49 protein-coding genes, 2 tRNA genes and 1 pseudogene are annotated in these 47,118 nt (G+C 65.7%); 26 read left to right on the top strand and 26 right to left on the bottom strand.

Annotated elements, in window-relative coordinates:
- From ACP97_RS00960 to ACP97_RS00955, 4 genes and pseudogenes are all read right to left on the bottom strand, one after another.
- A pseudogene (locus ACP97_RS00960) lies at positions 1-732 on the bottom strand (hypothetical protein); the annotation flags it as partial.
- A gap of 110 nt (positions 733-842) precedes the next feature.
- Entirely contained in the window at positions 843-1,013 is a 171-nt protein-coding gene (locus ACP97_RS20230; RefSeq protein ID WP_202593526.1) for a DUF7838 family putative zinc beta-ribbon protein, read from the bottom strand.
- Between the two features lie 50 nt (positions 1,014-1,063).
- Positions 1,064-1,204, bottom strand: coding sequence for a rubrerythrin-like domain-containing protein (locus ACP97_RS19520; protein WP_154019872.1), 141 nt, complete (start codon positions 1,202-1,204; stop codon positions 1,064-1,066).
- 135 nt (positions 1,205-1,339) lie between these two features.
- Entirely contained in the window at positions 1,340-2,152 is an 813-nt protein-coding gene (locus ACP97_RS00955; RefSeq protein ID WP_049995979.1) for a helix-turn-helix transcriptional regulator, read from the bottom strand.
- 213 nt (positions 2,153-2,365) lie between these two features.
- Here ACP97_RS00955 and ACP97_RS20975 point away from each other — a divergent pair, with 213 nt between their 5' ends.
- The 8 genes from ACP97_RS20975 to ACP97_RS00920 all read left to right on the top strand — a co-directional run bounded on the left by ACP97_RS20975 (position 2,366) and on the right by ACP97_RS00920 (position 10,450).
- The gene (locus tag ACP97_RS20975) at positions 2,366-2,497 is read left to right on the top strand and encodes a hypothetical protein (RefSeq protein ID WP_272913428.1); all 132 of its coding nucleotides are present in this window, start codon (positions 2,366-2,368) and stop codon (positions 2,495-2,497) included.
- Complete coding sequence (locus ACP97_RS00950) at positions 2,491-3,495, top strand: YeiH family protein (RefSeq protein WP_049995978.1); 1,005 nt, start codon at positions 2,491-2,493, stop codon at positions 3,493-3,495. Before ACP97_RS20975 ends, ACP97_RS00950 begins: the two co-directional genes overlap by 7 nt.
- A 51-nt stretch (positions 3,496-3,546) precedes the next feature.
- Entirely contained in the window at positions 3,547-4,284 is a 738-nt protein-coding gene (locus tag ACP97_RS00945; RefSeq protein WP_049995977.1) for a helix-turn-helix domain-containing protein, read from the top strand.
- Between the two features lie 94 nt (positions 4,285-4,378).
- On the top strand, positions 4,379-5,248 hold the full coding sequence (locus tag ACP97_RS00940) for a sulfurtransferase (protein WP_049995976.1): 870 nt from the start codon (positions 4,379-4,381) through the stop codon (positions 5,246-5,248).
- A 114-nt stretch (positions 5,249-5,362) separates the two neighbouring features.
- Positions 5,363-5,947 (top strand): plastocyanin/azurin family copper-binding protein, encoded by a 585-nt coding sequence (locus ACP97_RS00935; RefSeq protein ID WP_049995975.1) that lies wholly within the window; start codon positions 5,363-5,365, stop codon positions 5,945-5,947.
- Positions 5,948-6,023: 76 nt separating this feature from the next.
- Positions 6,024-7,358 carry a Trk system potassium transporter TrkA gene (gene trkA, locus ACP97_RS00930; protein ID WP_049995974.1) on the top strand — a complete coding sequence of 445 codons (1,335 nt, stop codon included), beginning with the start codon at positions 6,024-6,026 and terminating at the stop codon, positions 7,356-7,358.
- Positions 7,358-8,848 (top strand): TrkH family potassium uptake protein, encoded by a 1,491-nt coding sequence (locus ACP97_RS00925; protein ID WP_049995973.1) that lies wholly within the window; start codon positions 7,358-7,360, stop codon positions 8,846-8,848. The genes trkA and ACP97_RS00925 overlap by 1 nt, the downstream gene beginning before the upstream one ends.
- Before the next feature lie 57 nt (positions 8,849-8,905).
- Positions 8,906-10,450: a TrkH family potassium uptake protein gene (locus tag ACP97_RS00920; RefSeq protein ID WP_049995972.1), complete on the top strand. Its 1,545-nt coding sequence runs from the start codon at positions 8,906-8,908 to the stop codon at positions 10,448-10,450.
- Positions 10,451-10,850: 400 nt separating this feature from the next.
- On the opposite strand, the gene ACP97_RS00915 is transcribed toward ACP97_RS00920, so the two are convergent.
- On the bottom strand, positions 10,851-12,719 hold the full coding sequence (locus ACP97_RS00915; protein ID WP_049995971.1) for a PINc/VapC family ATPase: 1,869 nt from the start codon (positions 12,717-12,719) through the stop codon (positions 10,851-10,853).
- 81 nt (positions 12,720-12,800) lie between these two features.
- On the opposite strand from ACP97_RS00915, the gene ACP97_RS00910 reads away from it, so the two are divergent.
- The 4 genes from ACP97_RS00910 to ACP97_RS00900 all read left to right on the top strand — a co-directional run bounded on the left by ACP97_RS00910 (position 12,801) and on the right by ACP97_RS00900 (position 15,950).
- Positions 12,801-13,874 carry a M20 family metallopeptidase gene (locus ACP97_RS00910; protein WP_049995970.1) on the top strand — a complete coding sequence of 358 codons (1,074 nt, stop codon included), beginning with the start codon at positions 12,801-12,803 and terminating at the stop codon, positions 13,872-13,874.
- A gap of 25 nt (positions 13,875-13,899) precedes the next feature.
- Positions 13,900-15,405: a carboxypeptidase M32 gene (locus ACP97_RS00905; RefSeq protein ID WP_049995969.1), complete on the top strand. Its 1,506-nt coding sequence runs from the start codon at positions 13,900-13,902 to the stop codon at positions 15,403-15,405.
- Between the two features lie 82 nt (positions 15,406-15,487).
- Positions 15,488-15,664, top strand: a complete 177-nt coding sequence (locus ACP97_RS20225; protein ID WP_202593525.1) for an HVO_0416 family zinc finger protein — start codon at positions 15,488-15,490, stop codon at positions 15,662-15,664.
- 25 nt (positions 15,665-15,689) lie between these two features.
- Complete coding sequence (locus tag ACP97_RS00900) at positions 15,690-15,950, top strand: DUF7533 family protein (protein WP_237561045.1); 261 nt, start codon at positions 15,690-15,692, stop codon at positions 15,948-15,950.
- On the opposite strand, the gene ACP97_RS00895 is transcribed toward ACP97_RS00900, so the two are convergent.
- Positions 15,947-17,773 (bottom strand): UvrD-helicase domain-containing protein, encoded by a 1,827-nt coding sequence (locus tag ACP97_RS00895; RefSeq protein WP_049995968.1) that lies wholly within the window; start codon positions 17,771-17,773, stop codon positions 15,947-15,949. The genes ACP97_RS00900 and ACP97_RS00895 overlap by 4 nt on opposite strands.
- 82 nt (positions 17,774-17,855) lie before the next feature.
- Here ACP97_RS00895 and ACP97_RS00890 point away from each other — a divergent pair, with 82 nt between their 5' ends.
- Both ACP97_RS00890 and ncsA read left to right on the top strand, forming a co-directional pair.
- A complete protein-coding gene (locus ACP97_RS00890) occupies positions 17,856-18,440 on the top strand; it encodes a riboflavin synthase (RefSeq protein WP_049995967.1) in 585 nt (194 codons plus the stop codon).
- 132 nt (positions 18,441-18,572) lie between these two features.
- The gene (gene ncsA, locus ACP97_RS00885; RefSeq protein ID WP_049995966.1) at positions 18,573-19,535 is read left to right on the top strand and encodes a tRNA 2-thiolation protein NcsA; all 963 of its coding nucleotides are present in this window, start codon (positions 18,573-18,575) and stop codon (positions 19,533-19,535) included.
- A gap of 172 nt (positions 19,536-19,707) precedes the next feature.
- Here ncsA and ftsZ read toward each other — a convergent pair whose 3' ends face one another.
- The 3 genes from ftsZ to ACP97_RS00870 all read right to left on the bottom strand — a co-directional run bounded on the left by ftsZ (position 19,708) and on the right by ACP97_RS00870 (position 21,722).
- On the bottom strand, positions 19,708-20,847 hold the full coding sequence (ftsZ, locus tag ACP97_RS00880) for a cell division protein FtsZ (protein WP_049995965.1): 1,140 nt from the start codon (positions 20,845-20,847) through the stop codon (positions 19,708-19,710).
- A gap of 1 nt (position 20,848) precedes the next feature.
- Positions 20,849-21,022: a ribbon-helix-helix domain-containing protein gene (locus ACP97_RS00875; protein ID WP_049995964.1), complete on the bottom strand. Its 174-nt coding sequence runs from the start codon at positions 21,020-21,022 to the stop codon at positions 20,849-20,851.
- A 196-nt stretch (positions 21,023-21,218) separates the two neighbouring features.
- Positions 21,219-21,722, bottom strand: a complete 504-nt coding sequence (locus tag ACP97_RS00870) for a double zinc ribbon domain-containing protein (RefSeq protein WP_049995963.1) — start codon at positions 21,720-21,722, stop codon at positions 21,219-21,221.
- A gap of 103 nt (positions 21,723-21,825) precedes the next feature.
- Between ACP97_RS00870 and ACP97_RS00865 the strand changes: the two genes are divergently transcribed.
- Positions 21,826-21,899: transfer RNA gene (locus ACP97_RS00865), tRNA-Tyr, on the top strand.
- A gap of 270 nt (positions 21,900-22,169) precedes the next feature.
- On the opposite strand, the gene ACP97_RS19515 is transcribed toward ACP97_RS00865, so the two are convergent.
- Entirely contained in the window at positions 22,170-22,316 is a 147-nt protein-coding gene (locus ACP97_RS19515; protein ID WP_154019871.1) for a hypothetical protein, read from the bottom strand.
- Positions 22,317-22,346: 30 nt separating this feature from the next.
- On the opposite strand from ACP97_RS19515, the gene ACP97_RS00860 reads away from it, so the two are divergent.
- The gene (locus tag ACP97_RS00860) at positions 22,347-22,697 is read left to right on the top strand and encodes a DUF5789 family protein (RefSeq protein ID WP_049995962.1); all 351 of its coding nucleotides are present in this window, start codon (positions 22,347-22,349) and stop codon (positions 22,695-22,697) included.
- 42 nt (positions 22,698-22,739) lie between these two features.
- Here ACP97_RS00860 and ACP97_RS00855 read toward each other — a convergent pair whose 3' ends face one another.
- Positions 22,740-23,540: an LptM family lipoprotein gene (locus ACP97_RS00855; RefSeq protein WP_049995961.1), complete on the bottom strand. Its 801-nt coding sequence runs from the start codon at positions 23,538-23,540 to the stop codon at positions 22,740-22,742.
- Between the two features lie 58 nt (positions 23,541-23,598).
- A complete protein-coding gene (locus ACP97_RS19510; RefSeq protein WP_154019870.1) occupies positions 23,599-23,742 on the bottom strand; it encodes a hypothetical protein in 144 nt (47 codons plus the stop codon).
- Positions 23,743-23,744: 2 nt separating this feature from the next.
- Between ACP97_RS19510 and ACP97_RS00850 the strand changes: the two genes are divergently transcribed.
- The 5 genes from ACP97_RS00850 (at position 23,745) to ACP97_RS00830 (ending at position 27,480) form a co-directional block, all read left to right on the top strand.
- Entirely contained in the window at positions 23,745-24,692 is a 948-nt protein-coding gene (locus ACP97_RS00850; RefSeq protein ID WP_237561044.1) for a DUF4129 domain-containing protein, read from the top strand.
- On the top strand, positions 24,689-25,264 hold the full coding sequence (locus tag ACP97_RS00845; RefSeq protein ID WP_049995960.1) for a DUF7269 family protein: 576 nt from the start codon (positions 24,689-24,691) through the stop codon (positions 25,262-25,264). Before ACP97_RS00850 ends, ACP97_RS00845 begins: the two co-directional genes overlap by 4 nt.
- On the top strand, positions 25,261-26,565 hold the full coding sequence (locus ACP97_RS00840; protein WP_049995959.1) for a DUF58 domain-containing protein: 1,305 nt from the start codon (positions 25,261-25,263) through the stop codon (positions 26,563-26,565). The genes ACP97_RS00845 and ACP97_RS00840 overlap by 4 nt, the downstream gene beginning before the upstream one ends.
- Complete coding sequence (locus tag ACP97_RS00835; RefSeq protein WP_049995958.1) at positions 26,562-27,059, top strand: DUF7519 family protein; 498 nt, start codon at positions 26,562-26,564, stop codon at positions 27,057-27,059. The genes ACP97_RS00840 and ACP97_RS00835 overlap by 4 nt, the downstream gene beginning before the upstream one ends.
- A gap of 229 nt (positions 27,060-27,288) precedes the next feature.
- The gene (locus tag ACP97_RS00830) at positions 27,289-27,480 is read left to right on the top strand and encodes a hypothetical protein (RefSeq protein WP_049995981.1); all 192 of its coding nucleotides are present in this window, start codon (positions 27,289-27,291) and stop codon (positions 27,478-27,480) included.
- Positions 27,481-27,573: 93 nt separating this feature from the next.
- Here the strand turns inward: ACP97_RS00830 and ACP97_RS00825 are convergent, their stop codons facing one another.
- Positions 27,574-28,521, bottom strand: coding sequence for an AAA family ATPase (locus ACP97_RS00825; RefSeq protein WP_049995957.1), 948 nt, complete (start codon positions 28,519-28,521; stop codon positions 27,574-27,576).
- A gap of 83 nt (positions 28,522-28,604) precedes the next feature.
- Here ACP97_RS00825 and ACP97_RS00820 point away from each other — a divergent pair.
- Positions 28,605-28,689 (top strand) — tRNA-Ser (locus tag ACP97_RS00820).
- A 31-nt stretch (positions 28,690-28,720) separates the two neighbouring features.
- On the opposite strand, the gene ACP97_RS00815 is transcribed toward ACP97_RS00820, so the two are convergent.
- The 5 genes from ACP97_RS00815 to ACP97_RS00795 form a co-directional block, all read right to left on the bottom strand.
- Positions 28,721-28,954, bottom strand: coding sequence for a hypothetical protein (locus ACP97_RS00815; RefSeq protein ID WP_049995956.1), 234 nt, complete (start codon positions 28,952-28,954; stop codon positions 28,721-28,723).
- A gap of 42 nt (positions 28,955-28,996) precedes the next feature.
- Positions 28,997-29,476, bottom strand: coding sequence for a hypothetical protein (locus ACP97_RS21125; RefSeq protein WP_336884746.1), 480 nt, complete (start codon positions 29,474-29,476; stop codon positions 28,997-28,999).
- Positions 29,477-29,564: 88 nt separating this feature from the next.
- A complete protein-coding gene (locus ACP97_RS00805) occupies positions 29,565-31,421 on the bottom strand; it encodes a DUF2070 family protein (protein ID WP_049995955.1) in 1,857 nt (618 codons plus the stop codon).
- A gap of 36 nt (positions 31,422-31,457) precedes the next feature.
- Positions 31,458-32,015, bottom strand: coding sequence for a GMP synthase subunit A (locus ACP97_RS00800; RefSeq protein ID WP_049995954.1), 558 nt, complete (start codon positions 32,013-32,015; stop codon positions 31,458-31,460).
- A 24-nt stretch (positions 32,016-32,039) separates the two neighbouring features.
- Entirely contained in the window at positions 32,040-32,594 is a 555-nt protein-coding gene (locus ACP97_RS00795; protein ID WP_049995953.1) for a DUF7097 family protein, read from the bottom strand.
- A gap of 381 nt (positions 32,595-32,975) precedes the next feature.
- On the opposite strand from ACP97_RS00795, the gene ACP97_RS00790 reads away from it, so the two are divergent.
- From ACP97_RS00790 to ACP97_RS00780, 3 genes are all read left to right on the top strand, one after another.
- Positions 32,976-34,484: an alpha-isopropylmalate synthase regulatory domain-containing protein gene (locus tag ACP97_RS00790; RefSeq protein WP_049995952.1), complete on the top strand. Its 1,509-nt coding sequence runs from the start codon at positions 32,976-32,978 to the stop codon at positions 34,482-34,484.
- Between the two features lie 81 nt (positions 34,485-34,565).
- On the top strand, positions 34,566-35,426 hold the full coding sequence (locus ACP97_RS00785) for a 3-hydroxyacyl-CoA dehydrogenase family protein (RefSeq protein WP_049995951.1): 861 nt from the start codon (positions 34,566-34,568) through the stop codon (positions 35,424-35,426).
- Between the two features lie 45 nt (positions 35,427-35,471).
- Positions 35,472-36,218, top strand: coding sequence for a hypothetical protein (locus ACP97_RS00780; protein WP_049995950.1), 747 nt, complete (start codon positions 35,472-35,474; stop codon positions 36,216-36,218).
- A 1-nt stretch (position 36,219) separates the two neighbouring features.
- Here ACP97_RS00780 and ACP97_RS00775 read toward each other — a convergent pair whose 3' ends face one another.
- Positions 36,220-37,323 (bottom strand): glycosyltransferase, encoded by a 1,104-nt coding sequence (locus tag ACP97_RS00775; protein ID WP_049995949.1) that lies wholly within the window; start codon positions 37,321-37,323, stop codon positions 36,220-36,222.
- Positions 37,324-37,347: 24 nt separating this feature from the next.
- Entirely contained in the window at positions 37,348-38,400 is a 1,053-nt protein-coding gene (locus ACP97_RS00770; RefSeq protein ID WP_049995948.1) for a glycosyltransferase family 4 protein, read from the bottom strand.
- Positions 38,401-38,491: 91 nt separating this feature from the next.
- On the opposite strand from ACP97_RS00770, the gene ACP97_RS00765 reads away from it, so the two are divergent.
- Entirely contained in the window at positions 38,492-38,767 is a 276-nt protein-coding gene (locus ACP97_RS00765) for a ribonuclease P protein component 4 (RefSeq protein ID WP_049995947.1), read from the top strand.
- Positions 38,768-38,984: 217 nt separating this feature from the next.
- On the opposite strand, the gene ACP97_RS18720 is transcribed toward ACP97_RS00765, so the two are convergent.
- From ACP97_RS18720 to ACP97_RS00730, 6 genes are all read right to left on the bottom strand, one after another.
- The gene (locus ACP97_RS18720) at positions 38,985-39,944 is read right to left on the bottom strand and encodes an RNA-guided endonuclease InsQ/TnpB family protein (protein ID WP_161782607.1); all 960 of its coding nucleotides are present in this window, start codon (positions 39,942-39,944) and stop codon (positions 38,985-38,987) included.
- A gap of 1,691 nt (positions 39,945-41,635) precedes the next feature.
- On the bottom strand, positions 41,636-42,130 hold the full coding sequence (locus tag ACP97_RS00750) for a hypothetical protein (protein ID WP_049995944.1): 495 nt from the start codon (positions 42,128-42,130) through the stop codon (positions 41,636-41,638).
- A gap of 23 nt (positions 42,131-42,153) precedes the next feature.
- Positions 42,154-42,573 carry a hypothetical protein gene (locus tag ACP97_RS00745; protein ID WP_049995943.1) on the bottom strand — a complete coding sequence of 140 codons (420 nt, stop codon included), beginning with the start codon at positions 42,571-42,573 and terminating at the stop codon, positions 42,154-42,156.
- The gene (locus tag ACP97_RS00740; protein WP_154019869.1) at positions 42,570-43,235 is read right to left on the bottom strand and encodes a hypothetical protein; all 666 of its coding nucleotides are present in this window, start codon (positions 43,233-43,235) and stop codon (positions 42,570-42,572) included. The genes ACP97_RS00745 and ACP97_RS00740 overlap by 4 nt, the downstream gene beginning before the upstream one ends.
- 224 nt (positions 43,236-43,459) lie before the next feature.
- Positions 43,460-43,663 carry a hypothetical protein gene (locus tag ACP97_RS00735; RefSeq protein WP_049995941.1) on the bottom strand — a complete coding sequence of 68 codons (204 nt, stop codon included), beginning with the start codon at positions 43,661-43,663 and terminating at the stop codon, positions 43,460-43,462.
- On the bottom strand, positions 43,660-46,194 hold the full coding sequence (locus ACP97_RS00730) for a DUF5906 domain-containing protein (RefSeq protein ID WP_049995940.1): 2,535 nt from the start codon (positions 46,192-46,194) through the stop codon (positions 43,660-43,662). Before ACP97_RS00730 ends, ACP97_RS00735 begins: the two co-directional genes overlap by 4 nt.
- Positions 46,195-47,118: the final 924 nt, after the last annotated feature.

The raw sequence follows: 47,118 nt of genomic DNA, 5'->3' as shown, positions 1-47,118 counted from the left end.
ACCCGCCAACCCGTACTCGAAGCCGCGCTCGGTCCGCACCAGCGGCTCCGCACCCGGTTCGACGTTCGCACCCAGATAGTACGAAAGCGGCGCGACCACGTAGATCGCACCGTACTCCGGCGGGATTTCGATGGTCACACCCGTCGCGGGTGGTTCCAGTCCCGCCAACTCCAGCGACTCGCCCAGTTCGACTGTCGGTGGGTGTCCCCGCAGCGTGGGATAGGAGCGCTCCGGACTCGTCGTTTTGAGCGCCGACCCGAACGTCGACACCGCCTGCATCATCGCCTCCGGCTCCGCTGGCGTCTGCACCGTCACCGCCGGCCGCTCGTGGTGCGAGCGCGCGCCGAGCGCCACGTCCGTCCGCTCGCCGAACGCGAAGACCATCTCCTCGGCGTCGGCCTCGATCCGGAGGGAGCTGTCGATTTCGAAATAGAGTTTCACCGGCGCGCTCACCTCCACGGTGTACTCGCCAGCCGGGAGTCGTTCCTGGGCGTGATGTTCGGCGTGGGCCACCACCGTTCCGCTCTCGTCACGGACGTGCACCGACACCACGCTCGGCAGCGCTATCGAATCCGTCCGGATCGAGACGGCGCTGTCGACCGGAAACCGGAACTCCTCGGTGGCGCACGGCTCCGGACTGACCGCTCCCGTCGAGAGCACATATCGGTGGCGCTCTATCGGGTCCACCACCGCCAGTCCACCCGCCGCCCGCTCGAAGGTGGGGCGTATCATCGGCATCCGCCCGTGTGGTGACCCCTCATATATTCGACGTACCTCGGTACCTATTGTAAACAGTCGCTACGAGAAAAGTGTGTGGCCGGTTCGTTGGGTGGCCATCGGAACTACGCGGACGCGCTCGTGTCGATCTCGTCACCGATTGTGACGAACCCGTACCCACAATCGGGACAGCGCCATTTGGTCTTCTCGCCGAGATGCAGCGTCGTGCTCGCCGCACGGTAGAACACTCGTTGGTCGTCACACACCGGACAGCGCTGTTCGCGTTCGAGGCTCATAGCGTCGAATGGCGACCACCATCCCTCAATCTACTGGTTTCGCATACGACCTATTCGAGCGACATCGCCCGGTTCTGGAAGCTCCCGCCACAGGAGCACTCGCCGGGATGAGTCTTTCGCTCGACGATCTTGCCACACTGGAGACATTCGTAGGTCGACTCGCGCTCCGACTCCTCGACGACGTCGTACATGTGGCCTCCTACTGCGCCCGTATTAATAGTCCTTATGTGACTATGACATAATACCACAATAGTGACCGAGCACGGTGGCGTCCCGAACACGCCGGGGTGAGCGGCCCGGCGGCGGTCGGTGGTCGGCGGGTCTCCCTATTCATGCTCGCCGGGTGCCGCGCCGGGGGAGAGTCGGGAGAGGCTGGGGTGGTCGTCGAGCGAGATCGCGTCGGCGCGGTAGCTCGCATAGACGTCCTCGGCCCACTCGCGCGCGGCGGGCGCGTCGGTGTCGGCGTACGTCCGCAGGAGTCCGGTGTCGTCGTCGTAGATGCCGACACCGACGCGCTCGTCACAGAGCGTCAGCCCGAAGGGGAGGTCGTCATTGACCAGCATGGTGAGATTACCGCTCTCGATGACGTGCTCGGCGCGGTCGGGGTTGGTTTCGAGGAGTTCCTCGACGACCGCCGGCGGGAAGACCACCTCGGTCGCCATGCCGTCGACGATACGTTCGTAGAGGGCGTCGACGTGCAGCGGGTTGATGGTCGCCGGGTCGAGACCGCGGAGTTCGTCGGTTCTGCTGACGAGCGCCATGAACCGCTCGACCGGCCGGTACGGGTTGCCCGGTGCGGCCGTCGTCACGGTCGCGTCGGCGAACGCGCCGACGTCGAAGGCGACGTCGTGGGCGTCCGCGGTGGCCACCATCGGCGCGAGCGCCGTCGCCGAGTCGATGGTCGTCGCGAACGCCGTGACCTCCGTCGCACACACCGTCCCCAACGGCGTGAGCACGAACGCGCCCGCCTCGCGCTCGACGAGACCACGCTCCCTGAGCGAGCGCGTGAGACGGTGGACGGTGGATTTCGAGACGTCGAGATGCGTCTCCAGTTCACGTCGGTCCATCGCTCCGGCCTCTTGCAGCGCTGCGAGCACTGGCGCACGCCTGACGAGTTCGACGAGGCGCTCGGTGTCCATCCTCTGCGTGCTATTTTGCCACACAGGTAATAAACGTATCTCCAGGCGACCGTCGATTGAAGCCGTACCCATCGCGCATCGGACACGAATGAACGGCCGAGTTGGCGTGCGCCAACCGAGACGCTATGATTCCCATCGACGGATGGACGATCGAGATGCAAGCCAGTCGTCGAGCGGGCCGGAACGGTATCGATCACAGGATCGGGGGGATGCATGGATAACGACTCGAACATGATGAGAACGCTTGCCCGCTACTGGACGGCGCTGTCGCACGACTGGCAGGCGGTGGTGCTCGGCGCGCTCGTCTTGCTGGTCGTCGCCGCGGGTGTTCCGATTCCGTGGTGAACGTCCGCGAGTCGGTGCTGCCTGGTATCGGCGTGCTCGTGGTCATCGGACTGGCCGCGCGGGCGCTCGCGACGGTCGTCCCGACGAGCCACCTGATCCTCGCGATCGTCGTCGGGCTGCTCGTCGGCAACCTCTACGGCGTGCCCGACTGGGCGAGCGCCGGGGTCGGAACGAACAAGCTCTGGCTCGAAGGCGGGATCGTCCTGATGGGCGCGAGCGTCGCCCTCGATCGCGTCGTCGACGCCGGCCCGACGATCCTCCTCCTCGTGATCGCCACGGTGATGACGACCATTCTGACTGTCGAAGTGCTCGCGCGCGGCGCGTTCGGCATCCGCGGGAAGATCGGTTCGTTGCTCGCGGCCGGATCGAGCATCTGTGGCGTCTCGGCGGTCGTCGCGACGGCCGGCAGCATCGAGGCCGACGAGGACCAGATCGCCTACGCGGCCGCCACGGTACTACTGTTCGACGCCGTGACGCTGCTCGCCTACCCAGCGCTCGGTCACCTCTTCGGGCTCTCGGACAAGGTCTTCGGCGTCTGGGCGGGGCTGACGATGTTCAGTACCGGCCCCGTGACCGCCGCCGGCTTCGCCTTCTCACAGGCGGCCGGCCAGTGGGCGCTCCTGGTTAAGCTCACGCGCAACGCGCTCATCGGCCTCGCGGCTATCGCCTACGCGCTCTACTACATCCGTCGTTCGGGCGGCGAGCGCGGGGACGCCGTTCCCGGCGGCATCGGCTACCTCTGGCACTCGTTTCCGAAGTTCGTCCTCGGCTTTCTGGGACTCATGCTGGTCGCGAACACCGGCGTGCTCGGTGGAGCCCAGCTCGCCTCGCTCGAACACGCCGCCGACTGGCTATTCCTGTTGGCCTTCGCCGGTCTCGGACTCGACATCCGCCTCGACGAACTCCGCTCGACGGGTCTCAAACCGGTCCTGGCCGTGCTCGTGAGCCTCATCTGTGTGAGCACCGTCTGTCTGCTCGTCCTCACGACGCTGTTTTAGGCGGCTCCGGAAACGGCATGTTCTTTTCGCGCGCGCCGAACGGACGGATGGATGCGGGAGTTCACGTTCACCATCGAGTACGAGCGCGGGGCCGACCCCATCATGGACGCCTTCATCGACGATCCCGATGCAGTGGCGCGCTCGCTCGACGGCTTCGTGACCGAAGAGCGGTTCTGGCGCATCGAGCGCATCGCCGGCTCGCCGGCGACGCTCGACCGCATCGAGGCGATCCGCTTCGACGACGACACCTGCGGCGAGTCGCTCACCGAACGCGACTGCGAGGCACAGCGCTATCACGACGTGCTCGAACGCGGCGAGAACCGACTCGTCGTCTACACTTATCTCGACGAGATCAGCGCCTGCGAGTCCGTCCACACCCTCTCGGGAAAACATCTCCCGCCCGGACTCGTCTTCGAAACCCTCCGAAGCGAGAACCGTCACTCCTGGCGCGTGCTGATGCGCTCAGATGCAAAGGTAGGCGTGCTCTACGACGAACTCGCCGCCCGGCTGCGCGACGGGCTCTCCTTTCGGATGGGCCATCTCCGCGACGCCGACGGCTGGCAGCGCGACTCGCTGGCGTCGGTCTCGGTGGCGGCCGAACAGCGCGCGGCGCTCCAGGCGGCCGTCGAGGACGGGTACTACGAAACCCCACGAGAGACGACGCTCGACGAACTCGCCGACGAGCTCGATATCCCCCGTTCGACGCTTTCCTATCGGCTCCGACAGGCAGAGAGCCAGCTCGCGCGCCGCTACGTCGCCGACGACGAGCGCGATCGCTGGCTCCGGTAGCCCGTTTTCAGTACGTCGCCCAACGGTGAGCGGCGCGTCGTCGATAGCCACAGCACGGGTTTAATAGCCACTGCGACCTAGCGGACGGTAAGCGATGACCGACCACGCGACGGACGTGCTCGTCCCGCCGGAGTGGGTCGCGGCGCGCCTCGACGAGTTCGTGGCCGACGACCCCGCCGCCCGCCTGCTCGAGGTCGATCTCGACCCGAGCAGCTACGAGACGGGCCACATCCCAGGAGCGACGAAGCTCGACTGGAAGGAGGATCTCCAGGACTCGACGGCGTTCGACATCCCGTCGGTCGCCGACTTCGAGGCGCTGCTCGGCGAGATCGGTATCACCCCCGACTCGACCGTCGTCGTCTACGGCGACATGATGAACTGGTTCGCCGGCTACGGCTACTGGCTGCTCAGCTACTACGGCCACGCCGACGTCCGCCTGCTCGACGGCGGCCGCGACGGCTGGCTCGCCGAAGACTACGACCTCACCGATGAAGTTCCGGAATTCGGCCCGCAGTCGTACACCGGCGCGAGCCCCAACGAAGCGATCCGTGTCGACCGCGCGGCAGTCGAGACGGCGATGACTCGTGAAACCTCGCTGGTCGACGTCCGAACCCCCGAGGAGTACCGCGGCGAGGTGCTCGCGCCGCCGGGCTGGAACGAGGGCGTCCAGCGCGGCGGGCACATCCCCGGCGCGGTGAACGTCCCGTGGAGCCAGGTCGTCGACGCCGACGGCCGGTTCAAATCCGAAGAAACCATCCGGAACATCTACCGCGAGGCGGGCATCGACGAGGAGGTGGTCGTCTACTGTCGCATCGGCGAGCGCTCGGCGCTGACCTGGTTCGTCCTCCACGAGCTGCTCGACTACGGGAGCGTGCGCAACTACTACGGCTCGTGGGTCGAGTGGGGTAATACCGTCGGCGCGCCCATCGAGCGCGGTCGGCGGGCCGGCATCCGCGGCGAGTAGCCTCGTTCGACGGAAAAGATGCCTCGCTGCACGATCGTGTCCATCGGTAGCGCAGGCCGCCGAACACGACGATATCCAACGCCTTTTGTCCGTCCTCCCGAAAGCTCTCGGCGAATGCAACGAACGAATCGGCGACGGTTCCTCGCCGGCATCGCCACGGCCAGCGCCGCACTCGCGGCCGGCTGTAGCAGCGGTTCCTCCAGCGGCGACGGCGGCGACGGTAGCGGCGGCGGGAACGGGACGACGAGCGGTGGCGCTGGCGAAACGACGAGCGGCGAGAGCGCCGGTGCGGGCACCGACGGAAGCGCCGGATCGACGAGCGATGGCAACGCAACGACCGGTGGGAACGGAACGAGTGCCAGTAGTGCGAGTAGCGGAGAGATGACCACGGTCGCGGCTGGCCCGGACGGGAAACTCGTCTTCGAGCCGGAGCACGTGGAGGTGTCGGTCGGTGACACGGTGTCGTGGGAGTTCGAGAGCGCCGGTCACAACGTCAGTGCCGTGCCGAAGGACAGCGAGAAAGTGAGCCTCCCCGACGGCGCGAAGCCGTTTGCCTCCCACGAGAGCGGCGACCCCTACGCCGTGGTTGAGGAGGGCAAGACCTACGAACACACCTTCGAGACCGCCGGCGAGTATACCTACGTCTGCATCCCCCACGTCAGTTCGGGGATGGTCGGCACGGTCACGGTCACGGAGTGAGCGGGCGGGCGACGCTGAAAGGGAAATCCACTTACTCGCCGGCGAGAACCGTCGGTATGGTCAGAGGGCGATACCCGTGCGCGTGATCATCGTCGGGGCCGGACAGGTCGGCTCCTCGATCGCCGAGAGCCTCGACGACGATCACGAGGTCGTCGTGATCGACACCGACGACAACCGCGTCGAATCGCTCACCTACTCGCTCGACGTGCTCGCCATCGAGGGCAACGGCACGTCGCTTTCGACGCTGCGGGAGGCCGGCGTTGAGCAGGCGGACATGGTCATCGCGAGCACCGACGACGACGAGACGAACATCGTCACCTGCGCGACGGCCAAGACGGCGAGCGACCCCTTCACCATCGCCCGCGTCAGATCGACGAACTACCTGGCGACGTGGGAGGAAGCCGGCGGCGCGTTCGGCGTCGATTTCATGGTCTCGACGAACCTGCTGGCCGCCGAGACCATCGCCCGCGTCATCGGGCTGCCGGCCGCCCAGAACGTCGATGTCTTCGCCGAAGGGAGCGTCCTGTTGGCGGAGTTCTGCATCCCCGAGAACAGTCCCGTCGCGGGCCAGACGGTCGCCGAGGCTGACCACTTCACCGAACTCACCCTCGCGGCCGTGCTCCGCGAGGAGGGCGTTCTCATCCCGGAAGGCGAGACGGAACTCGAAGCCGGCGACGAGATCATCGTCATCGGCAGCCCCGAGAGCACGCGCGCGTTCGCCGCCGACCTCGCGCCCGACCGCGACAGCGACGGACAGGACGTCGTCATCATCGGCGGGAGCGAGATCGCCGTCCAGACGGCCCAACTGCTCGAAGAGCGAGGGCTGTACCCGCGACTCATCGAGCGCGACGAGGGGCGCGCGCGCGAACTCGCCGAGGCCCTCCCTCATACTACTGTTATGTCGAGCGACGCCACCGACCGGGAGTTCCTCGCGCGCGAACACGTCGGCGACGCCGACGTGGCCATCGCCGCGCTCGGCTCCGACGAGAAGAACCTGCTGGCATCGCTGCTCGCCACGCGTGTCGGCGTCAGTCGGACGGTGGCGGTCGTCGAGAGCGCCGAATACACCGATCTCTTCGAGGCGGTCGGCGTCGGCGCGGCCATCAACCCGCGCGATGCGACCGCCGAGGAGATCATCCGCTTCACCCTCGACGGCCACATGGAGAACATCGCCATCATCGATCACGACCGCGCCGAAGTCCTCGAAATCGAGATCGGCCCCGACAGCTCACTCGCCGACCGCCCCATCAGCGAGTCCGCCGCCGACCTCCCGGCACAGGTCACCGTCGGCGCGATAACCCGCGATGGTGAGTTCATCACCCCGCGGGGCGATACGGTGGTCGAGGTGGGTGACCACGTCGTCGTCTTCGCACAAACCGACGCCATCGACGCGGTGGCACGCCGCGTCTGATGGCGATTCGGGTCGACGTCCGGACGAGCGCGAGTTTCCTCGGGATCGTCCTCCAAGCACTCGCGGCCCCGCTGGCCGCGCTCGTCGCCGTTGCGCTCGTCTACGGCGAAGCACTGCTCCCGTTCGCCGTCCCGACGGTGTTCGCGCTCGCGGTCGGCACCGGACTGAAGCGCTTCGAGCGCTCGACGCCCGGCCCGCGCGAGGCGTTCTTGCTGGTGGCGCTCGCGTGGCTCGCCGTCGCGCTCGTCGGCACCATCCCCTTCGTCCTCGCCGGCGCGGGCACGCTCGCCCACCCGGTCAACGCCCTCTTCGAGGCGATGAGCGGCATTACGACGACCGGTGCGACCGTCATCGGCGATTTCAGCGTTCACTCGCGGTCGATACTGCTCTGGCGCAGCGTCCTCCAGTGGCTCGGCGGTCTCGGGGTGTTGGTGCTTGCAGTCGGCCTGCTTTCGGAACTCTCGGTTAGCGGCGCACAGCTGATGGAAACCGAAACCCAGACCACCGACGTCACCAAGCTCGCGCCGAAGATCACCAAGACCGCACGGCTGCTCGGCGGCATCTACGCCGGACTCACGGGGTTGATGGTTGTCGTGTTGTTCGCACTGCATCTTTCCGGGATGGCACCCGCGATGACGCTTTACGACGCGGTCGCCCACGCACTCACCGCCGTCTCGACGGCGGGCTTCTCGCCTAAAGCGGCGAGCATCGGCGCGTTCTCGCCGGCGGTCCAGTGGGCGACGATCCCGTTCATGTTCGTCGGCGCGACCAACTTCGTGTTGCTCTATCACCTCACGCAGGGCGACCCGAGCCGCCTGCGCGAAAGCGAGGAGTTTCGTTTCTATCTCGGGATCGTCCTCACCGCGACGGCGCTCGTCGCCACGTCGCTCGCACTCGACGGCCGGTTCGGAACCGTGGAAACGACGCTCCGACACGCGCTCTTTCAGGTCGTCTCGATATTCACGACCACGGGCTACGCGACGGTCGATTTCGACGCGTGGTCGGTGCTCTCGCGACACGTCCTCTTCGTCGGGATGTTCATCGGCGGGATGGCCGGTTCGACCACCTGCTCGATCAAAACCGTCCGCTGGCTGGTCGTCGTGAAGACCTTTCGGCGCGACCTCTTTACGGCCATCCACCCGGAGGCGATCCGCCCGGTGCGCCTCTCGGGGTCGCCGATCGACGAGACCACCATCCGCGACATCTACACCTACACGCTCGTGAGCATCGTCATCGTCTCGCTGTTGACGGTGTTCGTCGTCGTCGACGCCGCACGGGTCGGTCTCGATCTCACCGAGTTCGAGGCGATGAGCGCGGCGGCCTCGACCGTTCTCAACATCGGCCCGGCCTTCGGCTTCGCGGGTCCCTACGGGAGCTACGAGGGGTTTCCCGTCTCGACGAAACTCGCAATGACGCTCCTGATGTGGGTCGGGCGCATCGAGATCGTGCCCGTGCTCGTGCTCTTTACGGGCGCGTTCTGGCGGTCGTAGAACGATGGACTAATTTGGGAGACAGTCGCCAAGCCGAACGTGGCTTTGAACTGGTCGATGGGCCGGCTGCGTGTCGATTGGCGGGCGAGTGTCGGTCTCGTCGGCACGGTCGTCAAGTACCTCTCGGCGACGCTGCTCGTCCCGCTCGCGGTGGCGCTGTTCTACGGGCGGGACGTGCTGACGTTCGCCATCGCGTTCGTCGTCACCGTGGTCGTCGGACTGGCGCTCGAACGCGCGGAGCCGAATCCCGACCTCGGCGCGCGCGAGGGCTTTCTGATGGTCGCGCTCACGTGGGTCGTCGTCACCCTCGTGGGGGCGATTCCGTACCTGCTGGCGGGCTTTGGCACCGCATCGACGCTCGCCCATCCCGCCAATGCGATCTTCGAGGCGATGAGCGGCTTTACGACCACTGGCGCGACGGTGATGGGCGAGATCTCCTTCGACCAGCACTCGCACGCACTCTTGCTCTGGCGACAGCTCACCCAGTGGCTCGGCGGGATGGGCATCGTCGTCCTCGCCGTGGCCATCCTGCCGGAACTCTCGGTCGGTGGCGCACAACTGATGGACGCCGAAGCGCCCGGTCCGGGCATCGAGAAGCTCACGCCGCGCATCGCGAAGACCGCGCGCGTGCTCTGGCTCGCGTACTTGGGATTTACCCTCCTCGAGATGGTGCTCCTCTACGGGCTGCATCTCGCCGGTCTCGCCCCGAACATGGAACTGTACAACGCCGTCGCCCATCCGCTCACGACGATGCCCACGGGTGGCTTCTCGCCCGAAGCCCGCTCGATAGAGGCGTTCTCGGCAGCCGTCCAGTGGGTCATCATCCCCTTCATGGTCGCCGCCGGGACGAACTTCGCGCTCTTCTGGCACGTTCTCAGTGGCGATCCACGCGAGTTGACCGACGACATCGAGTTCCGCTCGTACGTCGGCGTCATCGGCGTGCTCACGGCGCTCGTCGCCGGACTGCTCTTCGCCGGCACGGGCATCGAGACCGTCACGGATGCGGTGCCGCCGATAATGGGCGAAGTCGAGGACTCGGTCCGTCACGCCGCGTTCAACGTCGTCTCGGTCATCACGACGACGGGCTACGCCAACATGGACTTCAACACGTGGAGCGACCCCGCCCAGTACCTCCTCCTGTTCGGGATGTTCATCGGTGGCTCGGCCGGCTCGACCGGCGGCGCGATCAAGATCGTCCGCTGGGTCGTCATCGTCAAATCCCTCCGTCGAGAGCTCTTCACGACTGTCCACCCCGAGGCCGTCTCGCCGGTGCGCCTCGGCGGTCGCGTCGTCGACGAGCGCGCCATCCGCGGCATCTACGCGTTCACGCTGCTGTATCTCGTCTTCTTCTTCGTCGCCACCTTGCTGGTGGTCGCCGACGCCTGGCGCGTCGGCCAGCAGGTCCCCGCCTTTGAGGCGATGAGCGCCGTCGCCGCAACCCTCGGGAACGTCGGTCCGGGCTTCGGAGCCGTCGGCCCGATGAACAACTACCTCGACTTCCCGGCCACCTCGAAACTGCTCATGACCTTCCTGATGTGGATCGGCCGGCTCGAAATCCTACCCGTGCTCGTCCTCCTCACTCCGTCGTACTGGCGCACCTGAAAGCCCTCGCTCGCGCTTGGCGCGCTCGCTCGCCCTTTTCGTGTTGCTCAAAAACGCCGCAGCGCGGCGTTTTTGGCATGCGAAAAATCTTCGATTTTTCGGCACCACCAGGCCGCAACCGCAACGCATTGCGCGGGCCGGGCCACGCGCCCGGCCCGCGCAGAGTCCGCAATCCACCATTTCCGCACCGCAGCCCTACCTTTCCCGTCGGAGCGCGTCCGGCTGACGCCGGACGCGCTCCAGCCGACAGCTCCACAACCGCACAACACCGCACCGCCGAAGCCCTCGGCTACTCGCTTCGCTCGTAGCCTCGCCCTTCATCCACTAGGAACCGCACCCGCACCGCAACCACGCCGCAGCCACGGGTACGAATCACAGAAAATCGACCGGCTGTGGTTGCCTACGACGGCGCGACCGTGACCTGCCGCCCGCGGTCGATGGCCTGCTCCAGCTCCTCGGCGATGGCGCTCCCACGGGAAACCTGCACCTCGCCGCCGCGCGAGACCGTCGCCGTGAACAGATACTCGCCGTTGGCCTGCACCTCGACCGTCTCGCCCGCGTGACCCTCCATCGGGATGACGACGTGTCGAGCAGTAATTTCGGGCGTCACGATATCGCCCGCACCGCTGCCGCCACCGCCGCCCGCACCGCCACTCGACCCGCCAGCACCGCCGCCGGACCGCCCATCGGGCCGCTCGTCGAACGTCCGCACGTCGATGTCGATGCCCAGCCTGTTCTCGATGTCGGTGATGCGCCCGCCACCCTTGCCGATCACCGTCGAGATATCGGCCTCCTCGACGTAGACCACAGCCGTATTCGCACTCTTGAGATCGACCTCACAGCTCCCGTGCGCGACCGAGCGGATCTCCCGCTCGATCTCCTGCTTTGCGATCCTGTCGACGCCACTGTCCTCGCTCTCGGCGTCGCCCACCGGCACGGTGACGACCTGCCGGTTGAAGCTGTATATCTCGTACTCCGGCCGCCCGGTCTCGAAGTCCCGGACCTGGATGACGGGTCGCGCGAGGTCCTCCTCCATCAGCCCCTCGGGAACCTTGACCTCCGTCTTGACGTCGTAGACGGTGGCGATCTCGCCGGCCTCGACGAACACTACGGTGTCGACCACTTGGGGTATCATACCCAACTCGACGCGACCGACCAGTCGCCCGAGCGCGTCGATGGCCCGCGTCGCGTGGACGACCCCGACCATCCCGACGCCCGCGAGGCGCATGTCCGCGAACACGGAGAAGTCCTCGGTCTTGCGGACCTCGTCGTAGATAGTGTAGTCCGGTCGTACCATCAACAGCGAATCGGCCGTGTTCTCCATGCGCCCGTCGAGCTCGGTGTACTGGGTCACGTCGGGACCCACCTGCAGGTCGCGCGGCTTCTCCATCGTCTTCACCGAGAAGCCCGAATCGGCGAGGAACTCGGCGACCGCACCCGCAAGCGTCGATTTCCCCGCTCCGGGTGCGCCGGCGACGAGCACGCCGCGCTGGTGGTCGAGCAGGCGCTCGCGGAGGTCCTCGGCGTAGTCGTAGTCCGCCAGTTCGGTCTCGGCGATCGGGCGAACCGCCGTGATCTCCAGCCCGTCGGCAAAGGGTGGCTCGGCGAGCGCGATGCGGTACTCGCCGAACTGGACGATCGTCATCCCGTTACTATCGAGTTCGACGAACCCGTCGCTCGACGCGCGCGTGGCGCTCTCGATTTCCCCCATCCACTCGCGGAGTTCGCCCTCGGTGAGCGCCTCGTCGCCGATCTCCTCGAAGCGCATCTCGCCGACCGTCCCGCGCTTCGCCATCGGCGGAACATCGGTTTTGAGGTGGACGCTCATCGTCTCGTCGTCGAAGAACTCCTCGATGGAAAGCGCCTCGACCTCACGGACCTCGGGTTCGACGTACTCGACGGAAAGCCCGGTGGCGCGGGCGACCTCGCTCTGAACCTCGTCGCTCGTGAGGAGGGTTGCGCCGTGCTCGGCCGCGAGGTCGCGGATGAGCGCGTCGACGCTGCCCTCGGCGGCGCTGTGGCGCTCGCTCGCGTCGGGTCGCCGCCCGATGTATTCGATCTCGATCTCGCCGTCGTCGGCGAGGTCGGTGAGTCGCTGGAGTTCGTCGAGACCCTCCCAGCCGGTTTCGGTCCTGGCGTTGGCCTGGGCTTCGAGTTCGGCGACGACTGCCTCGGGAACCGCGACCGTCTCGCCGGAGAGCGCACCGCTCGCCGCTCGTTCGGACACGCGTCCGTCGATGACGGCGCTCGTGTCCGGGACGATAGTCATGAGCGAACAACGCCGGCGAGCGGCATAAGGATGTTCAAGCGCGGGCGAAAGCGCTTATGCGCCGCTGCCCGACCGCCAGTCATGTCCGGCCTCTCTGCCCTCACCCGCGACCTCGTTGCGATCCCGAGTCACGACGACGAGACCGAAGTCGGCGACTTCATCGAACACTGGCTCCGCCGCGAGACCGACGCCGACGTGACTCGTGACGAGATCGGCAACGTCATCGCCCGGCGCGGGAGCGGTGGAACGTCGCTCGCGCTCGTCGGCCATCACGACGTGGTGCCGCCGGACGATTCGCAGCTCGACGGCGGCGAATACGTCCTCACGGAGCGCGACGGCCGCCTCTACGGGCGCGGTGCGGCGGACATGAAAGGCGCTGTCGCGGCCGCGATGTGTGCCTTTCGTGACGTGAGTCCTGAGAGCGAACTCGTCTTCGCCAGTTTCGTCGGCGAGGAGATCGGTGGCGAGGGCGCACGCCACGCCATCGACGAGGGATTCGCACCCGACTACGCCATCGTCGGCGAAGGCTCGACGGGATACTCGGCGGCCGGCGTGACGGACGTCGCAATCGCCCACAAGGGCCGGCGGGCGAGCACTATCACCGCCCGCGGGACCGCCGCACACGCGAGCGAACCCGAGGCCGGCGAGAACGCCATCTACCGGGCGGGTGAGGCGGTCGACGGAGTTCGGGAGATGGACGGGCCGAGCGCCGACGTTCTCGGCGAGAGCGTGAAGGGAAGTGTCGTCGTCACTGAGATCGAGGGCGGGTCGGCGTGGAACGTGATCCCCGAATCCTGCTCGGTGACCGTCGACGAGCGAACAGTCCCAGGAGAGCGCGCGCCGCTCTCGCGGGTCGAGTGTGAGGGCGTCGAATGGGAGATCGATCAGGACCTTCCGCCGATGGCCTGCGACGACGAGTCGTTCGCCCAGCAGGTGCTCGCGGCCGCTGACGAGGCTCAATACGGTGACCCCGAGGCGGTGACGAAACCGCACGCGACCGATGCGGGCTGGCTCGCCGAGGCGGGGGTGACGTGCGTGGTCTGTGGCCCCGCCGAGCCGGGCGAGGCGCACACCAAAGGCGAAAGCGTCTCGCTCGACGGACTGGAGCGTTGTTATGCCATCTACCGGAGCGTGGCATTGGGAGGCAAGAATTGATAGGCCGCCGCCCCGGGATTCGAGTATGGCAACCGACGCCACGCAGACCACCGCCTACGGGGATCTCGTCGAGCGCTACGAGCGCATCTCGAACATCGAGAACGCAGCAGGCGTGCTCAACTGGGACCAGGAGGTGATGATGCCCGCGGGCGGCACGCCCGCGCGCTCGGCACAGCTCTCGGCGCTCTCGGCGACGAGTCACGAACTCCTCACGGAGGAAGCGATGGGTGAGGCACTCGATGCGGCCGAGAGCGCGGACCTCACAGGAGAGGAGGCTGCCGCCGTCCGCGAGATCCGCCGCCAATACGAGCGTGCGACGCGCGTTCCAACCGACCTCGTCGAGGAGATTTCGAAGACGACGAGCGAAGCGCTACCGATTTGGAAGGAGGCCAGAGCCGGGGACGATTTCTCGAAATTCGCGCCCGTTCTGGAGAAACTCATCGGTCTCAAGCGCGACTACGCCGAGCACATCGACCCCGACCGGCCGGCCTACGAGGTGCTCTTCGAGGATTACGAACCGTATCTCGGTCTCGACACCGCCGAGGAGATCCTGGAGCGCCTGCGCGAGGAACTCGTCCCCCTCATCGACCGAGTGGGCGCGAGTGACGTGGAACTCGCCCGACCCTTCGAAGGGGAATTCGACGCCGACACGCAGGAAGAACTCACCCGCGACGCGCTCGATACGTTGGGCTACGACTGGGACCGGGGCCGACTCGACACCGCGCCGCATCCGTTCTCGACGGGCACCACCTTCGACGCGCGCGTGACGACGCGCTACGACGAGGCAGACATGCTCGGCGCGCTCACGAGCACCATCCACGAGTTCGGCCACGCGACCTACACGCAGGGCCTGCCCGACGACGAGTACGGAACGCCGCTCGGCGAGAACAGAAATCTCTCGGTCCACGAGTCACAATCCAGACTCTGGGAAAATCACGTGGGCCGCTCGGAGCCGTTCTGGTCGCTCTTTTTGCCCCGAGTCCACGAACGCTTCCCGGAACTCGACGATGTCACCGCACGAGAGGCCTACGAGGCTGCCAACCGCGTCTATGATGACAACCTCATTCGGGTCGAGGCGGACGAACTGACCTACCATATGCACATCGTGCTCCGATTCGAGATCGAGCGCGAACTCATCGAGGGCGACCTCGACGTGAGCGAGGTCCCCCAAGTCTGGAACGACAAGATGAAGGAGTATCTCGGGGTCCGGCCCGACACCGACGCTCAAGGATGTTTGCAGGACATCCACTGGTCACACGGCACCTTCGGGTACTTCCCCACCTATTCGCTCGGCAGCGTGCTCGCGGCGCAGTTGTACGCGAGCGCCGACGAAGACATCGACGACCTCGACGGGCAGATCGAACAGGGGAAATTCGGCCCGCTGCACGACTGGCTCACCACCAATGTCCACCAGCACGGCAAGCGCTACACGACGCCGGACCTCGTCGAGGAGGCCACCGGCGAACCGTTCACCGCCGACCACTTCCTCGACTACGTGAACGAGAAATACGGCGCGCTGTACGTCCTCTGAGGCCACACGTCGGTTTCGATCGCTGTGGAGGATGGTCGCAGCCACCAGAGCTATATGGCTGGTGTGCCATAGCGTATCACGTATGGCGACCGCACCGAACGAGACCGACATCGACGATTTTCTGGCCGGGCGCGGCCACGAGACCGACTCACCGGGGTGGGACGAGAGCTACAACAAAAAGCAGTGTCCGGACTGTGGCGGCCTTCACGCGACCGAGGCGAGCACGTGTTCGGTCTGTGGCTGGTCGCCGCGGGACTAGTTCTCTCGCGGGACGAAGCCGGTAAGTGACGCCCCTCCCGAAAGGGGTCGTGGGCATCCTCAACACGCTCGGCCTCGTGGTGACGCTCGCCTTCGCGCTCCCGGTCGCGTTACTCGGTGTGAACCTACTCGTATCGGGGCGCACGGTCGTCGGCGTGGCGCTCTGTCTCGTCGCCGTGTTGATGGTCGCGCTGAAACAGTACGTCACCACGCCCGACGACGTGCCGACGGCGGCCGCCGAGAAGGCGGTTGGTGCGGTGGTGAAGGACGACGAACCCGAGAACTAGTCGGCGGCGGGCGCTTCGGCCTCGTCGAGGACGTCCTCGACCGACACGCCGGAGGGTTCGTTGTCGAGCAACACGTCGACGGGAAGTGTGGGCGCACCGCTGACGAGGTTTTCGAGGAGGACGAGTCGCTCGCGCGCGCGGCTCATCCCGACGTAGAACACGCGACGCTCGTTGTCGGTCAGAAGGGGTACGGGGTCGGTGTTCTTCGAGAACTCCCCGCCCGGCACGTCCGTCCCGTCCGGCACGGAGGCGGCCATCTGCTCGACGACCTTCTCGGTGAGGTCCGTCGCGACGAAGACGTGGTCGGCCTCGCGGCCCTTCGCCGAGTGGATGGTTCCCACACGCACGCGGTCGCGGTCGACGTCCTGATAGTCGCCCGCGAAGTAGGCCTTGACCGATTTCTTCTGGAACTGCGAGGTCTTCCGGAGCATGTCCTCGGCCGCCGCCGGGCCGGGCATGAACGGTGCGTGCTCCTCGACGAGTCCGGGGTCGATGGCGAGGTCGGCGAGATCCTCGACGCCCGTCTCCTCCTGGCGCTCGTCGAGGGCGTCGTAGAGACCGTCGCGGTGGTTGGTGCCGAACGCCGTGTCGGCGAGCATGTCGGCCAGCCGGCGGGCTTCGAGTCCCGTGATGGGTTCGTCGGCGGCGATCTTCTCGACGGCGCGGACGTAGTCCGCGAGCCGGTCGGTCCACATCCGCTGGTCGGTGAGCGCGCGGAAGGGGATCCCCTCACCGATGAACTCGTCCATGAACTGGAAGAGCTGGTAGCGCGCCCGGAAGAGCACCATCACCGTCTCGTCGGTGTTTTCGATTGTCGAACGGACGTTGCGCACGAGGTCGAGTATCGAGGGGCTGTCGATCGCCTCGACGCTGCCGCCCTCGATGCGGGGTCTGAGGTTCTTCTCCTGGCGCTGCTCGATGTGACGGATCTCCCGATTGACGACGGTGAGCACGCGCGATGGCAGCCGGTAGGAGGTGTCGAGGATGACGTCCTCGCCCCCCTCGTCGAGCAGGAGTTGCGGGTCCGCGCCCTGCCAGGCGTAGACCACCTGGTCGTCGTCGCCAGCGATGAGCACGCGCTCGACGTGTGGTTTCCACTCCTCGTAGACCGTGTACTGGAGGGTGGTGATGTCCTGAAACTCGTCGATCACCAGATAGTCGACGCTTGGAATCAACGAGCGCTGTGCGACCCGTTCGAGCATGTCGGCGAAGCCGACCTTGCCCGCCTCGCCCTTGTGCGTCCGCCACGCCCGGATCGCCTCGGGGACGTCGATGCGGTCGTCGCTTGAGGGCCACGTCGGCGTGTACTTGTTACCCTGCTGGGCGTTGTCGTCGATTTCCGGAGGCAAGCGCACCTCTTCGTCGTCCCACTGGAAGGGGACGTCGTACCAGTCGGCGACCTCCCTGGTGGTGCGCTGGAGCCACTGGCTCGTGGCGATGACCTTGTTACCGATGGTGGTCGAGCGGGCGCTCCGCCGGCGCGAGCCTTCGTACTCGTCTTCGAATTCGAGACCGTAGCTCTCGCAGAACTCCTCTTTGTCGCTCTCGCCGACGACGTCGCCACGCGAGAGGTTCAGGAGTTCGTAGGCCTTCGCGTGCATCGTCGAGACGTTGCCCTTGAGCGAGCGCGGACTCACGTCGAGGCGCTCGGCGAGGCGCTCGCGGATCTCGGTGGCCGCGGCTCGGGTGTACGACACCACGAGGACGTCGTCGACGGTGACGTCCGGCTGGTCGAGGATCTCCTCGACACGGTCGAGCAGCGCCGTCGTCTTCCCGCTGCCCGGCCCGCCGAACAGTCGTGTGACGTGCGAATCGGTGGACATTGACCACAACTGGGACCCGGCCATTATAAGCGACGTGGCTCCCGAACGCCACACTCATCCCGCGACGCATTGTACGAGGAGTATGTTCACCGGCATCGTCGAGACCACGGGCGAGGTTCGGGACGTGCGCGACGAGGAGGGCGGACGGCGCATCCATCTGGAGACCGACCTCGCGGGTCTCGCCTACGGCGACTCCATCGCCGTCGACGGCACCTGTCTCACCGTCGAGGAGGTAGATGAGAGCGTCGAGCTGTTCTGCTCGACCGAAACCCTCGATCGGACGACCCTCTCGACGGTCGAGCCGGGCGATGCGCTCAACCTCGAACGCGCACTCGCTGCCGACGGCCGTCTCGACGGCCACTTCGTGCAGGGCCACGTCGATGCGACCGCCGAAGTCCTCGAAGTCGAACAGGTCTGCGAGGACTGGGTTTTCAGATTTTCGCTGCCCGAGGAGGTCGGGCGCTACGTCGTCGAGAAGGGGTCGATAACCGTCGACGGCATCAGCCTCACCGTGGCGGACCTCGACCCCGACTCGTTTTCGGTGGCCGTGATTCCGGCGACCTACGACCTGACGACGATGGGCCGGATGGAACCGGGCGACGGGGTGAACATCGAGGTCGACGTGATAGCCAAATACGTCGAGCGGCTGCTCGATGGCCACCGCTGAGGAACGGCGGTGGCGCGCTCGCACTCGTGCGAACCGAGTGGAACGCTTCGCATCCCACTGGACGTGCGAACGGACGGCGAAGCCGGAGCGGACACCCGACGAGTAAAAGAGTGGAGAGGCGTAATTCGCGGCATGAACTGCACCAAGTGCGACCGCGACGCGGTGGTTCACGCCGCGTACTCCGGGGCGCATCTCTGCGACCACCACCTCCGGGAGTCGGTCGAAAAGCGCGTCCGCCGGCGCATCCGTCAGGATGGTCTCGTCGGTGAGGATGCAACCCCCGAAAACCCCGAGACGTGGCTGGTCGGTCTCTCGGGCGGGAAGGACAGCGTCGTACTGACCTCGATTCTCGACGAGACGTTCGCCGCGGACCCGCGCATCGAACTGGTCGCGCTCACGATCCACGAGGGTATCGAGGGCTACCGCGACGAGAGCCTCGACGCCGCGACCGAACTTGCCGACGGGTTGGACATCCACCACGAGGTGGTGAGCTACACCGACGAGTTCGACCTGGAGATGGACGACGTCGTCGAAAAGGACCCCGAGGGAATGGCCGCGTGTGCGTACTGTGGCGTCTTCCGGCGAGATCTGCTCGCCGATTATGCCCACGAGTTCGGCGCGGACAAACTCCTGACGGGTCACAACCTCGACGACGAGGCCCAGACCGCGCTGATGAACTTCTTCGAGGGCGACGTCGCCCAGATGGCCAAACACTTCGACGCGAGCCTCGGGCCGTTCGACGAGCGCGCGGAGAGTACGGAGTTCGTCCCGCGCGCGAAACCCCTGCGGGACGTACCCGAAAAGGAGGTCGCCCTCTACGCTCACCTCGCCGATCTGCCCGTTCACATGGCCGAGTGCCCCCACTCCACCGAGGCCTACCGCGGCGAGATCCAGGAGCTCCTCCTCGACATGGAAGAGCGCCATCCCGGTACGCGCCACTCCATCATGGCCGGCTACGAGGAACTGGCGAAACTGGCCGCCAGCGCCTACGGCGCGGAAGGTGCCGATCTCGGCGAGTGCGAGCGCTGTGGCAACGCCACGACACGCGAACTCTGTCGGACGTGCCAGCTCACCGAGGCAGTCCACGCGGCCTGAGAGCGCGTACTACACGCGAACGCACGCGGAACTGTCACACTATTTCATCGGAAACGTTTCGGCCGAATCGCTACACTGAGAACCGAAATGATTGGACGGAAAATATAGTTGTTTACTCGCTGTTTGTTCTGCGAGCCGGTCCCGACGGGGCTGGAGGGCCGAAGGCGGGGAGCTATCGGATGACGTCGAGACCGTTCTGCTGTTCGCGCTCATGGCCGCCGTCGCTCTGGGCCGTGTTCGTCTCGAAGTCCTCTTCGAGCGCCGCGCGCGAGCGGTCGGCCTGCTGCTGGGCGTCGGGACCGAGCACCTGGGCGCTCTGGACGCCCGTCATGATGGCCATCACGCGGACCTTGCCCTTGTACTCCTCACGGATGCGCGAGCCCCAGATGACGTTCGCGCTCGGGTCCAACCGATCGGTGACGCGCTCGGCGATCTCTTCTGCCTCCTTCAGGGTGAGGTCGGGTCCGCCGGTGATGTGGACCAGTCCACCGGAGGCACCCCGGTAATCGACGTCGAGCAGGGGGTGAGTCATCGCGTCCTTGACCACCTCTTCGGTCTTGTTCTTGTCCTGTGTCTCGCCGACGAGCATCACAGCCACGCCGCCTTGGTTCATGATGGAGGTCATGTCGGCGTAGTCGAGGTTGATGAGCGACGGCTGGGTGATGGTCTCGGAGATTCCCTTGACCGTCTCGGCGATAAGCTGGTCCATCACCGAGAAGGCCTTGCCGACGGGGAGGTTGGGAACGTAATCGAGCAGGCGGTTGTTGTCGAGCACGATGATGGAGTCGGCCTCGCTGCGGAGTTTTTCGAGCCCCTCCTCGGCCTTGACAGTTCTGGCCCGCTCGACATTGAACGGTGTGGAGACCATCCCGACGACGATGGCTCCCTCGTCGCTGGCGATCTTCGCCACGACCGGGGCGGCTCCGGTCCCCGTCCCGCCACCCATTCCTGCAGTGACGAACACGAGGTCTGCCCCCGAGAGCACCTCCTTGATGGTACCTTGGGCCATCTCGGTCGCGCGCTCGCCCATCTCCGGGTCGCCACCCGCGCCGAGTCCCTGTGTCAGACTCTTGCCGACGAGCACCCGCGTGTCGGCCTCGACCATCTGGAGGTGCTGTTTGTCGGTGTTGATGGCGATGGTCTCGGCACCGTCGACGCCGATGTTGTACAACCTGTTGACGGTGTTGTTGCCCGCACCGCCACAGCCGACGACGACGATGCGCGGGTCGCCGAACTCCTCCAACTCCGTCTCGTCGCGGCGCTGTTTTTCGAGTTCGGCGTTTTCGAGCGCCGACTCGACGATGTCCTGCATCTCAGGCCCTCGCAAACGGTCGTTTGGTGGGGCGCTCTCCGCGACCCTCCTCGGCGACCATCTCCCTGACGGCCGCCCGAATCGCCTCGCTGCGATTCGGGTACTCGCCGAGTTCGACCATTCGTTCGACCTCCTCGATCTGCTGTTTCGGAATTCGCAGTGTCACACGCTCCATTGTTTCTCCTTTTTGCGACGCGTCTTACACACCGAAACCGCACGCCGGGAGCGACGTCGTCCCCGGGCACGCCATCTGTAAGACGGTCGTCTTACGCAAAGTATGCAATTACGGCAGGTGTAATAAAACTACCGGCTTCCGTAAGACGCGTCCCGAATAACGACGAAAACGACGGACACGACGCCTTCTACACCGTTTACGCTCCATCGAGGACGTCGGCTGCAGGGGTCCGTCGGCCACAGCTCGGACAGAACCCCCAGTCCGAGCGCAGCTCGTCGCCGCAGTCACAGAACACCCGGTGAGCCGCCTTCTCCCCGCAATTCGGGCAGTAAACGTGCTCTTCGCCGATTTCCTCACCACACTGCGCGCACGTTTTACGCGCGTCCGACCCCGTTTGCGCCGGCGCGCGCTCCGTCTTACGTCCCGCCGAGTGCCCCTCGCTCGTCTCGACGGAATCGCCGTCGAGCGTGATGTTTACGTTCACGTCCTGCGGTTGAGCGGGCGTAAACGCGCCCAGTCGCTCGTCGATGAGCGCGTCCACGCGCTCGGCGACGATGGCGTCGAGGCTGTCGGACGCCGGTTCCTCGTCCCGCGCGAGATACGCCCGGAGCGCCTCGCGCATCGCCTCGCTCTTGGAGGTCTCCAGGGTTTCGAGCTCGTCGATGAGCTCGTCGTCGGCGCGGAACGTGATCTTGCTCATCCTCACGCGAGCAAACGCCACCGCCCCACTTCAATCTTCCCGGCCGTCGGACGGCGGACGAATGGCAACCGTTAAGTCCGACAGTCGGATTACTCGTGAATGCCCGCCCTTAGCTCAGCCTGGTAGAGCAGCCGACTGTAGATCGGCTTGTCCCCCGTTCAATTCGGGGAGGGCGGACGTTCCCACCTTTTGCTACACTCAATCGCTCCCTGCGGTCGCTCCTTCGCTCGCAAAATCTGGATCAAAAGCCTCATCTCTCCCTCGTCTCGCGGCTTCGCCGCTCGACATCCGAGGCGCAAAGCGCCTCGCTTCGGTCGGTCGTCGGCCCACTCACTCGCTGACGGCTCGTTCGCGGTACAATCGTTGACGCTTTCCGCGCCGCACTCACGGGCCACTCCCTCCCCAGCCGATTCGCCCCGCTCGCGGTGCTCGCTCGCTCATCCACCGTCAGAACGCAGTTCTGACGAACCTGCACTCGCTTGCACTCGTGCAGACCTCGTACGCCGATTCGCGCTCGATGCTCACTTCGTTCGTACACGAGCGCGAGCGCGCCGACCGCAGACGTTCCAGCCGGGTTGCAACTGCCGGTGACATACTTTTTCGTCCGCGTGTCATACGGGGCGTATGCCCGGCGACGAACGTGACACCGACCGCGCACGCGAGCGTCAGCACGACCGCGCCGAACACGTCGAGAGCATCCTCGACGAGGTCGAGACGGACGTGCGCGACCGGAAGTATCCCGTGCAAAGCGAGGAACTCGCCACCGAGTACGCAGACCAGCCAATCGACATGCCAAACGAGACCGAGTCGATGGGCAGCGTCTTCGACCGGTTGGACGACGAGTACGACACTCCCGAGGAGATCCGCGAGGCGCTGCACGGCGAGCTCACCGGTGAAGCAGGGGCGCAAAACGAGTACAACGCGGAACGCGACCTCGAAGCGCTCGACGAAGCCGAAGAGTCGGACCGCGCCTGAGCGGTCCCAACAGCGGCGTCCGTTGAAAGCCGAAATCGGGCGCTATCCGCGCCGGTACTCGACGAGTTCGACCCGCTCTGAGAGATCGCCGTTCTCGTCGTAGATGGCGACGTACGGGGCACTGGTAAACGCCTGCTGAGTGCAGACCTCCTGACTGAGCGTGCCGTTGACGCGCGTCTCGACGGTGTAACATTCGACACCGGCGTAGTTGTCGGTGCCGACGACCGCGATGCGCAGTGATCCCTCGGCGGATTGCTGGGAGAACTCGTCGCCGACCGAGAGGTCCTCGCCGCCGACCGCGCCGGCACCGATGCCGCCGAGCTGGATGGCGAGCAGGTACGCGTACGCGGGCGAGGTCACGAGCTGGCTCTCGACCTCGCCGACCGGGCCGGTCACGGTCGAATCGAACGATTCGTCGCCGAGTTCGTACTCGACGCTCACCTTCGCCCGTCCGTCGGCGATCTCCGTCGTCTCGAAGGCCATGCGTCCGGTGCCCTCCTCGGCCGACTCGATGTCGAAGACGTAGCGACCGGGTTTCGAGAGGTTGAACCACTCCTCCTCGGCGTCCAGCGCGGCGCTGCTCGATGCGCCGTTCGCACCGCCGGCCGCATCGTCGCCGGACGAGTCACTCGCCCCGTCCGCGCCGTCGCCACTCGACGCATCATCACCCGTGTCCGCAGCAGCGCTCGAATCGTCACTCACGTCGCCGCTTGTCCCATCACCCGGCGTCGAGGCCGCAGCCTCGCTGTCCTCGCCCGGTCCGCCGAGACCGCCGAAGCTCGTACAGCCCGCGAGGACGACCACGATACACAGCAACACCGCTTGGAGAATGCGTCGGTTCATTGTAGGTTCCTGTCACACGTCCGCCGTCACGGCGGACCGACGGGGTTTCTAGGAGCCATCACAGGCTATACGCATCGTCCGGGACGAACCCACGGACTGGGATTTTCCCACCGGCTGCACCGCTCTCCACCGACGAAAGACCGAACGCACAGTTCGTGCCGTGATCACGGTCGGCGTCGTCGTACCGATCGCGGGACAACACTCATGCACACTCGTCCCGGCAGTCCGCCCGTGAACCGCGACGCGCTCGGCGTGCTCGCGCTCGCCATCGTGACCGTGCTCGCCATCGCCGTCGGGGCGGCCGCCATCGACGCGCCGACGCGGACCACGGGCACGGGCGGCGGCTCCGGCGGCGGAAGCGGTGGTCTCTTCGGCGAGGGGAGCACGTTCAGCCTCGGCCAGCCGGCCGACCCGCCCACGTTCGGTGGCGGTCCCCCGAAGATATTCTTCCAGCTGCTCATCGCCGTGCTCGTCGTGGGCTTTCTCGTCGCGCTCTATCTCCAGCGCGACGAGATCGGATTCCGTGACCTCCGGAACGTCGCGGTGGTCGTCGCGGCTCTCGGGGCTCTCTCCATCGTGTTCTATTACGTCATCCGTTCGTTCTCCGGCAGCAACAATACCAGAGGTGCGAACGGGACGATTGGGCGGGCAACGCCGGCGGTACCGGGTGGCGGCGCGGGCGGGGCCGCCGACACCGCCCTCCAGCCCGTTGCGACCAACCTCCCGCTGGTCGCGCTCGTGGTCGGTGCGGTGCTCCTCGTGGGGCTTGCGGCGGTATTCCGATCGGATGACGAGGACACACCGTCGGAGAGCGAGTCGGAACCGGACGGAGCCACACGGATGACGGAGGTGAGCCAGGCGGCCGGACGGGCGGCCGACCGCATCACAGATGGAAGAAGCGTCGACAACGAGGTGTACCGCGCGTGGCAGGAGATGACCGACCGACTCGACGTGGCGAACCCCGCCACGCAGACGCCCGGCGAGTTCGCCCGCGCGGCGGCCGACGCCGGCATGGCCCGCGAGGACGTCGCCGAACTCACCGACCTCTTTCGGACCGTGCGCTACGGCGGGCACGGCAGCACCGATGAGCGCGAGGCGCGCGCCGCGGCCGCGCTGCGACGCATCGAGACCGAGTACGCGGAGGAGCCATGAGCCGCGCGCGCTGGCTCGCCGTCGCGGGCGGGGTCGCACTCGTCTGCTGGGGGCTGGCAGTCGCCGTCGCGCCGGCGCTGGCCGACGGCGTCGAGACGACACCCGCGCTGCTCACCGCCGTCGGACTGATCGCGCTGGCCGGCGGTGGCGTGGCCGTCCACGCACGGTTCCGAGCCGACGGCGACGACCCCGACCTACCGACCCCGGAGACGAAGCGAGCGACCCCGACGCCGGGCGCGGGATTCGACGAGCAACTCGCCGCGCTCGCGTCGGGCGATCGGATGCGGGGCGCACGCGAGCGCCGCGCGGTGCGCGACCGGCTTGACGAACTCGCCGTCGCCGTGCTGGTGCGGAAGGGTGACGGCGAGAGCGACGCCCGCGAGGCGCTCGCCGCGGGCACGTGGACCGACGACCCCTACGCGGCGGCGTTTTTCGCCGAGGCGCGCGCATCGGACGTCCCGCTCGAAGAACGCCTCCGCACGGCGTTCAGTGCCGAACCGAACGGTCGGCGGCGGGCACGCCACGCGGCCGACGCGCTCGCGGACATTGCAACCCGGGAGCGCGAGCGATGAGCGCCGCGCGAACGGGCGAACCCGGCGCGGACGACGACCGGGTGCGTCGAACGGGGCGGTGGCGAGGGGTGAGCGCGCTCGCACTCGTTGGGGGTGCGGTCGGCATCCTCGCGGGCAACGCCGGACTCGTCCTCGTCGGGTGTATCGGTGTCGCCTTCGCCGCGTTCGCGCGCGCCGCACGCCCGCCGCCGGTCGAACTCGACGTCGAGCGGTCGGTGAGCGACGCCGACCCAGCGCCCGGAAAGGACGTGGCGGTAACAGTGAAGATCGAGAACGCCGGCGAGCGCGCACTCACCGACCTCCGGGTCATCGACGGTGTGCCGCCGGCACTCGCCGTCGCCTCGGGGTCACCGCGGCTGGCGACCGCGCTCAGGCCCGGCGAGACCGCGACGCTGTCCTACGAGGTGGCCGCCGCCCGCGGCAGACACGCCTTCGAACCAGCGCTCGTCGTCGCCCGCGACACGAGCGGGACGGCCGAGCGCCGAACGCGAGTCCGGGCGACGGGCGAGACGTCGATCACCTGCGTGCCGGCGCTCGACACTTCCATGGGGATCGCGCTCCGCAACCAGACCATCGGCCAGCCCGGGCGTGTGCTCACCGACATCGGTGGTAGCGGCGTCGCCTTCCACACCACCCGCGAGTACCGTCCGGGCGACCCGCTCTCGCGCATCGACTGGAACCGGAAGGCCAAGACCGGCGACCTTTCCACTGTGGATTTCCGCGAGGAGCGCGCCGCCGCGGTCGTACTGGTCGTCGATTCGCGCGAGGAGGCCTATCGCGCGCCGAGCGAGGACCACGACAGCGCCGTCGAGCGAAGCGTCGGCGCGGCCGGGGCGCTCTATCCCGCGCTCACAGGGGAGGAGAACCCGATGGGAATCGCCGCGCTCGCGCCCGAAGAGTGTTGGCTCGGGCCGGGCGTCGGGGCGACCCACCGCGCTCGCGCCCGCGAACTGCTCGCCACCCATCCGGCGCTCGCGCCGACACCGCCCGACGAACCGTTCTTCCCGTCGGTGCGGGTGCGGCGGTTGCGCCGGCGGCTGCCGTCGGACGCCCAGTTGGTGGTCTGCTCGCCGCTGTGTGACGACTACATCGCAACCCTCCTCCAACGGCTCGACGCCGGGGGCCACCGCGTGAGCGTCCTCAGTCCCGACCCTACGGGCGAGGGGACGCCGGGCCAGCGGGTGGCTCGGGCCGAGCGGTCGGTCAGGCTCTCGACGCTGCGCGGGGCCGGGATTCCGGTCGTCGACTGGGGCGACGAACCGCTCGCGACCGCGCTCGCGCGTTCGGGAGGCTCGCGATGAGCGCTCCGGCCATCGACGACGCGCCGCCGCGACTGAGCGCGGCCCTCGCAGTCGGTGTCGCGGCTCTCGGCGCGCTCGCGCTCGCCGTCTCGGGACCAGCCTTTGCGGTCGGCGCGCTCGGGGTAGTGGCTCTGGGGTTCGGACTTCGCTCAGCCTCGCGGGCAGCCGTCACGCTCGGGAGCACCGGACTCTTCTCCGGGACGCTACTGGCCGGTCTCGCGGGTACAGGGCCCCTGTTCCTCCTGACGGCGACCGCCGCCGCGATCGTCGCGTGGGACGTCGCCGAGTTCGCCATCGGTCTCGGCGAGACGGTAGGGAAGGAGGCCGAGACGCGACGAGCGGAACTCCTTCATGCGGGGGCGAGCGGTGCGCTGGCGCTGCTCGGTGCCGGTGTCGGACTGGTCGTCTATCGGCTGGCCGGCGGCGGGCCGGCGCTCGTGCCCATCGCCCTGCTCTGCGGTGCAGTGGTGCTGGTCCTCGCGCTGCGACCCTGACTGCCCCACAGGTCGCCGACGAACCGCCGTTCGTTCGAGCCGCCGAATCCGAACCCGAGACGGGCTTTTCATGCGATTCGATGACTATTGGAATACGACGATCAGTCGTGGAAGATACGCCCGCCACACTCCTATTTGTCTAGTCCCGAACCCGTATTAACCTGTGCCAGCCGGAACGAACCGGGTCTTCCCGGGGACGTATGTCGTCGGCGATACGAGTGGGTATGCAATGGCACAATCAGAACAGATGCCCGAGGAATCCGGTGCGCCGTACCTCGCTTTCGGCGCACTCGGCTCCGTGGCGCTCGCACTGTACGAATACTACATCCGCGACAACCAGCAGCGCGGGATGTTCATCGGTCTGTGGCCGCCGACGATGATCGGCTTCGCGGTCTATCTCAAACTCCAAGACGAGGAGTAGCTCGCGGTGGACCGGGTCCCTCATCGCTCACCATCGAAACGAGTCAAATAGAGGAGCTACTTCCGACGACTCACGGAGGTCCGTCCGGGGATATCAGACCGTCGGTACCCGCACCTCGTCGAGCACGCCCTCGATTATCGATTCCTTTTCGACGTCCTCGACGGCGGCATCCGGCGTGAGCACCAGTCGATGGGCCAACACCGCCGGCGCGATGCGTTTGACGTCCTCCGGCGTGACGAACGAACGTCCCGACAGCACCGCGCGGGCGCGGGCGGCCTCAAACAAGCGTTGAGTTCCCCGTGGCGAGACACCGACCGCACAGGCCGAGCGCTCGCGGGTCGCCCGCGCGACGGCGGTCATGTAGGAAAGGAGGTCTTCTTCGACGCGCACCGATTCGGGGACCGCCTGCAACGCACGCACCCGCTCGGCCGAGAGCACTTCTTCAGTGCGGGGACTGCGCTCGTCTCGCTCGGCGCGCCGCCTGAGCAGTTCGACTTCCCCACTTTCGTCGGGATAGCCGATCGCCGTTTCGACGAGAAAGCGGTCGACCTGTGCCTCGGGCAGTTCGAAGGTGCCCGCCATCTCGACGGGGTTCTGGGTGGCGATGACGAAGAAAGGGTTGGGCAGGGCGTGGGTCTCGCCGTCGATGGTGACCTGTCGCTCCTCCATCGCCTCCAGGAGGGCGGCCTGCGTTTTGGGTGGTGCACGGTTGATTTCGTCGGCGAGCACCACGTTCGCGAAGACCGGTCCCTGCGAGAACGCGAACTCCCCGGTGCTCTCGTCGTAGACGTGCGTGCCGGTCACGTCGGCGGGCAGGAGATCGGGCGTGAACTGCACGCGCGAGAAGGTGAGTCCGAGCGCACGGGCGACGCTGCGGGCGATGAGCGTCTTTCCAGTTCCCGGAACGTCCTCGATGAGCACGTGCCCGCGCGCGAGCACGCCCAGGAGAACCGTTTCGAGCAGCGAGCGCTCGGCGATCACCGTTCTGTCGAGGGCATCCAGCACGCCCCCGATCTCGTCGTGGGCCGCGTCGACGTCCATGATTTTTTCGGTGTGTCGAGGCGCTTATGGGTGGCGGTGGCGACCGAAACCGATAAAGTGGTCTCGGGCGAACGGTCGGTGAAGCCGGGGTAGCCTAGCCTGGCCAAGGCGGTTGCCTCGAAAGCAACTGTCCTCACGGACTCGTGAGTTCAAATCTCACCCCCGGCGCTTCTCCGATTGCTCGTCGTCGAGCAACGGCTCACGCCGTGTCGTCGGAATCGTCGAGCCGGCCCTCGACCAGTCCACCGCTGAGGGCGACCCAGCCGAGTACGGTCACGAAGAGGATGGGCGGGAGGACGGCCAGTCCCAGCAGCGGGTTGACGCCCCAGAGCACGATGAGCGTGACGTCCGCGAGGCCGAGCGCGAGCAGTGGCACCATGACGAGCGCCACGCGCTTGCGGTCCAGTTTTCCCGCTCCCTCGGACTCGCTCATACCGCACTCTCGGTCCCTGCGGGCAAAAGCGTCGCGCTCGCCTCACAGCGAGGACTGGCGACCCATCCGCCGAGCGCCGCTCGCCCGCTGTCCGCCGACGAGATAGCCGTCGACCCTACTCGCGTCGTGCGGAGCGGCGTCCTGCACCCACACCCGCACCCGGCGCTCGCTAGCCCACTCGCGTGCGAGCGCCTTCGATTCGAAGACTCGCCGCGGGCCACGCTCGTGGACCCACTCGCCGGCGGTTCGACTGTGCCGCCGCGCCGAGGGTTTGATTTCGAGCACGTACTCGTCGCTCACGGCTCGATTGACGCGCTCGGTGCTCTTCTGGTTGTGGGTCGCACCTGCCGGCCGCGGTGGCGGTGCTGTGGCGGCGCGGTCGCGGCCACGCGGTTGCGGTGTGGTTCCCTCGGCGGATGAAGGGCGAGCGCCCCGGAGGGGTGCGAGGGCTTCGGCGGAGCGGTTGCGGTGCGGATACGGAACGGTGCGGAACGCGCCAGCAGTCGCACCACGAACGAGCAACGCGAGTGAGCGGGAATTTTTGATGAACGTTTTTGCAAGGGGTTGAGCGCGCGAGCGGAGCGAGCGCGACCCCCCGCAGTAAAAACGTTCAGGTGAAGGAGAAGACGAGCACGCTGACCGCGAACAGCGCGAGGACGACCGCACCGGCGAGCGCGCCGCCCATCGCCACCATCGCGTTGGCGTGGCTGGCGAGCGTCTCGGTCCGGTCGTTGCCGAAGACCGTGACACGAGCGCGCTCGGTCGCCATCCCCGTCTCGACGGGTTCGCAGTCGGCGAGCGCCCGCTCGACCAGCGTCTCGATGTGGGCGACGAGTTCGTTGTGGGGGATGGCGTCCCCGACTTGATTCGTGGATTCGAGCGTGTTCACGACGTGGGTGTCGCTCGTCATCACCTCGGCGGTGTCGACGCTATCGAGCCGGCCGACGATGGCCTCGCGCAGGCCGGGTTCCATGTTGTTGCCGTCGACGAGCACGTAGGCGGTCGTCTCGTCGCCGGCGGCGAACACCGCGACCCGAATGCCGAGGGGCCCGATTCCCTCCGCGGGCGTCCACGGCGTCTCGTCCCACGCGACGCCGAGTTCGAGCGGTTCGCGCGGCGCATCCGCGAGCGCGTCGGCCACCTCGCCGACGGCCTCGATGAGGTCGAACGAGCGCTGGCTGCCCGGGACGACGTGGCCCAGATCCGGCCCCTCCAGCCCGTTGTTCGAGTTGTGTGCGTCGACGACCATCGCCTCACTCAGTCCGTGTGCGCGCGCCTCGGCGGCCGCCGACAGCCCCACCGAGTAGTCGATGTCGTCGGCGAAGTTCGGCGCGTAGGTCGCCACGAGCAGCGCACCGTCGCCGATGGCGTGGCCCGTGACCGTGGCTTCCCCCACTGTGGCCCGCCGGCTCGCCGACCCTCTCCTTCCGTACTCGATGCCCTCGCTCGCCCGCGCGACGGCGTCGAGGACGGTATCGACCTCGCGCTCGGAGACGAGGTTGAAGTCGTGGCCGGCGGTCGCGTGCGGCGGGAATCCCAGCCCGTCGGTACTCTCGGCGACGCGTTTTGGGAGGTCGCCGCCACCGATCTCGCCCATCGGGCCGGGATGAATCATCGGCAGGACGAACCGTGCCTTCTCGGAGCCGTCGGGCCGGCGCGCGGCGAGCACGGTGACGGGGACGAGCGCCTCCTCGCCGAGCGTCTCGAAGAACTCCTCGATTTCTCGCGTGCCCTCGGCGATGTGCCCGATGAATCCCCTGAGGAAATCGAGCACGCTCACACCGAGGCTCCGCCGCCACGGGCGGTCGATGACGGTCACGAACGCCCAGACACCACCGGCGTAGAGCAGACAGAGGAAGACGAGCAGCGCGAAATTCAGCGGTTCGACGGCGACGAACTCCGCCGGCCCGCGGTTCGGTCGGGAGAGAAACGAGCGCACGAGCGGCCCACCGACCTCGACGAAACGCATCGCGCCGCTGTAGACGAACACCAGCAGCGCGACCGCCCCAGTTTGAACGCTCGCCGGAATCGCCGCGACGAACAGGGATTTCCGAGAGACGGCGAGTACCACGAGCAGTCGCAGCGCGAACACCGAGGCCAGCCCCACGGTCAGGACGTCGAAGACGAACCGCTGGCCGAGCGGCGTGAGCACGGCGAGCGCGCCCGCGCCGACGAGGAAGGCGACGAGGATGATCTCGCTGACGAGCGCGAGCAGCGAGGCGCGATTCGGCGTGAGCTGCCCCCCCAGTCGGCGGTCGACGGGCGGGGTGAGCACGCTCGCGGCGATCGTGGGCACCCCGATGAAGAAGACGCCCTGCCAGGCGTCTTCGAGGACGAACCGCGAGTCGAAAGCGGCGACGCCGGCGACGGCCGCGATGAGCAGGGCAAAGCCGAGGCTCGCGTACCACTGCGGCGCGCGGAAGACGTACCGCGAGAGGGCCGCGAGGTCGCCCTGCGTGGTCGTCATTGTGGGCTACACCACCCGAGCGCGGTTAAATATCCCTCATTCGTCGTTCTCACAGATCGCCCGGAAGTTCCCGAATACCTCTTCTCCGCGTTCGGTGTGGGCGACTTCGGGATGCCACTGCACCCCATACAGGCCCCGTTCGGCGTCGCTCATCGCCTCGATCTCGCAGACGTCGCTCGTGGCCGTGCGGGCGAAGCCGTCGGGCAGCGCCGTCACCTGATCGGCGTGGCTCGCCCAGACCCGCGTTTCGGGCGCGAGCGATCCCACGAGCGGGTCCGTCTCGTCGTCGATTTCTACCACTACGTCGGCGTAGCCCCCGTATTCGCCCGCACCGACGGTCCCGCCGAGTTCGGCGGCGATGATCTGCATCCCGAGGCAGATGCCCAGCACAGGAATATCCATGTCGAGGTACTCGCCAGAGCACCCGCGCTCGTCGATGGCCGGCCCACCCGAGAGCACCACCCCGTCGGCGTCGATGTCCTCGGGGGGCATGGTGTTCTCCACAGTCCGAGTCTCGACGCCGATGTCGTCCAGTGCACGACCCTCCAGATGGGTGAACTGGCCGCCGTTGTCGACGACGACGATTTCGGTCATTGGCGGATTGTGGCGACGAACCGGCTAAAGCCCCTCGGAACGCGAGCAGTTACAGTCCTCGTCCGTGCGGCGTTCGGCGGCCGACGCGAAATCGAGTTCGGCGCGTTCGCGGCTCCGCCGGCCCTCGCGCGCGGCGAGCGCCTCGGCATCGGGGCTGGCGTCGTCCGCGATGCGCGCCCACGACCCGTGAATCTTGGCGTGACACCACCGGCAGAGGAAGACGGTGATCTCGTGGCTCGTGTGCTCGTCGTCGGCGTACGAGAGGTGATGTTCTTCGAGCAGCGGCCGCCCGTCGGAGTGAGCCTGCCGGCGCTCGTCGAGCCCACAGCGAACGCACTCCCGGGAGCGGTTTCGCGCGCGGAAGTGAGGACAGTCGGGCCAGTCCCAGTCGGGACCGGCGTCGGTGACCACTGGGCACCGGAACTCGTCGGCGCGGCGCTCGCGGGCGAACGCGGGATCGTGATGGTCGTGTTCGAGCGCGTACCGACACCGTCCGTCGTCGGTGAGATGGTCGCACCGCTCGACGAACTGGTAAGGGTCCTCGACGCCGACCGAGCTGCCGGCGGGCGTCTTCTTCATACCGGACCGTCGTTCCGGAGTGATGTCAATGCCACTCCTTCAAAAACTGCGCCAACGAATCCCGCTAACGGCTACGGACTCAGGACGACTGTTCGTGTTCGATTATTCGCACTAATTAGTGGCGGCAGCCGACTCGTTCGGGGCAATTACTGACTCAAGCGAGAACCGCAGCAGCCCACATGCCTCCCCAACCGATTCGCTCCGCTCACTCCGTTCGCGATGCTCATCCCTCGCGCAGTGTTCGCGCTCGGTCCTCGCTGTTGCTCGCACACGAGCGTGGGCGCGCCACCGCTCAAAATCGAAAAAGCGGACCGCAACATCTGTCGGAACGCACCGTTTTAAATACCTCCCGCGCGGCGCTGTGAATGGCTATCATGACCGGTGAACGTTTTATTCGGGGGCTCCCCCGAAACCACTCCGCTGTCCGACGCTGAGGTACAGTTTCTCGACACGACGCTCCGCGACGGCGAACAAGCCCCCGGCGTGTCGCTCTCGTCCGACGAGAAAGTCGGCATCGCCCGCAAACTCGACGGGGCCGGTGTCTCGACGATCGAGGCCGGCAGCGCCTGCACCGGCGCGGGCGAGCGCGAGACCATCTCGCGGGTCGCGGGGGAGAACCTCGACGCGCGGGTGACGAGTTTCTGTCGCGGTATCGAGCGCGACATCGACCTCGCGCTCGATTGCGGTGTGGATGGCATCAATCTCGTCGTGCCCGCCAGCGAGCGCCACATCGAGGGCAAGGTCGGCACCACGCCCGGCGGCGTCGTCGAGACCACCGTCGAGTTGGTCGAGTACGCCCGCGAGCACGGGCTCTGGGTCGAGGTGCTCGGCGAGGACGGCTCCCGTGCCGACCCCGCGTTCCTCACCGAGCTGATGGGCGCGGCCATCGACGCCGGCGCGGACCGGATCTGTTACTGCGATACCGTCGGCTACGCGACGCCCGAGCACACAGGAAAAGTGGTCGCCCAACTCGCCGCATTGGGACCGACGAGCACCCACACCCACGACGATCTGGGCATGGCGGTGGCGAACGCGCTCGCGTCCATCCGGGCGGATGCGGACCTCGTTCATGCGACCGTCAACGGCATCGGCGAGCGCGCGGGCAACGTCGCGCTCGAAGAGGTCGCCATCGCCCTCGCCGAGGGCTACGGCGTCGAAACTGTCGACACCACAGGTCTCTACGACCTCGCGCGGACCGTCGCCGATTCCACAGGAATAGCGCTCGCGCCGAACAAAGCCGTGGTGGGAGAGAATGCCTTCACCCACGAGTCGGGCATCCACACCGACGGGCAGTTGAAGGACGACGCGATGTACGAACCCTACCCACCAGAACGGGTGGGCCGCGAGCGCCGGCTCGCGCTCGGCAAACACGCCGGGCGCGCGGGTGTCGAGGCGGCGCTCGCAGAACACGATGTTACGACGACTGACGACGAACTCGCCGAAATCACCGAGCAGGTGACGGACCTCGGCGACCGGGGCAAGCGCGTGACCGACGCGGACGTGCTCGCGCTCGCCGAAACGGTGCAGGGCCGCGAGCGTGAGCGGCGGGTCGAACTCGTCGATCTCACGACCGCGGGCGGCAGCGACACGCCGGCCGCGAGCGTCAGACTCCGCGTCGATGGCGACGAGCGCACCGCCAGCGGCACGGGGAGCGGCCCGGTCGACGCCGCCGTGGCGGCCGTCCGGGAGGCGCTCGGTTCCCGAGGGGATGCGACGCTCGAATCCTATCACGTGGATGCTATTACTGGAGGCACCGACGCCGTGGTCACGGTCGAAATCGAGATGAGTCGGGATGGGAGGTCAGTATCGGTCGCCGCGAGCGACATCGACATCACCCGCGCGAGCGTCGCGGCGATGGTCGAGGCGTTCGACCGCCTGCTCGCGGGCTGAGTCGGTTCGCCACCTCGCCCGCGCCATCCTGCCCTCACGGCCATCCAGTAGGCTTACGCCACCGCGCCGCGAGTCGCCGGTATGCGCGAACTCGATTCCATCGAACGAGTGGGCGTCGTCGGCGCTGGCACGATGGGCAACGGCATCGCACAGGTCGCCGCGACCGCGGGCTACGACGTCGTGATGCGCGACATCGAGGAGGAGTTCGTCGAGAGCGGCCTCGATTCCATCGAGGGGAGTTTGAGCCGACTCGTCGACAGCGAGAAACTCACCGGGGAGGAATCCACGGCGGCCCGCGAGCGGGTCACTGGAACCACCGACCTCACAGACCTCGCGGACTGCGATTTCGTCGTCGAGGCGGCCGTCGAGAACATGGATATCAAACAAGACATCTTCGCCGACCTCGATGAAGCGGTGCCCGAGGACGTGGTGCTGGCGACCAACACCAGCACCCTCTCGGTGACCTCGATCGCGAGCGCCACCGAACGCCCCGAACTCGTCGTGGGCCTGCATTTCATGAATCCCGTCCCTGTGATGAAGGGTGTGGAGTTGGTCGTCGGCGAGCACACCGACGACGATGTCACCGCGCTCGCCCACGATTTCGCCGAAGAGTTGGGCAAGGAGACGTGGGAATCGGACGACAAGCCGGGCTTCGTCTCGAATCGCATCCTGATGCCGTGGATCAACGAGGGCATCAGGGCGTTCGACGAGGGTGTCGCAGCGAAAGACGACATCGATAGGGGAATGAAACTCGGGACGAACGTCCCGATGGGGCCCCTCGAACTCGCCGACCACATCGGCCTCGACATCTGTCTCGACGCCACGCAGACCCTCCACGAGGAACTCGGCGACCGCTACACGCCGGCCTATCTGCTGAAACGAAAGGTCGAAGCGGGCGATTTGGGCAAGAAGAGTGGTCGAGGGTTCTACGAGTACGACTGAGCACGAACCGCAAGGCACAGGAACGACGCTCGAATCCGATTGAGTATGGCATTCAGCGTTCTCACGGTCATCCGTCAGTCGCTCAGACGGCTGGCGACGGGGCCCGCGTTGCTCGTGCTGGTGGCGCTCGCCGTCGTCCAGGCGCTCGCGGCGCTCGTTCCCGGCCAGTTCGTCCGGACCACGCCCGGCGTCGTCGGTGCCGGCGGCGGCGGTGGGTTCCCGTTCGTCGTCACCGGGAACGCGCTGTCGCTGCTCGCGAGCTTCGTCGTGGCGCTCGTCGGCATCTACCTCACGCTCGTGACGATTCGCGTGTTCGCCGGCCAGTGGGGCATCGTCGAGCGCGAACACCTCACCCACCGGGTGGGATACGGCGTGGCGAACCTGCTCGGCGTCTCCGTCGTGCTGGCGCTCGCGCTCGCAGCCGGCGCGCTCTTCGCAGTCGTGCTCGGTCTGGTGGGCCTACTCCTCTGGCTCGTCCTCCTCGTCGCGCTGTTGGCGGCGTCGTTTTTCGCCCCGGCGTTCGTCGCCGTCGAGGACGACGACGTCCTCACGGCCTTCCGCAGGAGTTTTCGCGTGCTGCGACGCTCGCCGCTGCGGGTCGCCGCACTCTTGCTCGCGCTCGTGGTCGTGAACGCCCTCCTCCAGGTGCTCGGAAATATCGTCGCCGACGTGGTCGCCTCGGTCGCCGTCGTCGGCCCGCTCGTGCTCGCGGTCGTGAGCGGTCTCGGCAGCGTCTTCGTCTGGATCGCCATCGCTCGTGCCTACGACCAGCTCGGCACCGACGCGGCCTGATTCACAGTACGGTATCGTAGACCGCGGCGAGCGCGTCGACCGAGTGCTCGACGCTCATCGCCTCCCGGCGCGCCCGACAGGTCTCGGTGAGGGAGTCGCGCTCTGCGAGCGTGCGGTCGAGCGAATTACGGAAGCCCGCGATGTCGCCCGGGTCGTAGTGATAGCCCGTCTCGCCGTCATCGATGGTCTCCGTGAGCGCGCCGCTGTCGACCCCGACGACGGGTGTGCCACAGGCCATCGCCTCCAACGCGACCAATCCTTGGGTTTCCACCGGGCTCGGGAAGGCGAAGGCGTCGAGCGCCGAATAGAACTCGGACAACTCTTCGCGGTCGAGAAAGCCGAGGAATCGAATGTCGGCATCCCGCTCGGCGGCCTCCTCCTGAAGGGTCTTGCGCGCGGGACCGTCCCCGCCGAGGACGAACGTGGCGTCCATCCCCTCGGCCGCTCGCACGAGGTCGGTGAGTCGTTTCTCGAAGCCGTGCCGGCCGGTGTAGCCGACGAGCGGTTTCGTGCCCTCCTCGGGCAGGTCGTAGCGAGCGCGGAAGTCCGAGGAACCGACCGGGGCGAATCTATCGATGTCGACGCCGTTCGGCACGACCGAGACGGGACCCACGCCCCGGCTCACGAGCGCCGCGCGGGCGGTCTCGCTCGGCGCGATGACGTGATCGGCGCGGCCGAGAAACCAGCGCTCGTAGGTTTTGCCAACCCGTGCGACCGCATCGAGCAGCCAGCCCTCGGCGAGGTAGCCGGCGTACTCGGAGGTTGGAGTGTGATAAGAGGCGACCAGCGGGCGGTCGAGGTCGCGCGCGAGGCGCAGGCCACCGAGACCGAGTCCGAACGGCGTGTGGGCGTGGACGATGTCGGCCTCGCCGACCGCATCGGGTATCGACGGCGCGCCGATGCGGAAGTCCTCGTAGAACGGAAACGGGAGACTTCTTACGGGATTTTCGCCGGCCTCGGGGTTGTACTCGTCGGCACCCGGATAGACGACGTCCATCCGTCCGTCCCTGTCCTGCCAGCGCTCGCGCCACGTCCGGATGGTGTAGGTGACGCCGTTTACCGTCGGCAGGTAGGTGTCGGTGAAGGCGGCGACGTGTGGCGGCATCGTCCGTGATTCCGGCAGGGAGGATTAAGCCGTTGTGACTTCGCGGTAGACCCGCGAAAGTTCCTCGCCGACGCGCTCCAGACTGTGCTCGGCGGCGGTTTCGCGTGCACCCTGGCCCAGTCGTTCGCGCAGGCTCGGGTTTTCCGACAGTCGGTCGAGCGCTTCGCGGAATTCGGCCCGACTGCTGCATTTCAGGCAGTCCTCGCCGTGAGTGAAGAACTCCTCGAACACCGGAATGTCGCGGACAATGACTGCCTTCCCGCAGGCCATCGCCTCCAGCACGACGATACCCTGATTTTCGACCTTCGTCGGAAAACAGAACACGTCGCCCGCGCCGAACGCACCGCGTTTGTCCTCGACCCACCCCGTGAAGGTGAGGTTTGCCGGAGGATTCTCGGTCCATTTTTTCACTACAGGCGAGGCGTGTGGCCCGGTGTCGTAGGTCCCAAACCACGCGAAATCGTAGTTGGTCGTTTCGGCGAGCCGGCAGAAATCGGTGAGACCCTTGCGCTCGAAGACGCTGCCGAGCGCGAAGACGACCATCCCGTCGAGGTCGTAGCGCTCGCGGTACTCCTCGCGGAGACTTTCGTGACCAGCGAGCGAGTCGAAATCCACGCCATTGGTGATGGTTCTGATGGGTGCAGTGACGGGATAGGCTTCGAGCAGGTCCTTGGTATATTGACTCGGACAGAGCACGAGGTCGGCCTGCGAGTAGAACCACCGGAGGTAGCGTTTGAGCAGCGGTGCGACCCGCGAGGAAAATCGGAACGACTCGCCGAAGTCCTCGGCGGTCATGTGGGCATGGAGTACGAGCGGGATTCCCTCCTTTCGCGCGTGCCGGGCGACCGCCAGACTGCCGGGACCGGGCGCGTTGCAGTGAGCGAGATCGAAGTCCCGAAACACGCCGTCGCCGGCCGCGAGCGAGCGCGCGCCCGATGGGAGATCACCGCCGCGCCACGGCGACGTGATGACGTCGATGTCGGTGTCGGCGAGCGCTTTGCGCTGCTGGGCGGCGGCGCTGGCCCAGCCGCTGCGCTGGAGCGGCCCTTCGAGTTCGAGGTAGTTGAGCGCGCGCACACCGAAAGCGCACAGGCAGGTCGAAAAAGTCCACCGAATCGGAAGGCAAAACGCATACCGCTCGGCAAAGAATCGCCGGCAGAACCCGGTCATGACGCTCGCCGACGAACGCATCGACCGTCTGCACGCACTCGCCCGCCAAGCGGCGCGTGAGGGCGACGCCGACCGTGCCCGCGAGTGCGTCAGGCTCGCCCGCCGGGTCGCCGAGCGCAATCGCCGACCGCTTCCGCGAACGTTCAGACGGTTCACGTGCGACGCCTGCGATGGCTACCTCCTGCCGGGCCGGAACTGTCGGGTGCGCACGCAGGACGGTCACGTGGTGATAACCTGTGACTGTGGCACGCAGGCGCGCTATCCGTATGGATAAGCCCCAAGTGTGTACCATTAATACCCACGCAACCGGCCTATTCGTCCACGGGTCAGCACATGGCCGCCCGTGTGCCGACCTCTTTACGTTCGACCCCGCGGGCCTCGCGGCCTTTATCGAGTGGCGCGTACCGTCTCGCCCGTTACATCCAGCGCGTCGGATAGTCACCCACCGTGGCGGCCGGCCGTATGAAGCCAACCATTCCACGAGCGCGGCGCTATTCCGCGGCTCGTTGAGCAATGTTGATAGCAGCGTTCACGTCGGCATGGATTTCGTACCCACACCGGTGACAGGCAAAGTCTGACCCGTCTCGCGCTGCTGCGTCGGTCTGGCCACACTTTCGACAGGTGGTGCTCGTTCCGGCTGCATTGATGCTTTCAACCGGGATGCCAGCGCCCGTTGCTTTGTATGCGATTTTCTTTTGCATGAGTGCAAACGGCCAGTCGTGAATAGCGTCCTCAGCTGTCTGTCGGTAGCCCGTGAGATTTTCGAGCGCAATACCACAAGGCGCGTACGACTGTGCGAGGTCAACGATGGCTCGTGACGCCTCGTCCGTCACCTGCTCTGTATACCGCTCTCTGTCGCCGCGACATTCGCGTACTCCACGGAGGTCGCCTTTCTCACCCAATCGCTTCCTCTTTTCGTTGAGTCGGTCGCGGTAGTGTCGGAATTCCCGTCCGGGCTGCATTTCGACGGCTTCGACTGACGGTGAATTGAGTACCTCTGTTACTGCGGCGGCATATAGTACGGTCTCTCCAATATCTACGCCGACGAATCGCGGTACATCAGTTGCATCGTACACCTCTACATCTTCTTTCACGACGAGATGGAGTGTCGCACCATCACTAGAGAGGTGCACTTCTGCGCTTGCCGTCTCAGCGTCTCCATCAGTAACCCGGTCGAAGTATTCGCGCTGATAGTCGCCTGTGGGGAGATGGAACCATTCTGGTTTCCGCGGTTCGAGACCGAGTTTCACGCCGTATCCACGGTCGTTCTCGACAAGCTCAACGCTGCTGTGGTCGAATCGGATATACGACCCACGACCGAACGGTCGGCCCGGATGGTTGTCTGAGGGTCTCCCATTCGAGTCCCATGACCCAAATGCCTCAGCAACTTTAAACGCCGCCTCATATGCGGTATGTGCTTTGAGCGAGTGGTCTGGGAATTCTTCTTTCACAGTCCGCCAAAGTGTCGTCTGTTGCGGACGCCACAGTCGAGAATCGAATGACGGCATTAGGTCTGCCATCCGCCCAGCAATCGCCTGCCATTGCTTGACGGCTCTTTCCAACCGTTCACGCTTTCGGTTACTGAGTTCGAGTGGGGCAACCACTGTTCGGTTGATTGATTCAGTATGAGTTGCCGCCGGGTCCACAAAATCCGTTAGTGGCGACTGCGCCATCACCACAGCTCCTGCCTATTACGGTGTTCTATTACTGCAGAGCGGTAGAGTAGCCCCATTGCTTCGGTAGAAGCGGAGATTTCCATGTTCTGACTACAGGGCGTGCAAATAGTTATATGTTGACCCCTCGTTGATTGTGACAACCGGGAGTGGCTATATGTCGCTCCCCGGGACGCAGTCGTTTCACTGCGTAGGTCGGGTTGATGTTACCTGACCGAAAGCCCGCCCGTCGTTAGGCTCGGCTGGGCGTCTCTGGCTTGAATGCACGGGGAAGGACCTTTCACCCCACGAGACCCCGCCGAGATAGCTGGCTGTCTACACAGCCACACGACGAAAAGACTGGTATTGACAACCAGCGGCCCACGCCAGTAGCAGACGAACAGGGTTGAGGCACAGGTCGTCGTCATGCGACCGACGCGGCCTCGGAAATTATACACCTGTGGTCGCTTCGGCACGCGAACGGAGCGAACGCTTCGAGCCACGAGCGGGTATCCCAGCGTATTACAGGGAGTTCCACCAAACTCCCGAAGAACGCAAAAAGAAATCGTTTCAATACAGTACGAAGTAATCGGTCCGCGAATCATGGACCCATTTAAACGAGCTGTATAGCGGAGGTCCACGAAAGAGTGAGAGATATTCACGGCTTGAAAATCGATTTAGAGGACTATCCTTGGCTCTTGACCCCCTGTCTCGGGACGGTGAAAACCCACTACGGGATTGAAACGGGGCGTGGCGTGGCTTACTGCGACCCGTCGGAACGTCTCGGGACGGTGAAAACCCACTACGGGATTGAAACGACCGAGCGTAACGTCGCGGACGACACAGTCACGATGTCTCGGGACGGTGAAAACCCACTACGGGATTGAAACCTACTGAGATGGCGAAACCCAGCATCAGTATGCCGTGTCTCGGGACGGTGAAAACCCACTACGGGATTGGAACCGAAAGTACTATGTGCTATGCCGTTGCATAGAGGGGTCTCGAGACGGTGAAAACCCACTACGGGATTGAAACCGAAGGCTTAACGCGCGCATAAAACCGACAAATCTGTGTCTCGGAACGGTGAAAAACCCTCTACGAAATTGAAACAGTTTGTCAGAGGTGGTTCGAACAGCGATGCGGCGGGTAACGCACAACGAAGGTGGAAGTGAGGCTTCGGCGGCCAAAAGTAAGGGTAAAAGCGTTCACCAACTGCTCGGCCGTCCCCCAATTGGGGGAAGACCGAAAGTGGGTATCAGTCGCCAAGACCGCGACACGGCTCGCAAACGTAGCCGCCATCCTGTTTCGCCATCCTCGATGGAACGTAAGCAAGCTTGAAGCACTCGACGCAAAACGTCATGACAGTTTTCGACTGGAAATTCGCCATACACTCGTGGTCGCAGAAGTGGTTCTCACTCCGCTCGGCACGCGCTGGTTCGACCTCGAAAGCGCCGTCGCACCATGCACACTTAACTTCCACGGGCATGGCGTCAGTCGCCTCCTGCGCCGCCAAAGGCGAGACCGTCGGGGTCCACCGCGAAGGGGTCCTCAATCGAGGGGCCGCCGGGCCGAACCCTGCGCGGTGAGGGCAGGAGGTAAGTCGGCGACGTGGCGCGCTCACGCTCGCACTCTCGACGCGCGTCGGCGAACAACGGGTCCACAGTGTCAGTCCGGTAGTACGCAACTCGTACCCCCCGGGTGTGGGTAAGCTGACGCTCGACCACGCCCGCCTGTCGAAGTCGGGAGAGCACGCCATTCTCGATGCGTCGGCGGTTCTCTCCCGTGAGGGCCATTAGCGACCGCACAGATACGCCTCGCTCGGGCGGTGTCCCGTCCCGGTCAGCGGCGGGCAACAGCCGCCACACCCGCTCTACGAGGTCGCCGAGCGTGCGACTGCTCTCCATCAGCTCGGCTACGGCGTCGGGGAGCGGTTCACGGCCGGTTACATCCGTGAGCGTCGTTTTCGCGGTCGTGGTCGTAGTCATGTGTGCGTGCTCCTATCCTACTCCTATTCGCCTTCGCTGCCGGCGGGTGCGTCCGGGTCCGGCGAGCGAGCGCCGCGGTTAATCTTCTCAATGTCGCTGTGAGAGAGTGATGCCATGTTGGTGCCGCCCACCGAGACTTGCCCGTAGGTGGGATTTATCAGCGCGAGCGTCCCGTACCCCGCCTGAAACTCCGCGAGAGTAACCTTCCCGGCGGGGAGCCGGTCGCCAAGCTGATACGTGGCGAGAGTCACGTCCGCGGGGTCGTTGGCCGTCTCGTCGGGCTTACGGACCGTGCCATCTTTTACCACATCGTAGTTGTCGGGTGCCGGTCCGACGTACGGGGCGTAGGCGACGAGAGCCCGGTCGTCGTCCTCGCCGAGACCGTAGTAGTCAGCCACGCTGATTTCAGTAGGGTCGGCGTCGTGGACGAGAGCCGCTTTCATCGGCCTCTCCCCGATTTCTCAACGCCCGTGCCATAATCCTCGGGGTCGTCGCTGCCGGCGCTCTCGCGTTCGTTCTGCTCAATGAGCTTCGCGTTGGCTTTGAGACGGGCGCGCTCCGAGGCTTCGGCGTGGTCTGCGTCCACCGTGTCCACTTCCGTGCCGTCCTCACCGACGCGTTCCGTTCCCGTCCCGTAGGCGTCGAGACGTGGGTCGGTGGGCGCTTCGGCCGCGAGCGCCTGCTGCTGTTGCCACTTCGATACGTCGCTCACACGCCCGTCGTCGCCTTCGACCCCAGTCCCGTACGAGTCCAAATCCTCGCCGCCGAGAGCGCCCGCAGTCGCGGCAGTCGTCTGTACGCCGCTGCCGGTCAGAACCGCGCCGCCGATGCCGGCACCGGTGCCGGGCGTTCTCGACGCTTCGAGTTCACCAACCACGCGGTCCTCCACGTAGTTTTCGAGCAAGTCTTTGATGACGGTTCGACGCGCACGCTTTACGGCGTCCTCGCCGAACGCCTCGACGGCGAGCGCCTCGAACACAAGCGCGTCGAGAGCCTCATGAGAGAAGCCCGCGCCCTCGGCTATTGCCGCCGTGATTCGCCCCAACTCGTTATCCGCGTCGTTGCCTATCTCCTCTGCCACTTTCTCCGTGTTAACTTCTGCCATTGTGTTGCTGTCCTGATTGCTTCCGCTGTTGCTGTTCTGTGATTGGTTCGGTGGGCGCTTCGGCGGACGCATCCCTGCCGAAGCCGTACCCGCGTCGTCGCTCGCCGTCACTTCCGCGTCTGTGCCTGTGCCTGTGCTCTCATCCACTATCCGGGGGACTTTTCCATTCCGCCCGGGTGGAATTCGCGCCCCGAATAGCTCGAAAGCTCTATCTGTTAGTCCCATTACGTTAGCTCTCTGTGTTCGTCGTAGTTCTCTGTGTAGCGCCGGTTTTCATCGTGGAAGCGCCTGCGCGCTTTCATACGTCGTAGGCTCTCAACTTTCCCGTCGAGGGCGTCGAGAGCGTCATTGACGCTTTCGAGAGCGTCGAGAATGTCTGTGTTCTCGCGCTCGTCTCCGCGGGGTCCCGCCCGTTCGTCGTTGGTCATTCACCGCCCCCGTTCGTGTCGTCGTCGTCGGCGAGCAACTGCTCTCCCCGGTCGGTGAAAGAAATGCCCGTGTAGGTCGTCACGCGTTCGCCTTCTATCGTCGTGCGGTCGCTATCGATATGGTAGTCTTCGAGCGCGAACAATTCGGTCCCGAACTGTTTGGGGTCGGCCGTCAAATTGGTCGATATACGCTCGGCCTTTACGAACTCGCGGAAAGCGTTACGAACGTCCTTCTTCGAAATTTCACCGCTCCCATCGTCGTTCGGTTCGAGCGCAACCCGCGCGAAGTGATACACCGGGTCGCTCCCGCGGAGCATGGTGTCACGAACGTCCTCGGGACTCGCCGCGTTCGTGAAGAAATCGCGCTCGCGGTCGTTGTACCAGTCGTGAACCTCTCGGGCCGCACGGGCGAGTAACCCCTCCATTTCACTCTCCGCACCGATACGCGCCTTGAGTACGTCGCGGCGCTCCACCCGCTTTTCGTCGGGGGCAGTCGGCTCTCCCGATACGAACGTGTACGGGAATTGAACAACAAGCCACCGTCTCCACACAGCCCGGCTGTCCTCGCCGAACGAGGGGAGCGTGTTCGCCGCGAACAGCCCCGTCGCCCTGTTCTTGAATTCGATAGGCGTCCTGTTCTTGACATTCGCCCATATCAGGTCGTCACCGGTCATTTTCTTCAAGACGGATTGCTCTTGAACGTCCTCGCTCGACAGGTCGGCGTTGATATTCACCATCTTGCCGTTCAACTGGTGGAGCGCGAAACTGCCCTCGTCGGATAACTGTGAGAGCGGCACGTTCGCCACGTTCTCGTTGTCGGTGGTACCGCCCTCGCCGTCCTCGCCGTCGCGGCCACCCACATCCACCGGGCCGCCGGTCGCCGAGAGGAACCGCCGCACAAGCCACAGAACGAGGGATTTGCCGTTCTCGCCGTCGCCCACGAGCATGGCGAGTTTCGCGTCGGGATAGCCGCCGTAGAGCGTGTGCGCCATGAGCTGATACAGCGTCTCGGCGTCCGCGTCGGACCCCACAACGCTGTGGATGAACGCGTCGGCGACCGGCGCTTCGGCGTCGGGGCCGGGGTAATCCCACGCTATGCGCCGTTGGTGGTACTCCTCGGGGGTGTGAGGCGCGAGGTCGAGCGTGCGCAGGTCGAGAATCCCGTTGCCCACAACCTGCCGGGCGGGGTGGCTCTCGAAACCGTCGTGCCGGAGGTTCCGCCGCTCGACTTTCGCAACGATTTCACGAATCCGGTGGTTCGTTGCAAAGTCGCCGAGCGTCCGCTCCGCCACATCCATGACGTGCTCGACGGCACCGCGCTCGTACACGCCCGTCTCGGGGTTGTAGCGATATAGCTCATTGTACCACCCCCGGACGTGCTCGCCGGGCATGACAAAGTGACACTCCCGTTCAAGTTCCTCCGCGAAGCGGTTAATCGCCGTCGGGGAGGTGATACCGCCCTCAGACTTTTCGTAGGGGTCGAGCACGCGGGCGCGGACCCGCTCCTCGAAAGGCGCGTCGTCCGACACACCTTCGTCGTCGGTGTCGTCGTCGCTCTCGGTCCCGGTGTCCGGGAGGTCGGCCGCGCGGAGTGCGCTTCGCCACGTCTCACGCCAATAACCCTCACCCCGCTCGTGGACCTTTGTGTGGGGCGAGCCGTTGAGCAACGCCCGCGCGTCGGCTTCGGCGACGCCGCTCTCAATCATGAGACAGCAGGCGCGAAAGTCCGCCCGCGAGCGGTCGTCGTCGCCGAGTGCGAGGTAGTCCCGCAGCCACGTGTGGTTTCGTGCGACCGTCTCTGCATCGGTGCCGGTTCCGTCGTACTCCGCTGGGTCGGTAGCGTCCGTGCCGGCGGTGTCCTTGTCGGCGTAGGTGGGGTCCTCGCGGAGCGCGTCGGCCAACTGCTCGGCGGTTATCGTAGCTATCGGCCGGTCGCCACCGTCGGCGATACGATACCGGCCGCCGTCGGGCGTCGCGCACGTCTCACAGTCTTCTTTGTCGCAACCGTCGAGTTGTGAGCCGGGACCAACGACGTACTGGTTGGCAACCCTAACCTCGCCCCACGAGGGCGAGGGGTTCGACTTTCCGCCGGTCACGTCCTGCATGGCGGCCACCACGTCGCCCGTCACGGCGTAGAATCGGTGGCCGCCCGTCTCGCCGTCCGTGTGGGGTGTCTCGACGGTAAGCGTCTCAGGGAGTGCGTTGATAGCTTCGAGTGCTTCGCGTGCGTCGGCGTCGGCGGCGTAATCGTCAACGTCCACGTCCACAAGCCACCCGTCGCTCTCGTCGTCGGCGTCCGCGCCGGGGCCAGCATAGACGCCGTAGTTACCCGTCAGTTGTGGGTCGTCGGGCGTACGCTGACTGTGGTTGTGGCATACCTTCGTACCGTCTTCAACGACCACGAACCGCTGGTTGCTTAGACCGGCTTCGTGGAGCCGGTCGGCCACGCGCTCACGTTCGCTCTCGGCGGTCAGGGCGGTGGTCGTGTCCAACTCCGCGACTGCACCGCTCTCGGAAGTGGTCGTACTCATGGAAGTAACCGTCCAATGCACATCTCCGCGCCGAATTCCTCAAAACACGCTTGTTGCCCGCCCTCCCTGCCGTGCCGGTAGCAGTCCAGACCGGGGGTGTCGGCCGGCAGTAGGCGGGCCACACATTCGCGTTCGCTGTTTGATAATCCGTATTCACGTTGCTGTTCGTCCATTTCTTCACTCAAAGAATGGTTATTCGTTTCACTATCTCGCCTGCTATTTTCGTATCCTTGCATGTGTGTCGTTATCTCCGCAATATCTCACGACCACAGACGGGGTAACGAAACGACTTAATAGCAGCACCGCGTAGATTAGGTCGAAGCCACCGCCCCCGCGGTCGGGTTCAATCACCGAACCGTCGTGTTTTGAGCGAGGGTGTTAATGCCACCCTCGCCTCGTTTTCATTCTCGAATAGTTGTGACGCCCTCCCGCGAGCAACGCGCCGCTGGGTAGGTCGTCGGCTATTTAGAAGGAGGTGCCGCACACTTATAACAGTCATGGTGATTGATAGGTGTAGATAACGATAAGGAATTATACCACTCGAAACGTACACTCGAATTCTCGCGCAAAACCGGATAGTATCGGTCCAAATCGGAGTTTTCGCCCGCGCGTCAGCTATCCCTGATAGAGGGATTATACCATTTGAAATACTGTTCTGATTTCAGAGAGGTGTAGTCGGGGGTCGGCGAAACTTCTTCCATAGGAATTTTCTCAACTCTCTCATGACGCGACTTTCGGAGACCCCCCCCCCCCGGCTACACCGACTACACTCTACTCCTGTTTCTTATAACCATCTGACGCTGACGACGAAATGCATGTGTTACATCTGCAGGTGCACCCGATACTTAAAAAAAAAAAAACGAGTGCAATGTGTAACACAAGAAGGGCAAATGAGATAAATACTTATGAGGCACTAAATTGACA

Origin of the sequence: Halococcus sediminicola (genome assembly GCF_000755245.1) — an archaeon.
GTDB lineage: Archaea > Halobacteriota > Halobacteria > Halobacteriales > Halococcaceae > Halococcus > Halococcus sediminicola.
This window is presented reverse-complemented; position numbering and strand designations above follow the sequence as displayed.

What these genes read in the sequence shown, in the direction of transcription:
- ACP97_RS00745 (WP_049995943.1), bottom strand. Translation starts at nt 42,573, where the DNA reads ATGAAAGCGGCTCTCGTCCACGACGCCGACCCTACTGAAATCAGCGTG.
- ACP97_RS00830 (WP_049995981.1), top strand. Translation starts at nt 27,289, where the DNA reads ATGGCACAATCAGAACAGATGCCCGAGGAATCCGGTGCGCCGTACCTC.
- ACP97_RS00730 (WP_049995940.1), bottom strand. Translation starts at nt 46,194, where the DNA reads ATGAGTACGACCACTTCCGAGAGCGGTGCAGTCGCGGAGTTGGACACG.
- ACP97_RS00750 (WP_049995944.1), bottom strand. Translation starts at nt 42,130, where the DNA reads ATGACTACGACCACGACCGCGAAAACGACGCTCACGGATGTAACCGGC.
- ACP97_RS00785 (WP_049995951.1), top strand. Translation starts at nt 34,566, where the DNA reads ATGCGCGAACTCGATTCCATCGAACGAGTGGGCGTCGTCGGCGCTGGC.
- ACP97_RS00870 (WP_049995963.1), bottom strand. Translation starts at nt 21,722, where the DNA reads ATGAGCAAGATCACGTTCCGCGCCGACGACGAGCTCATCGACGAGCTC.
- ACP97_RS00800 (WP_049995954.1), bottom strand. Translation starts at nt 32,015, where the DNA reads ATGACCGAAATCGTCGTCGTCGACAACGGCGGCCAGTTCACCCATCTG.
- ACP97_RS00915 (WP_049995971.1), bottom strand. Translation starts at nt 12,719, where the DNA reads ATGACTATCGTCCCGGACACGAGCGCCGTCATCGACGGACGCGTGTCC.
- ACP97_RS00805 (WP_049995955.1), bottom strand. Translation starts at nt 31,421, where the DNA reads ATGACGACCACGCAGGGCGACCTCGCGGCCCTCTCGCGGTACGTCTTC.
- ACP97_RS00855 (WP_049995961.1), bottom strand. Translation starts at nt 23,540, where the DNA reads ATGAACCGACGCATTCTCCAAGCGGTGTTGCTGTGTATCGTGGTCGTC.
- ACP97_RS00860 (WP_049995962.1), top strand. Translation starts at nt 22,347, where the DNA reads ATGCCCGGCGACGAACGTGACACCGACCGCGCACGCGAGCGTCAGCAC.
- ACP97_RS19515 (WP_154019871.1), bottom strand. Translation starts at nt 22,316, where the DNA reads ATGTCACCGGCAGTTGCAACCCGGCTGGAACGTCTGCGGTCGGCGCGC.
- ACP97_RS00815 (WP_049995956.1), bottom strand. Translation starts at nt 28,954, where the DNA reads ATGAGCGAGTCCGAGGGAGCGGGAAAACTGGACCGCAAGCGCGTGGCG.
- ACP97_RS00850 (WP_237561044.1), top strand. Translation starts at nt 23,745, where the DNA reads ATGCACACTCGTCCCGGCAGTCCGCCCGTGAACCGCGACGCGCTCGGC.
- ACP97_RS00875 (WP_049995964.1), bottom strand. Translation starts at nt 21,022, where the DNA reads ATGGAGCGTGTGACACTGCGAATTCCGAAACAGCAGATCGAGGAGGTC.
- ACP97_RS00905 (WP_049995969.1), top strand. Translation starts at nt 13,900, where the DNA reads ATGGCAACCGACGCCACGCAGACCACCGCCTACGGGGATCTCGTCGAG.
- ACP97_RS00935 (WP_049995975.1), top strand. Translation starts at nt 5,363, where the DNA reads ATGCAACGAACGAATCGGCGACGGTTCCTCGCCGGCATCGCCACGGCC.
- ACP97_RS00775 (WP_049995949.1), bottom strand. Translation starts at nt 37,323, where the DNA reads ATGCCGCCACACGTCGCCGCCTTCACCGACACCTACCTGCCGACGGTA.
- ACP97_RS00825 (WP_049995957.1), bottom strand. Translation starts at nt 28,521, where the DNA reads ATGGACGTCGACGCGGCCCACGACGAGATCGGGGGCGTGCTGGATGCC.
- ACP97_RS20975 (WP_272913428.1), top strand. Translation starts at nt 2,366, where the DNA reads ATGGATAACGACTCGAACATGATGAGAACGCTTGCCCGCTACTGGACG.
- ACP97_RS20230 (WP_202593526.1), bottom strand. Translation starts at nt 1,013, where the DNA reads ATGAGCCTCGAACGCGAACAGCGCTGTCCGGTGTGTGACGACCAACGA.
- ACP97_RS00740 (WP_154019869.1), bottom strand. Translation starts at nt 43,235, where the DNA reads ATGGCAGAAGTTAACACGGAGAAAGTGGCAGAGGAGATAGGCAACGAC.
- ACP97_RS00780 (WP_049995950.1), top strand. Translation starts at nt 35,472, where the DNA reads ATGGCATTCAGCGTTCTCACGGTCATCCGTCAGTCGCTCAGACGGCTG.
- ACP97_RS00765 (WP_049995947.1), top strand. Translation starts at nt 38,492, where the DNA reads ATGACGCTCGCCGACGAACGCATCGACCGTCTGCACGCACTCGCCCGC.
- ACP97_RS00895 (WP_049995968.1), bottom strand. Translation starts at nt 17,773, where the DNA reads ATGTCCACCGATTCGCACGTCACACGACTGTTCGGCGGGCCGGGCAGC.
- ACP97_RS00945 (WP_049995977.1), top strand. Translation starts at nt 3,547, where the DNA reads ATGCGGGAGTTCACGTTCACCATCGAGTACGAGCGCGGGGCCGACCCC.
- ACP97_RS00890 (WP_049995967.1), top strand. Translation starts at nt 17,856, where the DNA reads ATGTTCACCGGCATCGTCGAGACCACGGGCGAGGTTCGGGACGTGCGC.
- ncsA (WP_049995966.1), top strand. Translation starts at nt 18,573, where the DNA reads ATGAACTGCACCAAGTGCGACCGCGACGCGGTGGTTCACGCCGCGTAC.
- ACP97_RS00835 (WP_049995958.1), top strand. Translation starts at nt 26,562, where the DNA reads ATGAGCGCTCCGGCCATCGACGACGCGCCGCCGCGACTGAGCGCGGCC.
- ACP97_RS00795 (WP_049995953.1), bottom strand. Translation starts at nt 32,594, where the DNA reads ATGAAGAAGACGCCCGCCGGCAGCTCGGTCGGCGTCGAGGACCCTTAC.
- ACP97_RS00925 (WP_049995973.1), top strand. Translation starts at nt 7,358, where the DNA reads ATGGCGATTCGGGTCGACGTCCGGACGAGCGCGAGTTTCCTCGGGATC.
- ftsZ (WP_049995965.1), bottom strand. Translation starts at nt 20,847, where the DNA reads ATGCAGGACATCGTCGAGTCGGCGCTCGAAAACGCCGAACTCGAAAAA.
- ACP97_RS00735 (WP_049995941.1), bottom strand. Translation starts at nt 43,663, where the DNA reads ATGACCAACGACGAACGGGCGGGACCCCGCGGAGACGAGCGCGAGAAC.
- ACP97_RS00920 (WP_049995972.1), top strand. Translation starts at nt 8,906, where the DNA reads ATGGGCCGGCTGCGTGTCGATTGGCGGGCGAGTGTCGGTCTCGTCGGC.
- ACP97_RS00840 (WP_049995959.1), top strand. Translation starts at nt 25,261, where the DNA reads ATGAGCGCCGCGCGAACGGGCGAACCCGGCGCGGACGACGACCGGGTG.
- ACP97_RS19520 (WP_154019872.1), bottom strand. Translation starts at nt 1,204, where the DNA reads ATGTACGACGTCGTCGAGGAGTCGGAGCGCGAGTCGACCTACGAATGT.
- ACP97_RS20225 (WP_202593525.1), top strand. Translation starts at nt 15,488, where the DNA reads ATGGCGACCGCACCGAACGAGACCGACATCGACGATTTTCTGGCCGGG.
- ACP97_RS00940 (WP_049995976.1), top strand. Translation starts at nt 4,379, where the DNA reads ATGACCGACCACGCGACGGACGTGCTCGTCCCGCCGGAGTGGGTCGCG.
- ACP97_RS00955 (WP_049995979.1), bottom strand. Translation starts at nt 2,152, where the DNA reads ATGGACACCGAGCGCCTCGTCGAACTCGTCAGGCGTGCGCCAGTGCTC.
- ACP97_RS00845 (WP_049995960.1), top strand. Translation starts at nt 24,689, where the DNA reads ATGAGCCGCGCGCGCTGGCTCGCCGTCGCGGGCGGGGTCGCACTCGTC.
- ACP97_RS00910 (WP_049995970.1), top strand. Translation starts at nt 12,801, where the DNA reads ATGTCCGGCCTCTCTGCCCTCACCCGCGACCTCGTTGCGATCCCGAGT.